This is a genomic window from Synechococcus sp. SynAce01 (assembly GCF_001885215.1).
Taxonomy (GTDB): domain Bacteria; phylum Cyanobacteriota; class Cyanobacteriia; order PCC-6307; family Cyanobiaceae; genus Regnicoccus; species Regnicoccus frigidus.
On the sequence record NZ_CP018091.1, the window covers coordinates 389,960 to 444,371 of the forward strand.

The window sequence follows — 54,412 nt, forward strand, 5'->3', positions numbered from 1 at the left end:
GGATCAGATCGGCCTGGGAGAGCTCCCGGCCGGTTGAGTTCATGCTCTCGAAGATCAGCTGGGGGTTGTCCTGATCCCTGGAGAGGGCCACATCCACCACCAGCAACTTGCTGATCCCGCGGCACACCACCGACAGATCTGTGGCGGGCTTGCGCAGCTGCTCGAGGAAGAAGGCGTGGTTATCGGTGATGCGAATCGAGGGCTTCGGCGGTAGTGGCGCCCCGCGTCCTTCCACCAGAGCGTTCAAGGTGGTGCGATCGGTATCGGAGAGCAGCAGCTTGAAACGCTTGTCGCCCTTTTGGAGCCGGTTGATCAGGTAGTACTCGCGGACCATGTCCGGCGCAAAGCCTTCAATGGGCTCCTGCTGCTCTTCTGGCAACTTCGCGAGCACTTCGGCGAGGGCGGTGAGCAGCAGGGTGACGGTGGTCAGCCGCTGCTGGCCATCGATCACCAACTTGGGCGCCCGCACGGCGAGGTTGCCGAGGCCTTCATCGATGTGCACCACCGAGCCGATGAAGTGGACGCCAATCTCCTCAGAAGCACCAGTCCGGAGGATGTCGGCTCAGAGCTGCTCACATTCCTGACGGGTCCAGGAGTAGGTGCGCTGGTAGATCGGGATGATGAATTGCTGGACTGCGTGCAGGATCTGGAGAAGTTTGGCTTCGGTGGCTTTCATTCGGTGGCCTCTTTTTGGCATGAGGCTGTGAGCTCCCCACGGAATGCGCGGAGATTGAGGGAGGCGAAAAAAGTCTCACCAGCTTTCATGGCCTCGACATGCCGGAGTAGTTCAGTGCGAAGTCTGCGCACCCTCCTTGCAAAGAGATTTTGCTGACTAATCCTAGGAAAGGGAATCTTGAAGCCGCGAATATCGCCAAGAGAAATGAATTTCTGAGTTCCCCCGCGTCCGGCACTTGCGACATGTGATTTGAACAGCTTGCCATCTAGGACTTGACGAACGTACTCAGGGTTCATTCGACTATTTTTGAATTTAATCAGAGCAACGTTTTTGATTGCAAAGTCCGGATCAAAATCAACAACAACCGGGCCGCCGATTGTCCCAATCATCGGCATAATTATATCCCCCCTGTCAACCTTCGACCTTTTGTTAATGTCAATGAAGTCTGCTTCAGAAATTAGTTTGGCACCTGAGTAGTCGATTCTGCCGCGGGAAAAATTCTTCGAAGTCATAAGGGAAAAGCCGACATCGACATACATTGGAGAGTCGTGTGTGCCATCCCGAACGTCACAGACCTCGCCCAAGGCAACTGCCTCCTCTTTGGATACAAGTAGATCGCCAAACATCTCGATGAAGATGGCCTGGCCTAGCTGGTTTAGGCAGACCAGGGCACGCTGACGCTTGCGGCGCAGTTCGTCGGCCTTATCCAAAATCGCCGCGACGCGCCGCTGCTCCTCCAGCAGGGGGAGGGGGATTTCGGCGGATCTGAGTTTTGCCACCGAAAGATGCTTAACGGTAACAAAGGGTGTTTCCTCTTCGATCCGCTTCAGAATGGTCGGAAGAGCGTGATACAGGTAGTCATTATTTAGGACATCTTCCTTCGCAATTGTCCTGCAGACTCGTTGATTAAGCAGGGCAGCAGAACTTTTCCAGCGCTCTCGATTAAATTCTCCATCCATGCCAATCAGAATGTCTCCATTGTTGATCAAATAGTCTGCGTGATAAGGGCCGCTGTAGTAAGTCTTGCTGGTCCCAGGCAGGACATCTCTGATTCGTATTATTGGCAGGCCAACAGGCTCGTCGGAAAAGTAGTCTGATTTGAAGGCGAACCCTGAGAGAAAACTGCATACTTCCCCGAGATAAGCACTGGGCCAGCTCATCGAAGCATCCCCTCCAGCTCCTCGACCTTCTGCAGGATCCCCAGCTCGATCACGCGTGGTTCCGGCAAGTTCTCCAACGGCGGGCGGTGCTCCACCTCTTCATGCACCAGCTCGTTGGTTTGATCAAGCCTGAGGTTGAGCTCCCGCACCATCCCTGTTCGCTGCTGTCGCACCTGGACAGGGCTGGCCATTGGAAAGTCGATATGATCATACTGGCCTGCATACCTTTTCCCGTCCATGGCGCGCTCCAGCCCCCCCGCCGAACGGGTGACCGTGACCATGTCGTCAGAACTGGTCGCCGGAATCGACCGCATCGAGGGCAACCGCAGCCGCTTCGTCGCCGAGGCCGTGCGCCACGAACTGCAGCGGCGCCAAAGGCTTGGACTGCTGCGTTCCCTGGAGGCTCCCCACCCCGACAGCGTCGCCACCGCAGCCCTTGGGCTGGCGGATTGGGCCGAGGCCCTGCCCGAAGGGGACAGTGACCTGCTTGATCCCAGCGCCGGAGTGCCGCTGCATTGGCGGCCGGAATCCGGTTGGCAGGTTGCCGGCTCACCAGATGTCCAGCCATGAACCTGCCCCGGGGCAGCCTGGTGCTGGTGGATCTGGAGCCGACCCTCGGCCATGAACAGCGCGGCACCCGACCCTGCCTGGTGGTAAGTGATCCGGCGGTGAATTCCAGCCAGAGGTTTCCGCTGCTGGCTGTGGTTCCGATCACCGGAACGCCGGCCCCCGGCGCCCTTTATCCGCCCCTGGCCCCCAGGTGCGAGCGGTCTTACCAAGCCCTCCTATGCCCTGGTGGATCAGCTGCGCTCGATCGATAAGCAGCGCATCCGCCGCCGCTACGGCCAGGTGAGCGAGGTGGAGCTGGCCAGCATCGATGCGGGCCTGCGCCTTTATCTCGGCCTGGAGCCTGATCTCGGCTGAAGCAGCTCGTCCGCGACCCCCGTTACCATGACATGTAACCAGCGCTGACGCTGTCATGGAAGCCGAAGCCAACCCGGAGGCTCCCCGATCGGAGGACAGCGCCCAGGAAGCGCGCCGCGCCGCCAACCGCCGCAAGGTGCGGGAGCACCGCCAGCGGCTGCGGGCCCAGGGGATGCGGCCGATCCAGATCTGGGTACCGGATGTGCATGCGCCTGGGTTTGCAGCCGAGGCGCGGCGGCAGTCGCGATTGGCCAACGAAAGCCCGGAAGAGGCCGAGATCCAGGCCTTCATCGATTCGGTGGTCGAGTGGCCCGATGACGAGACCAGCCAGTGAAGCGTGGTGAGCTTTGGACCATGGCCGGAGGATCCGGCTATGCCAGCAAGCCCAGGCCTGTGGTGATCGTTCAGGACGACGCCTTCGCGGCCCGCGACTCGATCGTGGTCTGTCTGATCACCACCGACAACACCGATCTCCCTGTGTTTCGGGTGTGGGTGGAACCCACAGCAGAGAACGGCCTGAAAGCAACGAGTCGCCTGATGGTTGACAAAGTCACCACCGTGGCCAGGAACCGCCTCGGCCAGAAGATCGGCCGCCTGAACGATGACGACGTGATCCGCCTCAACCGATCGTTGCTGGTGTTTCTTGGCCTGGCCCGCTGAGTGGAGATGGGATGGGCTCATCGGAGCATCCCCTCCAGCTCCTCGATCCCCTGCAGGATCTCCTGCTCGATCGCCCGCAGTTCTGCCAGGATTTCCATCGGAGGCCGGTGCTCCACCTCTTCGTAGATCAGCTCCTTGTAGCGGTTGAGGCTGAGGTCATAGCCCTGGGCCACGATTTCCGCCTTGGGCACGCAGAAGCTCTGCTCCGTGCGCGCCCGTTCGCGCTCTGAGCTTGTGCGTTCCTTCCAGCGGGCCAGGGCATCGGGCAGGTTGTTCTTGGCGTGCTCGCCTTCTTGTAAAGGCTCTTTCGGCGCAGGCCCCAGCTTCTCGAGCGGCAGCAGAGGATTGCGCTTGTCGTCGAGGCTCCAGCCATCGGCGCTCATGTCGTAGAACCACACCTGATCGGTACCGCCACGGCCGGTTTTGGTGAACAGCAGGATCGCCGTGCTCACGCCTGCATAGGGGCGGAACACCCCGCTCGGCAGCGACACCACGCCTTCGAGAAAGTGATCGTCCACCAGAGTGCGGCGCAGTTCTTGTGGGCCTTGCTGGAGCCGAACAGCACCCCATCGGGCACGATCACCGCTGCCCGGCCACCGGGTTTGAGCAGCTGCAGGAACAAGGCCATGAACAGCAACTCGGTTTTCTTGGTTTTCACCACCCGTTGCAGCTTGCCGCTGGTGCTTTCGAAATCCAGCGAGCCAGCAAAAGGCGGATTGGCAAGAATCAGGGAGTAGCGATTCTCCTCGAGCGCACCGTCTTCAGAGAGGGAATCGCGATAGCTCACATCGGGGTTCTCCACCCCGTGCAAGAGCATGTTCATCGAGCCGATGCGCAGCATCGTGCTGTCGAAATCAAAACCATGGAACAGGCCATGGTTGAAGTGCTCGCGCTGCTGGGTGTCGCTGAATAGCTCCGGGTGGTGCTCGCGCAGGTATTCGCCCACCGCCACCGGAAAGCCGCAGGTGCCGCAGGCCGGATCGGCCATCACGTCGGTGGGCTTGGGCTCCGTCATCGCCACCATCAGCTCGATGATGTGGCGCGGTGTGCGGAACTGGCCGTTGGTGCCGGCGGTGGCCAGCTTGCCCAGCATGTACTCGTAGATGTCGCCCTTGGTGTCGCGATCCGCCATCGGCACCGCATCCAGGAGATCGACCACCTTGGCCAGGAGGGCGGCAGTGGGGATCGTGAAACGCGCGTCCTTCATGTGGCTGGCAAAAGCCGAGCCATCGCCGCCAAGGGTGCGCAGGAAGGGGAACACGCGCTCGCCCACCAGCTCGAACATCTCGGTGGCGGCCAGCTGTTTGAAGCGGCTCCAGCGCAGCCGCTCGTAAGGGCGCTCCTGCGGGTCATTGCCTTCGGGATAAAGCCGCCGCACCATCGGCTGCCCGGTGCGCAGGGCCTTGCGCTCCTACAGGGTTTCCAGCTCATCGAGGCGGCGGATGAACAGCAGGTAGGTGAGCTGCTCCAGCACCTCCAGGGGGTTGGCGATGCCGCCACTCCAGAAGGCATTCCAGATGCCATCGATCTGGTTGCGCAGCTCGCCGGTGAGCGCCGAGGCGGCGGTGGTTCCGGCGGCGATGGTGGGCGCGGCGGTGGCGGCCGCACCGTTGCCATTGCGGCGGCTGCGGCCATTCCCGGATGCAGAGGCCTGCCTGGGCGGTGGGCTGATCCCGGCGGCCTTCAAGCCGCCACCAGGGCCACGGGCTTTCTCGGCGGCGCCCATGGCCACCACATGATCCTTGGCAGCTTCGAATTCCTCATCGCTGAAGGGTTCATCGGCCAGATCCAACAGATCAGCGCGCAACTCCGCATTGCTGAGCCTGCTGCCATCTTCTGGGATCAAGGCGAGCAGGGCGTCGGTGAGATCGGTGCGGGCGGCCATCAGGGGCAGATTGCGGAAAAAGATTGGGGCGCGAACGTTCTATAGAAACGCAGTTTGACATTCGCATCGGGATGGCCACATTGTCTGGGTCAAGTCTGGACAACAATCCGTTCGGCCAAATCACTGATGATTTCGGCTATGGGAATCCTGGAGTCAGGCTGGGATCGCGTACACAGGTCAAGGCAGAGTCGAACCCCCCGTCGCATTCAGCCGCTTGCGATTGTTGCGGCAGCGATCGGAGCAATAAAGCACCTCGTCCCAAACGTTCTTCCACTTTTTTCGACACTGGAAGGGGCGCCCGCAAACCGGGCAGATTTTGGTGGGGCGATTGGCGTGATGGGGCATCGGGTTGTTGCCTATTTGGCGATCGCCTTCCAGATCCACCAAGCCACCAGGCCGAGAAGCACCCAGGGAAGCAAGGCCCTGAACACCAGCAATACCAGCACGAGCAGCCCAGCGGAAACCACAGTCCGCTTGGTCAGCGCCTTTGCCTCATCGGTCATGAAGCTCCAACGGGGAATCAGGGACATCGGCAATCAAGGGTTGTCCCCGGCAAGCTACCGCCCTTTGCTGGCCGTGGTTTCCAGCCCACCAGACAACAGCGCAAGATGCGGCGGCATCTCAGCGGTGGGTCGGGATCTGGAGGGGCGCAATCCGATCGGACTGTTCATCGGTAGTAGGGGGCGAGGGATCTCCGTTGCCTTGGCCCAAGGCTTTAACCCTTCTTCCACCATACAAATTCATCATGGCTCCCATCGTCACCCAGTCGATTCCGAAGTTCGCGGCCATCGCAATCCTCGGCGTTGGCATCACCACGGCTTTCAGCAACCCGCAAGGCGTTCAAAAGTTCGTCTCCGAGGCGATCTCCCATCCCGCCCAGGCCCAAACCACGGGGAAGCTGGCGCAACAACTGCAAGGCAAGCCAGTTGTTGTCGACGTCTATGCAAGCTGGTGCTCTGCCTGTAAAAACATCGCTCCAACCCTCTCCCAGCTCAAGCAGAAATATGCAGGAGCCGTGAACTTCGTTGTTTTAGATGTCTCAGATAGGGCCTCTACAGCCAAATCCGAAGCAACCGCCCGCAAGCTTGGGCTCAGCAATTTCTTTGCTGCCAACAAAACCCAGACAGGTTCCCTCACCATCATTGATCCTGCAACAGGCAAGATCCTGGCGCAACATCGCAACAACCCAAACAAATCAGCCTACACAAAAGTTCTTGACGCTGCAATCTCAAGGAAATAAAGTCATCAACCTCCTAAGCATCAATCCAAAGCAGATTCTTCTGCCATAGGGTTCATGCTTAAGCCCTTCATCCAGCCATCCCAGCGTGTTGAACCGCCAGTGACCAACAGTCACTGGCCTTTATCTTCGTTGGTTGAGCTCATTGGAAGCCACTTCTGTTCGCGCAAGCCCACTGACGCCACGCTCAGCTCCCAGCACCATCGCCAACGCATTGACGCATGGGCTTGCTGCAATCACAGCCATGCCTGGCTGTGATTTCGCCATAAGAAACTATCAGCCAGCAGCACTGAAGCGCTAACTCCAGAAGGTCAACTCCACCCCGTGATCACTATGAATCTTCTAGAAATCCAAACCCAGAGCCAGACACCATGACGCGCGCGCACAGACGCAGAAGGAGCCCCTTTCAGATGCCAAGACAATGGAAACTGTTTGGCGCCCTGGTCCTAACCGGCTTACTGATCGCCCTGCTGGCCACTGGCCCCCTATCGCTAGCTGTCTACCGCCTGATTTCAATCGTTGAGAATCACTATCAAGAATGGTTCTCCCAGCAGGATGCGGCCAATCCATTCGTACTGCTTCCTCTTGCCTTTACCGGAGGATTGATTGCCAGTGTTTCCCCCTGCATACTGGCGATGCTGCCAATCAACCTGAGCTATATCGGCACACGCAATATCACCTCACGGCAAGACGCCTTCAACAAAGCGGGATTATTCGTTCTTGGCAATGTAGTAATCTTAAGCCTATTCGGCCTGGCCTCCTCCTTCGCGGGCCTAGTGATGATCGAATATCGCGGTTTTATCAATATTGCCGTTGGAGCGATCATCTTGTTGATGGGATGTAGCTTATTGGGAGTGATCAAGGTGCCGCTTCCTCAAGTCAATGTTGGTAGTTCAACGGTTGGTCCTTTTGGCGTGGGTTTGACTTTTGCCTTGGTCAGCTCTCCTTGCTCCAGTCCGGTGTTGTTCGCAGTGCTTGCCGCTGCCGCTGCAAGCGGCTCTCAGCCACTCGCTGTGCTAACGATGACAAGCTATGCCCTGGGCTACACAATTATTATATTTTTAGCAAGTTTGTTGGCTGGGTTTGCCAAACAAGCCAAGCTATTACTGGAATATTCCGAAGAAATCACCAAGTTCGGCAGTATCGCCTTGATCCTGGCAGGACTGTACTATCTCATCACAGGGGTAGGCTGGTTTATGGTCTAACTCCAGCTCAATTCCACAGCAGCCATCGTGATTGCCCTGGGATGCAGCCCCCAAACGCAATAGTCAAGGCTTCATTCAAGCAAAGAACGAGAGCATTGGGAGTTGAAGCTCAAGAGAGATCACAGCTCGCGCCGATCACTACAGCGGGGCTTTCGCTGATGCGCTCAAACAGATCAAGGCTCTCTCGGTTGAGATTCAACACTTTCACGCTGGAGCCGGCCTGGCGACGTTTGCGGATCACCTGATCGAGGGCGCGTGTGCCAGTCTGATCCCAGATCCGTGCCTCAGCCATATCAATGGTGATGCAGGGTGGGAACCGATGCTGACTGAAGCCAGCCAGAAAATAAACGGCGCTGACAAAGAACAACTGACCACGCACGGTGTAGTGAATGTGTTCATCCGTCAACCAGGTGGATTCCACAGAAATCACTTTCGCCACCTTGCGGCTGAACAGAATCCCCGCCTGGGCCACGCCAACCACAACAGCGATCGCCAGATTGCGCGTCAGCAGAGCCAGCACCAAGGTGGTGACCATGATCGAACTATCGCTCTTGGGCAGCTTTCCCATCTTCAGGAACGACTGCCAGTTCACCGTGCTGAACGACACCATCAGCATCACCGCGACCAGGGCCGCCATCGGAATGCGCGCCAGCCAGCCGCTCAGTGAGATCACAAGGATCAACAGAGACACCCCTGCTGTGAGGGTGGAGAGGCGGTAGCGACCGCCGGATTCGATGTTGATCACACTCTGGCCAATCATGCCGGCACCTGCCATGCCGCCAAACAGGCCGGCAACGATGTTGGCGATGCCCTGAGCCCTGGCTTCGGCTTCATAATCCGAGTCTTCATCCACCAGGCCTTCCACCACATTGGCTGTGAGAAACGACTGCAGCAGCCCAACAAACGAGATCGCCAACGCTGTGGGCAGGATGATGGCGAGGCTGTCGAAAGAAGCGGTGATCGTCGGAATAGCAAAGACTGGCAGGTTCGAAGGAAGTTGGCCCAGATCTCCCACCCGCGGCACCGGCAACTGCCACACCTCGGCGATCACGCCGATCACCACAATCGCCACCAAGGTGGAGGGCACCCGTTTGGTGAGGCGGGGAAGGCCGTAGATGATCACCAGCCCAAGAGCAACCAGAGCCCACACGATCGGCCAGCTCACAGCCTCCACCCCCACCAGCGGTGAAGGGGTGTCCACACCCAGGCGGCCAAAACCGAGCTGAGGCAACTGGGCCAGAAAGATCAGCACCCCGATTGAATTCACGAAGCCCAACGTGACCGAACGGGGCACGAAACGCATCTGCTGGGAAAGGCGCAAGTAACCCCAGGCGATCTGAAACAGGCCCGCCAAAATACAGGCGGCGAGCAGATAGCTGAGGCCATGGGATTGCACTAACCCGCCCATCAACAGAGCCACACCGGCCGTGCAGGCCGACACCATGCCTGGCCTTCCGCCCAGCAGGGCTACCACGATCAGAATGCAGATCGAGCCAAACAGACCCACCTGCGGATCCACCCCGGCCACGATCGAGAAGGCGATGGCCTCGGGGATGATGCCCAGGGCGACCACGAGGCCAGCGAGTAATTCCTTGGGTAACGCTTGGCGATTGGGGATCAGTGACCAGCCGTGCAGCACAGGAAATCAACGTTGAAGGGAGTTGAGATCATGCTACGTAGCGGCCTTCGGCTTACGGAAAACCCGAAACCACGTTAGATCATTACGCTCCGGAATTAGCTTGCAAAATGAAGTTTCAGGTTGAAATGACGGAAAGGCAACTGGGCCCAAGGAGCCTGGCTTTTCCGATAAGATGCTCCTACGTACCGATCGTGAATAGAAGTTGCAACGCCGCGAATCCCACTAGACAGGTGGCGGCAAGTAACGAGATGGTCTGTAACACAATCGAATCCTCCTGCCTCTTCTGTCCCCCTAAGGCTGGCTGGTCATTCGCCCCAATGCAAGGCCAGTGCGGAGAACGACAAACACATTCGTAGATGAAGTTGTGTTGCTGATGGTACCAACGCCCTTGGCCGCCCTCAGGACACGAATCGTCGGTAGAGCCAGCGCACAAAACCACCCAGCACAGGCACCGGTGCAAAGGTGGGTCCAACGAAATCGAAGTAGTCGCGATGCTCAACGATTTTTCCGTTGGCACCGATGCAAAGGCTGGTGGTGCCGGGATAAACAAACTCCAACCCCTTGATCTTCAGGCCCATCGTCCACTCCACAAAGGCGGTGTCGCCACTGAGCGCCACTGCAACGGGCTCAAGGAAGACGTCGTCGCAGCGACGCATCAGCCCCTCCTGAGCCTGGATGTAGGCGTCAATGCCTCGTTTCTCCTGGGTTGGATCCTGAAAATAGACCGACTCGTCATAAACGGCTCGCCATTGCTCGGCAGCAGGTCCGGCAACGCCATAGGGCTTGGTGAACAGGGCACGGAGCGACTCTTCAGTGAGCGGCGGCATCGGGACCCGATTCATGGCAGCTCGATGGAGCGGGGGACATTTTGATGGTGACGGACTGAACTTTCAAGGCAGAGCGTCGGATCCGCTAGCCGACGCACCGAAATCCTCAGAAACAGAAAGGCAAGAATTTGGTGTGACAGGCGGCGTAGCCATCGACAAGGGGACCAAGACCAATTTGGTGGACGATGCCCGCTCCGGTAAGTCCTTCCACGACAACACCGATCAAGAGTCCAACCATGGCGGCACGGCCATTAAAGAGTTCAGCTCTTTTGAGTTGGTCCAGATGGATCTGCTCGGTGGAGTAGTCGTTGAAGTTGCGATTGCCGGGATTAGATGTTGTCATCAATTTTAGTTGAGAAAAAAGAATTTGAATTGATCCGACCTGATCGGAGCGGATCTGAACTAGTCAGAGCTGATCTGGCATGAAATGAGCAAAGACCGGAAGAGTCAACCGATCTTTACGAGCAGTCGGACGACTCTCGGGCGACTGGGAGAGTGATTGGAATGGAATCACCCATTGTTTTGACCTTCAGCGAGGGTCACGCGAGAGATCAGTTGGTCGGGAAAAGATGTAGCCCACCATGACGGTGAGGACCACCACAAGGCCGATCATGCTGGCGATGGCTGCGCTGTAATCACCATTCATGCTGATCAACCCAAGCCGATTTGGGTGAGGATGCCTTGTCCAGTGAGCAGTTCGGTGCCGAGGCCGATGACGAAACCAAGCATGGCCAGCCGGCCATTCCAGGTTTCAGCGAAGGCAACAAAACCGAAGCGGGAAGTGGAATCAGCCATGAAGGTTTCGAAATGCTGCAATCACTGTAACAGATCGTAACGAGCTGCGTTGGGCTGGCCTCTGCTGGTGAGTTCCGATCCCCCCTCGATCCCTCTTTCTCCGGTTTACGGCCAACACGGGCGAGAGGGCCCAGGCGGGGGTGCAGGCTGAAATCATCGACACAACGGACTCCCCATGAAAGAACTGACACGTCCCTGGCTGGCTGGAGGAATCCTGGCTGCGGCGGTGCTGCTGCAGGCCCCAGCCCAGGCCGGAACCCTCTCGGGCACGGCGAGCTACCGGGAACGCATCGCCCTACCGCCTGATGCGGTGTTCGAGGCGGTGCTTGAAGACGTGGCCGTAGCCGACGCACCGGCCCGGGTGATCGGCCGTGTGCGCCTGGAGCCGGCGGGACAGTCGCCGTTTCGCTTCTCGATCCCCTACCGCGAAGCCGACCTGACCCCTGGCGGGCGCTATTCAGTACGCGCAAGCGTGCGCCAGGGCGGCCGGCTGCTGTTCACCACCGATACGATCAGCCCAGTGCTCAAGGGCGGCGCCAGCCAACCACTGAGCCTGCAGATGGTGCGGGTGGGTGCGGGCCGTGAGCCCTCGCCGCAGGGTCCCTTGGGCCGCTTGCCGGCCAGCTGGCGGGGGGATCTGCCCGCCGCCAGCGGCAGCAGCCGCTGGCAGCTGGACCTGCTCACCGACAGCAGCTATCAGCTGCGTCAGACCTATCTGGATCGCCCAGCGCCGAACAGCTTCGATGACATCGGCCGCTGGCGTCTTGAGACGCCCAGCAACCGCCTGGTGCTCAAAGGCGGACTTGATTAGGCAGCAAGCTCCGCAGGCAGCCCTTTTGGGACCTAGGCTGGTACGCATATACCAGTCGTCACTGCCATGGCTATGAATCGGATCCAGTTCCAGGCCAGCCTGTCGCTGCCCCAGTTTATTGAGCTCTACGGAACCGAGCAAAAATGTGAAGTTGCCCTGGAACAGGCGCGCTGGCCTGATGGTTTCCGTTGCCCACGTTGTGAGGGCAAGGAGTACGGGCTCATCATTGGCAGGCGCCACAAGCGCTATCAGTGCCGGAGCTGTCGTCATCAAGCCACCCTCACGGCCGGTACCATCTTGGAGGCAACAAAGTTACCTCTGACCACCTGGTTCCTTGCCTTCTACCTCGTCGGCCAAGCCAAGACAGGAATCTCCTCACTAGCTCTGAGGCGTCATCTCGGTGTGAACTACCGAACGGCATGGTTGCTTCAGAACAAGATCATGCAGGCAATGAAAGAACGTGATGGCGCCTATGTCCTCAGAGGAAGGGTGCAGGTGGATGATGCCTACCTTGGCGGAGAACGCTGTGGTGGCAAGCCTGGTCGTGGATCGGAGAACAAGGTGCCGGTCGTGGCAGCCGTCTCTGTCGATGAGGCGGGCCACCCCCGGTATATAAAACTTGCCACCGTGCCCACGTTCTCTTTTGCCGCTATTGCTGATTGGGCCCAAGATTCACTGGCGATAGGCTGTGAAGTGATCTCCGATGGGCTGGCTTGCTTTCGCGCCGTTGCAGAAGTCGGTTGCTTCCATCATCCTGTGGTCGTAAAGGGTCGTCATCCCAATGAATTACCAGAATTCCGTTGGATTAACACGGTGCTCAGCAACTTGAAAACCAGCTTCAGCGGCAGCTTCCATGCCCTTCGCTTCGAAAAGTACGCTGATCGCTACTTGGGCGCCTTCAGCTACCGCTTCAATCGGCGGTTCAATCTGGCGGCAATGACCGAGCGTGTGGTTCATGCCATCTGCAGCTGTCAAGCACGGCCGGAACGACTCCTGAGGTGTGCGGAGTTTGCTACCTAATCGAGAAGGCGGAAGGGAAGCGCCCGTTTTTCTGCAGGCTCTGGAGGGCGGCGGCGCCCTGGCCAAACTCGATCTCAAGGGCGAGCCGATTCGCTCGCGCCTGAACGATCGTCTACAGCGCTTGCCGGCACCCGAGCTGCTGGAGCCGCGCCTGCACCTGATGGGGATGTTCCGCTATCTGGCTGATGCGGCCAACATCCGGCTCTGCGCCACCGGCACCCGCCTACCGGTGGTCAAGGAGGGCGACTTCATTCAGTTGGAGAAGGCCTACCTGGGGGCCCTTCCGGCTGGAGCGGCCGGAGAGCCGCTGTTGGTGAACCTGGAGGGGCTGATCGCCCAGCGTCCCTCAGCTGAGCCGGGCCGGGGGCCGGAGCGCACCTTGGTGGTGGAGCGTTTTGTGGGGGTGCATCCCGGCAAGGGCTGCCCACCGGTTATGGCTGCCTCAAGCGGTTCTTCAAAATCGGCTGTCGCTCCTACGCCCAAGCCCTCCCTGCGCGGCACCCTCTGGCGGCTGCAGGCCCTGCAGGGCGAAGACGGACCCAAGCTGATTGCCCCGCCAGGCCAGCCGGTGGAGCTGCAGCTCGATGCCGAATCGGGGCGAGTCAGCGGCAGCGGCGGTTGCAACCGCCTGATCGGCGGCTTCCAGCTCAGCGGTGAACTGCTCAGCTTCTCCAAACTGGCTGGCACCAAAATGGCCTGCCCGCCCCCCGTGATGGACTTTGAGCGCCGCTACAACACGGCCCTCGGGCAGGTGCGCCGCTGGAGCCTCGACAAGCAGAACCTGCTGCTGCAGAACGAGCAAGGGCGCACGCTGCTGCTGTTCAAGCCCGCCCCATCAGAGCGATGACAACAGCGATCACAGCGTCGTCCACGGTGCCTGTGACGACTGATGGTGCGATTCGTGAGTTCAGGGCAGCGTTTCGTTCACTATCGGGTTGAGGGGCCCCTGCGAAAGCCTGCTGAAGCTGTCACGACAGCCCAGGCTCCCAGCTCAACAAAAATGGGTCGCCTGAGATTCGAACTCAGGACCAATCGGTTAAAAGCCGAGTGCTCTACCGCTGAGCTAGCGACCCGCCCGGATGGGCAGCCCTGACGGGCACCAACGGAACGTATCACGTGGACGGGGGGGAGTTGAAGCCCTTGCGATCGCCACCTTCAACAGCAGGCACCAACAATGGAAGCGCCCACACCTTTGCCCGTCGTCTGTGGCCGTCGAGTCTGCGCCGAACCAGGCTGACGCCGCCTGGCTCAGCCCCCGCCTGGATCCGGCCGCCTGGGTGCACCCCAGTGCCGTGGTGGAAGGGGATGTTCACCTGGCGGCCGGTGCCAGTCTCTGGCCGCTGGCCGTGGCCCGGGGCGATCTTTGCTCGATCGTGGTGGGGGAGAACAGCAATGTGCAGGACGGAGCGGTGCTTCATGGCGATCCGGGCCAGCCGGTGCTGATCGGCCGTGAAGTCACGGTGGGGCATCGGGCGGTGGTGCATGGGGCCGTTCTTGGCGATGGCTGCCTGATCGGCATCGGCGCCGTGGTGCTCAACGGCGTGACCGTGGGGGAAGGAGCCCTGGTGGCAGCTGGCGCCGTGGTCACAAAGCATGTGCCGGCCCGCACGCTGGTGGCGGGAGTGCCCGCCCAGCCCCGGCGCGAACTGAGCCTTGAAGAGGTTGCTGCCCAGCGGCAGCACGCCTTGCGGTATCGCGATCTGGCCGCCAGGCACGCCCGCCGTGGCGCCAACAACCCTGGCGGCCTAACAGGCGAACGGTCACGGGGCTCTGCGCCTGCCGATTGCTGAGATTTGGATCAACCCGACCCACTCGCCCGAGGCCACGCCCCCTGATCCCTAGGATCACAGCACGCTGACATGCAACTGATGGACGCTCGGCTCCTGCTGGTAACCGCTCCGATCCTGCTGGCCGTTGGCTGGGCGGTGTTCAACATCGGTCGGGCTGCGGTCGGTCAGCTGCAACTGATGCTCAAGCGCTCGCGCGCCTGATGGTGTTGGTCATCGGCGCCGGCCTGGCCGGTACCGAGGCGGCCTGGCAGATCGCCCGGGCTGGGGTGCCGGTCCGGCTGTTGGAGATGCGCCCGCAGCTGCGCTCACCGGCCCACCACAGCGCTGAGTTCGCCGAGCTGGTCTGCAGCAACAGTTTTGGGGCCCTCTCCCCAGACCGGGCCGCCGGCTTGCTTCAGGAGGAATTGCGCCGGCTCGGATCCACCGTGATCGGCACCGCCGATCGCCATGCGGTGCCAGCCGGCGGAGCGCTGGCCGTTGATCGTGGCCGCTTCAGCGCTGCCCTCACAGCGGCGTTGGAGCGCAATCCGTTGATCACCGTGGAGCGCGGCGAGCAGCGCGCACTGCCTGATGCCAACGAAATCTGCGTTCTGGCCACCGGTCCGCTCACCAGCGATGCTCTCGCCGAGCAGGTGCGGCTGTTCACCGGCCGGGACGACTGCCATTTCTTTGATGCCGCCAGCCCGATCGTGGAAGGGGAGGGTCTGGATCTCTCGGTGGCCTTCCGCGGTTCGCGCTACGACAAGGGCGATGCCGACTACATCAACTGCCCGATGGACCGTGGGCAATATGAGGCCTTCCGCGACGCCCTGCTGGCAGCGGAGCAGGCCGAGCTCAAGGATTTCGAAACAGAGAGCGCCACCTTTTTCGAAGGCTGCCTGCCGATCGAGGAGCTGGCCCGCCGCGGCGACGACACCATGCGCTACGGGCCGCTCAAACCGATCGGCCTCTGGGATCCGCGCTGGGGTGATCTCTTCGATCGCGAGGTGCGCCGGACCCGGCGGGCCTACGCGGTGGTGCAGCTGCGCCAGGAAGATCGCGACGGCCGGCTCTGGAATCTGGTGGGCTTCCAGACCAACTTGAAGTGGGCGGAGCAGAAGCGGGTCTTCCGGCTGATTCCTGGCCTGGAGAACGCCACGTTTGTGCGCTTCGGCGTGATGCACCGCAACACCTTCCTGGAGGCCCCCCAACTGCTGGAGCCCAGCTTGCAGTTCCGGCGGCGGCCCACCCTGCTGGCCGCAGGTCAGATCACCGGCACCGAGGGCTACGCCGCAGCGGTGGCGGGCGGCTGGCTGGCTGGCACCAACGCAGCACGACTGGCCCAGGGCCAGGAGCCGCTGCAACTGCCGCCCACCACCATGATCGGCGCCCTGATCCACTTCATCACCACAGCTCCGAGTGGCAAGTTTCAGCCGATGCCGCCCAACTTCGGTCTGATGCCGGAGTTGCCACAACGCATCCGTGACAAGCGCTCCCGCTACGGGGCCTACCGCGATCGCTCCTTGAAGGATCTGGAGCCCTTTGCAAACAGCACCGAGTCGGAACTGGACCCATCGGCATCAGAGGCAAGTGTCACTGGGCTTCAACAGGCCACGGCACTCCAAGCCGCCTCGGCGGCCCAGCTGATCAGTTGAAGCGAAGCAGGCGCTGAAATCGGATGAACCGGGTGAAATCACTCTTCTAGGAATATGATTGCCTCACCCACACCATCTCGCCATGCTCAAGTCGCGATTCGGCAACGCCGTCGCCATCACCTGCGGTGCTCTGCTGACCCTGAATCCGGGAACTCTGGCGCAGGCCTGCACAGGTGGGGCCCTGACTGCCGCCGATGGGGGCGTGGCTGTGGGACGCACCCTGGAATTCGGCAAACCGCTCGATTCCCAGATCGCCATCTGGCCAGCGGGAAGCCAGTTCACGGGATCGAGCAACCGTGGAAAGGGCCTGAGCTACACCTCCCGCTACGGATTCATGGGAGCCACAGCGGCTCAGTACACCGACATGATCCTCGATGGCCTCAATGAAAAGGGCCTCAATGTCGGTCTGTTCTATTTCCCCGGCTACGCCCAATACACCCCCGATGCCAAGGCAAGGCAAGAGCGCACCCTGGCCCCGGCCCAGTTGGGCGCCTGGCTTCTGGCCAATTTCGCCACGGTGGAAGAGGTCAGGGCCGGCCTCAAGAACGTGGATGTCACGGCCCAGGTGATCAGCCTGCTGGGTGAGGTGCCCCAGGTGCATTTCAAGGTGCAGGATGCCAGCGGCAAGAGCATCGTGATTGAGCCCCGCGATGGCCAGCTCCTGGTGCATGACAACCCCACCCGGGTTCTCACCAATTCCCCCACCTTCCCCTGGCAACTCACCAACCTCACCAATTTCATGAAGGCCAGCAGTGCCTACCCACCGCCAATCACAGTTGGTGCCCCTGGCGCAGGTGAGCTCAAGCTGGTGCCCTTCGGGATGGGAAGTGGCGGCTTTGGCTTACCCGGCGATTTCAGCCCGCCTTCCCGCTTCGTGCGCATGGTGTTCTTTACCCAAAACGCCGTGACCACCCCCACCACAAAGGCGGCGGTGGCCAACCTCTTCCACATTCTCAACAACTTCGACATCCCGATCGGTGTCGCCCGGCCGCCTTCCGGCACGGCGGAAGTGAGTCCAGACTTCACCACCTGGACGAGTGTTTCCAACCTCAAAGACCTCACCTTCAACTGGAAAACCTTCGGAGATCAGCGCGTAAAAACCATTGATCTGCGCCAGGCCCTCGCCGCCGCCAACGGCCAGTTGAAACTGCTGCCAATGGGCTCCCAGCAACCTGATGCCGTCAGTCCCACGCTCAACGTGCTGGTGAACTGAGCGCGGCAGCCGCCAAGCGGCCCGGTTCTGAAGGATTCGGCCCGGCACCCACTGAACGGCTTGGCTCGGCCTGGCTTGCCTCAGTCCTATGGTCGCTTTTATTGGCTTCAGCACAGCGGTGGACCGTCCCGAGTACGACGCGATTGTGATCGGCTCCGGCATCGGTGGGCTGGTCACCGCCACCCAGCTGGCGGTCAAGGGTGCCCGGGTGCTGGTGTTGGAGCGCTATCTCATCCCGGGCGGCAGCGGCGGCAGTTTCGAGCGCGAGGGCTACACCTTTGACGTGGGCGCGTCGATGATCTTCGGCTTCGGCGAGAAAGGTCACACCAACCTGCTCACCCGCGCCCTGGCCGCTGTCGGCGAACACCAGGAGACAATCCCCGACCGCTCCCAGCTCGAATACCACCTGCCCGATGGCCTCACCGTGGCGGTGGACCGCGACTACGACACGTTCATCGAGCGGCTATCCGCTCTCTTCCCCCATGAAGCCAGCGGCATCCGCCGCTTCTACGACACCTGCTGGAGCGTGTTTCGCTGTCTCGATGCGATGCCGCTGCTGTCGCTCGAAGACCCGGCCTACCTGGCCAAGGTGTTCCTTCAGCACCCCCTGGCCTGCCTGGGCCTGGCCCGTTGGCTGCCGGTCAATGTGGGCACTGTGGCCCGCCGGCACATCCAGGATCCGGCGCTGCTGAAGTTCATCGACATGGAGTGCTTCTGCTGGTCGGTGATGCCGGCGGATCTGACGCCGATGATCAACGCCGGCATGGTGTTCTCCGATCGCCACGCCGGCGGAATCAACTATCCGAAGGGAGGGGTGGGCAGCATCGCTGTCAAGCTCGCACGTGGCCTGGAGCGCCATGGCGGCGAGATCCGTTACAAGTCCAGGGTTAGGCGGGTGCTGCTGGAGCAAGGCCAGGCCGTGGGCGTCGAGCTGGCCGGGGGAGAAACGATCAGGGCCAAGCGGGTCATCTCCAACGCCACCCGCTGGGACACCTTCGGCTCCCTGGTTGAACCGGAGCAGATCCCAGCGCGTGAACACGTCTGGCGCAAGCGTTACAAGGCCTCGCCTGCCTTCCTGTCGCTGCATCTGGGGGTGGATGCCGGGGTGATCCCCGTTGACAGCCACTGTCACCACCTGCTGCTGGAATCGTGGGCCGAAATGGACGCCGAGCAGGGAACGGCGTTCGTTTCGATTCCCACCCTGCTCGATCCAGATCTGGCGCCAAGCGGCCATCACATCGTCCATGCCTTCACGCCCTCAGCCATGGAGTCCTGGAAGGGTCTGTCCCCAACGGCCTATCAGGAGGCCAAGCAGCGGGCCGCCGATCAGCTGATTACCAGACTCGAAGCGATCTTTCCCGGGCTTGGAGCGGCCATCAGCGTCAGGGAAGTGGGCACACCCCGCAGCCATCGCCGCTTCTTGGGCCGCCATCAGGGCAGCTACGGGCCGATTCCGGCACTGCGCCTGCCAGGCCTGCTGCCGATGCCGTTCAACCGCACAGGGATCCCGAACCTCTACAGCGTCGGAGATTCCTGCTTTCCCGGCCAGGGCTTGAACGCCGTGGCCTTCAGCGGCTTCGCCTGTGGCCACCGCGTCGGCGCCGATCTGGGCCTCAACCCCTGGGCCCTACCCGAGTAATTGCGCCAGATACACCACAGAAGCAAGAGAGCCTTTGTAAGATTGATGCAATTCGCAACAAATCCAATGGCTGCTGTCGCTCCCACCCCCGAAGAGCTTGCTCGCTACCTGGAGCAACAGGGTGCCATCAGCAAGCCTTGGCTGCTGCTGCAGCTCAGGCTCAGCAAGCTCAAGGAAGAGAAAGAGATGACAGGGATGGGCGGCGACGAATACCTACGTCGCATTCAAGACGCCCATCAAGACCTGATGCGGATCGGTACCTTCTGGAAAGGCCGTGAAGCCGAAACATTTGGAACCAGGGGAGGTTCGGTCCATCAAGGAGATGGTTGAGGCAGCGTCTGCTTGCGTCTCTTCTGCTTCGCTCCCGCAGCGCTACCCGATCGCGCCCCTGATCCGCCTCACGCTGATCACGCTCTATCTGGCCTTGGTGTTGCCCCTGCCACTCCTGGCTCCAGCGCCATTGCAGGCTTGGCTGCTCGCCGCTCTCCCCCTCGGTTTGGCCTTGGTTCTGGCGTTGCTGAGCGAAGAAGTCTGCCTGGACAGCGATGGCATCCGCGTCAGCCACCCACGTTGGTGCAGCTGGTTTTTACGTCGCGGCTGGCAGCTGGCATGGCCTGAGATCAGGGCGCTCGTCCCGGTCAGCACCAGTCAGAACGGAACGGTTTATTACGTCATGGCCAACGACCGGATGTCCTTTCTGCTGCCCCAGAGGGTGGCGCGATTCGAAGATTTCTTGATGCGCTTCGAAGTTGCGACCGGCCTCAAAACCACCACAATCCAACGTCTCACTCCCCCCTGGACCTACTGGACCCTCGCTGCCCTGAGTGGGCTGCTGCTCGGCGGCGAGCTGCTCACCTTCGCTTGGGCACCAGACCGGGTGATTCAGCTGGCGGGAGTCGGCTGAATCAACTGGCGTTGGCAACCTGACGCAATGAAGGGCTGTCGTTGACTGGGCTGTTGGCGTCCGGCAAGGTTTCGAGGCTGAAGCGATAGCCCTGTTGGCGCACCGTTTCAATTCCTCCTCCTTCACCAAGCCCGGCCAGTTCCAGCTTGCGCCGCAGGGTGAGCACCTGGGTATCGACGGAGCGTGGGCCCCCACTGAACGGTGGCCAGGCCATGCGCAGAAGTTCTTGGCGGCTGCGCACCATCCCCGGCGGCATCAACAGAGCGCAGAGCAGGGCGAACTCGCGGGGGCTGAGTTCAACGGGCTGGTCACGCAGCATCACCTGGCGCAACAGCAGATGGACCTCCAGGGGGCCAACGCAGACCCTCTCCTGCAGACCACTGCCACTTCGCCGCAACAGGCTTCGGCAACGGGCCGCCAGTTCTTCCAAGCCGAATGGCTTGCGTAAGACGTCGTCGGCACCGGCATCCAGCATCGCCACCACCGGATCGGCACCGGTTCGTGCCGTCAGCACCATCACCGGGCAGCGCAGATGGGCGGCCAGGCTGAGGGCTGAACTCTCCTCGAGCAACTCGGCACTGACCAACAGATCTGGAATCTGATCCTCACAAAGCTGAAGCGCTTCAGCAGGCGAGGCCACGGCAGCCGCCAGATAGCCGTCCTGACGCAGGCGCTGAGCCAGCACGGTGCGCAGGGTGGGATGGGGCTCCACAACAAGGATGCGCTTGAGGGCTGAAGCACCCTGACGTCGCTCAAGCCCGGCTGGGCCGGCGGCCGACGCACTGTGTTCAGGATTCTGGCTCGGCCTTGGCTCCACACGACATCCATGGGGAGCACTCAAGCTACTCGCTATTAAGCTGGTTACCGAGCTAACCGGTGCTTCGACTCCCGCCCCCTGCCATGACCGCGCTCCAGAATCCCGAAGCCATCAGGCATTTTCAGTCGCTTTGCGATGCCTGCCAGGGCTTGGTGAGCCGGTATCACAGCCCTTCGGAGCTGCGGCTCTATGCCGATGGCTACCTGCATGCCCTACGCCGAACCTCGGTACTTGACGCCCAGTCCCAGCGACGTCTGGAAGAACTGATCGATCGTTGGATTCTCGATCCCTCCTCTTTCATCGGCCCGGAAGGGGGCCTGAACGCCCTCTACGAGTCGGGAAGGGCCTATTAGGACCTAGCGAAGCGGAAGCGGCTGCTTAAGAAGCCAGGGCCACGGCGAAGGTTTCGCGCAGTTCACCGGAGTTGTACATCTCAATGAAGATGTCTGATCCACCCATGAACTCGCCATTGAGGTAGACCTGCGGAATCGTCGGCCAATCGGAGAACTCCTTGATGCCCTGGCGGATCTCAGGATCAGAGAGAACGTCGAAGCTTTCGAACGGCACGCTCAGAGCATTGAGGATCTGAACAACGTTGTTGGAGAAGCCGCATTGGGGCATCAGCTTCGTGCCCTTCATGAAGACAACGACAGTGCTGCTGCCAACCAAAGTCTTGATCCGTTGCTCGACGGCGCTATCCATGGTGGTCTGATGTGGGTGATAAGGGGATTGGAGGTGTACTCAGGCTGGAGGAGCCGTCTGAAGGGCCAGGGCATGGATGGCTTCGCTGGCCAGTTCGCTGCGAAGCGCCCCATAGACCAACTGGTGTTGCTTGATCCGGGAGAGGCCGGTAAACGCTGATGACACCACCTTCACTTGAAGATGGTCACCACCGCCGGTGAGGTCGTCGACTTCCACCTGGGCATCCGGAAGGCTGCCACAGATCGCCAACCTGACCTGATCCGGAAGGACCATTGCGATCTCCTGTCTGCTTTGAGCTGGAATCTAGAAGCTCCGCCGCCAATTCTGGCTGGCGGGCGGGCGGGAGTTTCAGTTGGCTGGTGTCGTTCCAGGGGCTGGCGTACCAGCGGTGTAGGGAGTGGTCGTGAAACCAAGCTCCACCAAAGCCTGGTAAGCCCTGCGACCTTCCTCGCGGGCCGGCGTCATCACCCTGACCACCTCGACCAGCAGGGGGACAGCCACTTCCGGCTCGTTCTGGCGCCGCAGCAGGGCCGCCAGGCGCAGGTTGGACTGGGCCAGGAGCTCCAGGGCTTCGCGACCTTTCTGGTCCATCTCCCTGGGGATCCTCGCGTCGAGGCCACGGAAGGCCCCGCTCAAGTCGCGGTAGAGACCCAGCAGGCGCAGGCTGACATCCCTGGCCAGGTCGTAGTCCTTGCGGGCTGCGGCGAGATCACCGCGGCTGACGGCGGCATCACCGCGGGCCAGCAAGGCATTGATCGAAGCCAGGTTGAAACTGATGCCTGTGCCTTCCAGAACCTTGGGGGGCTCGTTCTGGGCCAGAACCCCCGGCGCTGGGAAGAGGGGAAGGATGGCGGCAGCCAGGGCTAGGCCAAGGGCGGCAAGGGGCCGGCGCACGTTGGATCTGCATACATTCGGGGCGACTCTAAGGGGACAGGAACGGACGCCCCACCGCCTCGCGGGCCGCTTCCTCGGCTGATTGCATCGCCTCAGCCAGCTTTTCATTGAGGGCCTTCACCGCTGATCGCCCCTGGCCATTGACATGGAGCACGGAGCCAAAACACAGGGCCGCACGGCTGCGCCGCTCGGGTCTGACCTGGCTGTAGCCAAGCCCCACAGGCACAACCTGAACCACCACACCCTGGCTGGCAGCCAGCACCGCCAGCCTGGCCAGGCCCTGATGGAGCCGGATCGGTCCGTCCTGGCGCCGGATCTGACCTTCCGGAAACACCACCAGCTGCTGACCTGCCGCCAGCAGATCCACCGCGTAGCGCAATGTGGTGGTTCCAGGCTTGCCCTGGTCAACGGGGAAGCAGCCCAGCCGTTGCAGAAACCAGCCCTGGATCCCCTGCATTTCAGTGCGGGTCACCATGAAACGGCAATCACGCCCACTGACGCGGCGGCCAGCGGCCCTGGGAATCAACAAGGCATCCCAGCGAGCCCGGTGGGTGGGGGCGAGCAGCACCGCCCCCTGATGGGGCAGGTGATGGGCTCCGATCACCTCGATGGAGCGGAACTGGAAGGGCAGGGCCAGATCCTGGGTGCAAGCCATGGCCAGGGGAGCCCAGGCCGGGCTGATACCCGAGCAGAGCCGACGCTCACGGCGCAGCAGGATGCGGTCAGCTGAGGGCGAAGCGACCGGGGCCGCCGCTGCATCGAGGACCTCCTCCCGCGGATTCACTGCTATCTGCGCTTGCCTAACGCTTAAAAAGCTAGGGGGCCGAGCCCTGCAGCGATCATGCGCTCGGGCAGTTGCCGCAGCGGTCCGGGGTCGATCCATAGGATCCATTCAGTCATTGATCCCTGCCATGGCCAGCCTTGGCGTGAATATCGATCACATCGCCAATGTGCGCCAGGCCCGTAGGGCTCAAGAACCCGATCCAGTCACTCTGGCGCTGCTGGCAGAACTGGGCGGAGCCGATGGGATCACCGTTCACCTGCGCGAGGACCGCCGCCACATCCAGCTCAGGGACCTGGAACTGCTGCGCTCCACCGTGCGCAGCCGCCTCAACCTTGAAATGGCCGCCACAGCCGAGATGGAGGCCATCGCCCTGAGCATCCGCCCCGACATGGTCACCCTGGTGCCCGAGAAACGGGAGGAGGTGACCACCGAAGGGGGGCTCGATGTGGCCGCCCAGCTCCAACCACTGACCGCCCTGGTGCAACGCCTGCAGGCGGCCGCCATCCCCGTGAGCCTGTTCATCGATCCAGAGCCCGCCCAGCTGGAGGCCAGCCGGGGCTGCGCAGCCCGTTGGGTGGAGCTGCATACCGGTGCCTACGCCGATGCGGCCTGGGCCCAGCAACCCCTGCAACTCGCTCGCCTGCACGAGGCCACGTCATTAGCGGGCCAGCTCGGGCTGCGGGTGAATGCCGGTCACGGCCTCACATACCAGAACGTGGAGCCGATCGCCGCCATCGAGGGAATCGAGGAATTGAACATCGGCCACACGATCGTGGCTCGCGCCCTGGCCGTAGGCCTGCAAGAAGCGGTGAAACAGATGAAGGCGCTGGTCCAGAATCCGCGCCGTGTCCCCCTGTTCGGCGGCCTCTGCCCATGAGTGACCCTTCTGCTTGCACCTATTTCTTTGTGGCCGCCAGCGCCGCCTTCCTCACGGTCGAGGAACCGCTGGAAGAAGTGCTGCGCGAGCGGGTCCGTCACTACGCGGAACTGAACAAACCGATCGACTTCTGGCTGATTCGCTCGCCTGCCTTTCTGGCCGCCAGCGAACTTCAGGCCCTGGCGAGCTCCGTGCCATCCCCAAGCGCGGCAGTGGTTTCAACCGATCCCAAATTCATCAACTTCCTGAAATTGCGGCTTGAATTCGTGGCCAAAGGCAGTTTTGTGGCTCCCAGCGCATCCATACCCGATCCCCTGGCCACCTCCAACTAGCCAGCTGAATGACGAGCTAGGCGGCCTGCTGCTGCTTCTCCACCATCCAACCGGCCAGAACTTTTTGCTGGCAGGCATCCAGGGCCTGATCGCTCAAGAGGCGTTCGCGAAGGCGCTCGAGATCTTCGGGGTGGAGTTCACCATTGGGCTGCCAATGGAGATTGGTGGCGATCAAAGTGTTGACTTGCTGACGCATCTCCAACACATCGTGGCAGATCCCAGGGCGGCTCGAGACTCCAGATCCCCTGGAATTCCTGAAGAGATTCATGAAATCCGGTGGCTGCGCCGTCACTTTCTTCAGCGCAAGCCCCTCAGAACAAGCCCAGAAAGCGGCGGCGGCCTTCAGCTTCTGACTCCTTCTTCTGGTCTCGGCCGTCCTGCTGATGGCGGGGCCGTTGATCACCGATCGTCAACAGCGCTTCCTTGTTCTTCCACCAGACCCAGTCACGGATCGGCGGGGTGGCGAGCAGGTCGGCCCGGCTCAAGCGCAGGCCGAGCTTGGCGGAAGCCTCAAGCAGCACCTCCACCATGGCCTCCCCGTCGGCACAGGCGGCCAGGGCTTCATTGGTGCGTTTTGCGCCATTCAGCGCCTTGACCAGCAACTGGACCTTCTGGGAGACGGGCAGGGAAGCAGGATCCATCGGCCCGCAACGAAGGGGATTGAAACGTAGTACCAGCGCCGAACAGAGGCTGAGACGCTCTGGGCAGACAGAAGGGCGATCGAAGGGCGAGAATGAACGAGCGCGACACCAGCTAACGCGCATTTTTGATGGCGTTCCCGACGCAAAGGCTTCATCACTGGGTGATCGGGGATGTGCATGGATGCGCCCGCTCGCTGCAAGCCCTGATTGCCAGGCTCCCGATCCAGGACCGGATCATTCTTTGTGGTGATCTGATCAATCGCGGCCCCGAGATCGAGCGGTCGATGCAGCTGGGCTGGAATCTGGTCTGCAGCGGCAGGGCCGTCTGGCTGCGCGGCAACCATGAGCAGCGGCTGCTCTGCGCCCTGGAGCGCGGTGGAGGCCTGGCCAATTCCGAGCTGGCCGGATCCGACACCTTCCGCCAACTGGGAAACCGGCAGTGTGCGCTCTGGAGCAGCCGACTGACCAGCTTGCCCCGTGCCTACTGGGGCGACGGCTGGGTGGCGACCCACGCGGGCTTTGACCCGCTCACCTGGGCGCCTGATCTGGGCATTCGCTCCCGCTTCTGGGAGGCCTACGACGGCAGGTACGGAACAGTGATCATCGGCCACACGCCCCAACAGGAGGTGAAACGGCTCCAAAACGCCATCGTCATGGTCGACACCGGCGCCTGTTACGGCGGCCGGCTCACCGCCTATTGCCCTGAAACCGGCGCCAGCTTGAGCGTGCCCGGCAGCGAACAGGTCGAACGCAACGAACTGGCCGCTTTCGATCCCAACGCCGACCGGCGTGGGCGGCTTCTGACCTCAGGCCGTTGCTGACGGTCTTCCGCAGCAACCGGGCCGAATTCCTTGCCAGCGTGCTGGCCCAGCAACTGCTTCTCGATCCGCCTGGCCCCTGGGAGACGGTGCAGGTGGTAGTCAACACCTGGCCCACCAGTCGCTGGCTGGGCGAACAGCTGGCCGTCGAACTGGGCGGCATCGCCGCCAACCTGCGCTTTCCCTTTCCCGGCAGCCACCTCCGCCAGATCGTCAACCATCTGCTGGGCGACGATCCCGGCGGGGCCGATCCCTGGCGTGCCACCAACCTGGTCTGGCCACTGCTGGAGCTCCTGCCCGAACTGGTGGCAAGCGACAGCGCCGCCCTGCTGGCCCGCTGGCTCGAAGGGCGATCGGACCGGCAGGCCCTCGACGGGCCGCTCTGGCAACTGGGTCGGGCGATTGCCGATTCCTTCGACGACCTCAGCCTCTATCGCCCGGACCTCGAATCGGCCTGGCTGCAGGGCCTTGACCATGGCGACCGCGGCGGTGCCCTGCCGCCCCTGCAGGGCTGGCAGCCCCTGCTCTTCCGCCGCCTCCATGACCGCCTCGGGGTGAAGCCATTTGGGCTGCGGGTGATCGAGGCCATCGAACGGCTGGGCCAAGGCACCGCCCACACCGACGGACTGGTCGGCCCCCTGCGCCTGTTCGGCCTCAGCAGCAGCGCCCCGCTTCAGGTGCAACTGCTGCAAGCCCTCGCCGGCACCCTGCCGGTGGATCTCTACCTGCTCACGCCCTGCCGCGACCTATGGCAACGCTGCCGGAACCGGCGCCGCGAACTCAGTGATGCGATCGCCTTGGCGGAGCCCTTCGCGCTCGACTGGGTGGAGCAGGCCCCCGGCCTGGAGGCCCGCTTCGGCCGGCTCGGCGGCGAGTTCCAACAGCTCCTTGAGGGAACCGGCGAAGCCCAGCTGGGCCGCTCCAGCGAGCGCGATCTGTTTTTTCTGCCGGCGACGGCAGCGAGCGAGCAGGCCCGCCGTCCCGATCTGCTGGAGCAACTCCAGGAGCAAATGGTTGACACGGAGCCACACCAGCCCCTGAAGCTGGAGCCAGGAGATCAGTCGCTGGAGTTCCATCCCTGCCCGGGCCGGCTGCGCCAGGTGCAGATCGTGCGCGACAGGCTGCTGCAACTGATGGCGACTGACGCCAGCCTCGAACCACGCCACATCCTGGTGATGACGCCGGATGTGGATCGACTGGCCCCGTTGCTCGCCGCCGTCTTCGGCGACGCCGAAGCCACCGGCGTGCTGCTGCCCTGGCGGCTGACCGACCGCAGCCAACAGAGTGAGGCCGGCATCGCCGCAGCCCTGCTGCAACTGCTGAAGCTCGGAGGTGAACGCCTCACCGCCTCGGCCTTCCAGGCTCTGCTGGAGAGCGCCCCGCTGCAGGAGCACTTCCAGCTTGATGCCGCCGAAGCCGCTGAGCTCAATGGGGTTCTGCAGGCCTGTGGCTTCCGCTGGGGTCTGGCGGCGGGCCAGCGCAGCGGCGATGCCAGCCACAGCCTGGCCTGGGCGATCGACAGGCTCCTGCTTGGCCTGGTGCTACCCGATCGGCCCGGTGTGGCCGCCGGGGGCTGTGCGCCGCATCAGCTGGGCGGTGCGATCGAGCGGATCGGCCGCTGGATCCATCTGCTCACCAGCCTGCAGCAGGTGCTCACCGAACTGGACACGGCCCGCAGCAGCGGCGCCTGGGCGGAGCGTTTGCCCCTCCTGCTCAGCCGTCTGTTCGGCGATGGCGGCGAGCGGGGCTGGGAGCTGCAGCTGATCCGCGAAGCAATCGCTGAGTGGACGTTGTGCGCCGGCAGCTGCACGCTGCAGCTCACCGCCCCGGTGGTGGCGGCCGTGCTGGAAGAGCGGCTCTCCGCCGACAGCGGCCGCTTCGGCCACCGCAGCGGGGCCTTGACGGTGAGTGCTCTTGAGCCGATGCGCGCCATCCCCTACCGGGTGATCGCCCTGATCGGCCTTGATGCCGGCAGCTTCCCGCGCCTACGCCAGCGCCCCGGCTTTCACCTGATGGAGAAGCAGCGGCGGCTCGGTGATCCCAGCACGGCCGATCAGGACCGCTACGTGCTGATGGAGGCCCTGCTCTCGGCCCGGGACAACCTGCTGCTGTTCTGGAACTGCCGCGATGAACACAGTGGAGAGCAGCTGCCGCCTGCGGCACCGATTCGCCAATGGCTGGAGCTGCTGCGCAGCGAACTCGGCGAGCAAGCAGCGGCGGATCTGGTGATCGCCCACCGGGCCAATCCCCTCGATCGCCAGAACTTCCTGCCCAGCCACGGACGGGCTCCGGCCAGCTGTGATCGGCGTCTGCTCCGGGCGCTCGAACGGCTGGAGCAGCCCGAGGGGCGCCGGGCTGGAAGCGGGCCGCGGCTGACTCCGGCGGCCCCACTCGCCTGTCGCGGTGGCCAGAGCGAGGCGCCACCGAACCGGTCACTCCCCGCGGCCGAGACCTACCAGGCCCTGCGCGACTGGCTGGTGGCTCCCCAGGGGGAGTGGCTCAAGCAGCTCGGCCTGCGGCCGCGGGAATGGGTGGAGCCGATCGAGGATCTGGAGGATCTTGAACTCAGCGAGCGGCAGCGGGCCACTTTGTTGCGGCAGGCCTTGACCGAAGCCGGTTCGCCCATGCCAGCCGATCCACCTGACTGGAGCGAGCTCACCGCCGGGCGCGGCCTGCTGCCGCCCCACGCCGGCGCCGAACTGGAGCGGCAAGTCCTCGATCAGCGCTGGACTTCCCTGGGGGAGCTGCTCGCCAGCTTTGGAGAAGCCCGCCTCGAAACCCACCACTGGCCTGGCCTGAGCAGCGATCGGGAGGACGCCATGGAAGCAACCGTGTGCTGGCACGGCCAGCGTTTGGTTCTGCTCCAGACCAAACAGGCCCGTGCCGGCCACAGGCTGGAGCTGACACTGCAGTGGCTGCTGGCCATCGCCGCTGGCGCCCCTGGAGCGGAGGCCGTGCTCATCGCCCGCGATCAGAACAGCTTCAAGGAGCAGGAGCGGTTGCGGGCCCCGAGCCCTGCCGACGCCAGCGCACACCTCCAGCAATGGCTGGAGTGGCAGCGACAGCACCGGCCGTGCTGCTGGCCGGTGCCGCCCAGCAGCGGCTGGGCCTATGCCGCCGCGGAGTGGAAGAAACCCGGCAGCGGAGCCGCCAAGGCACGCACGGAATGGGAGGGCAGCGATTTCGGCGGCCACGCCGAGCGGGAGGAGGAGGTCATGGCCCTCTGCTTCGGATCCAGCACCCCGTTTGATGAGCTGCAGGAGGGAAGGTTTGGTCCCTTCACAGACCTGACCACGGCGCTGCACACTCCCCTGCTTGAGCTGGGGAGCAGGCCATGACAACCGAAGTGGCCCAGGCCAGCAACGATCGGGGCCATCAGGATCCAGGCTCCGACTTCCAGCCCAACCAGCTGCCCCTTGGGACCGGTGTCGTGCTGCTGGAGGCCAGCGCCGGCACCGGCAAGACCTTCGCCCTGGCCCACCTGGTGCTGCGGCTGGTGGCGGAGCGGGGTTTGCCCCTGCGCGAACTGCTGGTGGTCACCTTCACCGAGGTGGCCGCCGCCGAGCTCAAGGACAGGATCGGGCGGCGCCTGGAGCAGGCCCTACGCGGCCTGGAGCCAGCTGCGGCGAGCCAGCGCCCCAGCGGCGATGGCGTACTCGGCGAATGGCTGGACCAGCGGGCAGGGACGGGCCCGGGGTCTGAGCAGGCAACCAAACAACTGCGGGCCCGCCTGCTACTCGCCCTTGAAGACCTCGATGCCGCTGACATCACCACCATCCATGGCTTCTGCCACCGCACCCTGCGCCGCCACGCCCTGGAGGCCGGCCTGGGACCGGAGTTGGAGCTCGAATCCGATGCCAACCGACTGATCGAGCAGACCTGCCACGACTACTGGCAGCAACAGGTTCTGCCGTTGCCGGCCCATTGGCTGGAGGGTCTCAAGCGCCAGGGCCTGGGCCTGAACCAGCTGCGGCAGCGGCTCAGCAAACTGGAAGACAATCCAGCCCTGGCCCTGCCCGCCCTGCCGCCAGGCTTCGTGGCCGATCAGCCGTTGGGCGATCAGCTCACGGCCTACTGGAGCGAGCTATGGCCCCGGTTCTGCGAACAGTGGCAGCAACGGGGCGAGCTCCTTTACGCCGCCTTGAAAGAGGCCCCCGTCCACTGGATTTCGCTGGGAGCCCGAAGCGATAAGACCTACCCGGCCAAGCCCAGGAACGACCGTCACCAAGCGGTTTCGGCCTGGCTGAAGGCCCAGGCGACAGCTGGGAGCCACGCCCAGGGCGGGGACACCTATGCCGCGCTGGTGGCAGGCGACAACCCCCTCAAGACCTATTTCCACCCGGGGCCGTTCACCAAGGCAGCGAGCCCCTGGGAAGGCCCTGAGGTGTCCCTGCCAGAGCGGCCCCTGATGGAGGCGGTGGCGGCCCTGGTGGATGGACCTGCCGAGGCCGCCCAGCTGCACTTCGCCCACTGGGCTGTGCGCGAACTGCGCCAGCGGCGCCAGCGCAGCGGCCGGATGGGGTTCGGGGATCTGCTCACCGCCCTCGATCCCGGCCCCGAAGGCCAGGAGCACGGCGAACTGATCGCCGCGATCGGGGGGCGCTACCAGGTGGGGCTGATCGACGAATTCCAGGACACCGATCCACTGCAGTGGCGCATCCTGCGCCAGGCCTTCAGCTGCCCGGACCGTCACCTGCTGGTGATGGTGGGAGATCCGAAGCAGGCGATCTACGGCTTCCGCGGCGGAGATCTGGGCACCTACCAGGCCGTGCGCCACTCCACCGAGAGGGTGGTCGCCCTGCGCCAGAACTTTCGCTCCTCAACGGCTTTGGTGGAGAGCCTCAACCGGCTGATGGAGCCCGGCCTGGTGCGCTCCGGCCTGCGCGTGCCGGCGGTGGTGGCCCAGCGCAGCGGCGGCCTCCAGCTGACCCTGCCCCCAGGCAACTCCCCCCTGCAACTGCTCTGGCTGGGGGAGGGATCGCGCAGCGAGCTGGAGCGGGGGCTGCCCGAGCAGATCGGGAGGCTTGTTCTGGAATTACTGGAACGGGGCATCGAGGTGCGCGAGGGCGACCAGCGGCGCGGCCTGCTGCCGGAGGACATCTGCCTGCTGGTGAGCCGCCACACCCAGGCCGAATTGCTGCGCCAGGCCCTCGAGCAACGGGGCATCGCCAGCCGGCTGGTGAGCAAGGCCGATCTGTTCCAGAGCGAAGGAGCAGCGGTGCTGCAACGGTTGCTTGATGTCCTTGCCGAACCGGGCAGCGAACGGCGGCGGCGCTTGCTGGCCGCCTCGCCCCTGCTGGGCTGGAGCGCCGAAACGATCGCCCAGGCACCGGCCAGCGCCTGGGAGTCGCTGGCGGAGCGGCTGGTCCGGTTGAGCGCCATCGCCACCAACCGCGGCCTGCTGGCGGCCCTCGGGGAACTGATCAGTCCCGAGGTCATGGCCGGAATCGTGCTCAGCGGCAGGCTCCTCGCCGACCTGCAGCAGGGCGCCGAGCTGGTCCAAGAACGCATGCACCAGGAGCGCCTGAGCGCCGCCGCTACCGCCGACTGGCTGCGGCGACGGCGGCACCATCCACCCCTGAGCCCACCGCAGAACCACCAACCCAACAGCGCCGCAGTCCAGTCGGCCGTGGCCATCGTGACCATGCACCGCAGCAAGGGCCTGGAGTTTCCTGTGGTGATCTGCCCGTATCTCTGGCAGGCCCCGACCAGCGGCAGCAGCCGCAGCAACAACAACGCCTGGCCCCATCGCAATCCCCACTGGGGCCCGGGGCTCGCCGCCCAGACTGCCGCCGATCAGGCCAGGCGTGAGGAAGCCGAACGGCTGGCCTACGTGGCCGCCACCCGGGCGATGGAGCTGCTGATCCTGGGCTACGGACCCGCCAAAGACCAGCAGTCCAACCCGCTGGAGCCCTGGCTCGTCGATCAGCGGGCCTGTGGCCGCAAGGGGCTGGACTCCCTGCAGCAGATCGCCTTGCCAACGGAGGCGCACAAGAGACAGCGCTGGCAGCCTCCGGCCCAGATTGGGAGTCCCGCCACTGGCCCGATCCCCGAGCGCCCCCTCGCCAGCGGCTGGGGTCGCAGCAGCTATTCCAGCTGGACCCACGGCGCCTCCTCGGCCCAGGGGGCCGCCGCTGGCCTCATCCCCCCCAACCTGGAGGAGGGCCGTGACACCGATGCGATCACCAGCGCAGAAAGCCAGGCAGGGGAGGAATCGGCCCTGGCCGATGAGCAACAACCCTCGCCGGCCGATGGCTGGTCTGCGCTGGGGCCCCTCGCCTTCTTCCCTCGCGGAGCCTCGGCCGGCGATTGCCTGCACCGCATTCTCGAGCGGGTGGATCACCAGCTCCCGGCCGCCGATCCAGGCAACAACCAGCAGGTGGAGCTTGAGCTACAGCGAGCCGGCATCGGGGCTGAGCACCACGAAGCTGTTCTGAGCTTTCTCGATCAGCTGCGTCTCACTCCGGTGGGCGGTGCCCTCGGCGATTTCCAGCTCTCCGGGCTGCCGGTGAGCCGGCGGCTCAATGAAATGAACTTCGACCTCCCCCTGGCCGGTGGGCCAGGGCAACTGGTCCGGGCCGCCGGCCTGGCCCGGGTGTTCCGGGATCACCCCTGCCGTGGCGGCGAGGGCTACGGCGATCAACTGGCGAGCCTGGAGGTGGCCAGCCGCGGCTTCCTCACCGGATCGATGGATCTGATCTTCACCGCCCCCGATCCCAGCGGCCAGGAACGCTGGTGGGTGGCCGACTGGAAGAGCAACTGGCTCGGCGTGCGCGATGGGGCCGGCCAACCCCTGGCCTGCGGGCCGCAGCACTATGGCCAGGCCGCCATGGAGGGGCTGATGGTCGCCAACCACTACCTGCTGCAAGGCCATCTCTACCTGGTGGCCCTGGATCGCTACCTGCGCTGGCGGCAGCCTGGTTACCAGGCCGAGCAACACCTCGGTGGCTACCTCTACGTGTTTCTGCGGGGGGTGCCCGGCCCCCAGGCCGCGATGGTGGCTCAGTCGATCCCAGGAATGCTGGTTGAAACGGTTGATCTGGCCAGGCTCGCAGCACTCGACACCCTGCTGCGCGAAGGGCAGCCATGACCAGCTCTTCCCATTCTCCAGCTCCATCACCCCAGTCCCGTCCCTGGCTGGGGCCGTTGGCAGACGCCTTGGCCGAGGCGCTGCCCCGGCTCTACGGCGTCCAGCCCGATCCGCTTGTGCGCGAGCTGATCGTCGCCCTGACGGGCGCCCTGGAACGGGGGGAACTGGAGCTGTCTCTGCAGGGACCGCCGCCGGAGGGGGTGACAGCCGCCGCCTGGCCCCAGGGCCACAGCGACGCCCTGGAGCGATCTGGACTGGCCCAGGAATGCAACGCCGCCACCGGAGCGCTGCCGCCACTGCTGCGCACCGGCCAGGGGGTGGGCTGGCGCCTGTGGCAACAGCAGCTGCAGACCCTGCTGGCCGAGCTGGAGCAACGGGCCCAGGCCGGGCTGGCGGAACCGATTGCGGACGACGCGCAACAGGAAGCCGTGGAGGCAGCCGTCCGCCGCGGTGGCCTAGATCAGCAGCAGCGACAGGCCGTGCAGGGGCTGCTGAAGCATCGCTTCGTCCTGCTTGGCGGCGGTCCGGGCACGGGAAAAACCGCCACGGTGGTGCAGATGCTGGCCGCGGTTCTCAGCCTCAGGCCCCAGCTGCGCGTTCACTTATCTGCCCCAACAGGAAAAGCGGCGGCACGGCTCAAACAGGCGATCGACAGCCGCTCCGCCTCTTTGCCAGAGACGTTGGCGGGCCAGCTGGCTGGCCTTCCCTGCACCACCCTGCATCGCTTGCTGGAGAGCCAGGGGGAACGCTTCGGCCGCCATCGCCAGCACCCTTTGGCCTTGGATCTGGTGGTAGTGGATGAGGTGTCGATGCTGGATCTGACCCTGGCCAGCGCCCTGCTCGAAGCCCTGCCGGAGCAAGCCCAGCTGCTGCTGGTGGGAGATCCAGACCAGCTCCGGCCAGTCGGACCAGGGGCCATCCTCTGCGCATTAGATCAGCCGGAGCAACGCCGTGGGCTTGGCGAGGCCGCCATCACACTCACCACCACCTACCGCAATCAGGGTGCGATCGCCGCCGTTGCCAATCGGCTGCGCCAAGGGGATCGCCAGGCCGTGCTCGATCAACTCGAGCAGCTGGGAGCCAACGACAACATCTCCTGGCTGCGCTGCGCGCCCCCCAGGCTGCCGGCTGAACTCAAGGTGCGCATGCGAGCGCAGCGGGAGGAGCTGGGCCAACGCGCCAGGGCTTTCAGCCCAGAAAGCCCTGGCAGCGCTGCAGCAGGAACGGCCCTGCTGCTGCAGTTGGAGGCCTTCGTGGTGCTCTCGCCCCTGCGGCGAGGCCCCTGGGGTACAGAAGAACTCAATCGGCTGCTGCTCGAAGACCAGGGCGGGCGAGGTGCCGCCTCCTGGCCAATCGGCACGCCGGTTCTTTGCACCCGCAACCAGCCCGGCGAGGATCTGGCCAATGGCGATGTCGGCGTGGTCGTGGCAACAGCCACAGGCCGAGCAGTGCTGTTCCCAGGGCTGGGCGGCAACAATCAACAAGACCTGCGGCTGGTTCACCCGGCCCTGCTGGAGGGGGCGGAAGCCGCCTTCGCCCTGACCATCCACAAGGCCCAGGGCAGCGAATATGCCGCTGTGGGCCTTGTGGTGCCCCGCTCAGAGGTCGGGGAGTGGCGTGGCCTTTACACCGGATTGACCCGGGCCAGGCAGGAGGTTGTCTTGGTCACCCCCCAGGATCCAGGCTGGCTGCCTGAACTCCTGGCTTAGAGGGCAGAGGCGGAATGAATCAGCGGAAAAACAGCAGCTCCTGGTAGGTGGGCAGGGGCCAGACGGAGTCGTCAACCAACGTCTCCAAGCTGTCCACGGATGTCCGGAGGGTGTCCATCAGGGGCAGAAGGGTGTTGGCGCAGTAATCCATGTGGGCTTGAACCTCGCCATGGGGAGAAGAGCCGATCGCGCTCTCTAGGGCCGCGCAGGCCTGCATCAGCTCCTGGCTAAGGCCGGAGATTTTGCCAGCCAAGGCCTTGTCAGGGGAGAGGCCCAAGGTTTCCTGATGATTCAGGGAATTGGCCAGATCACCGAGGTAGGTCATCACCGCTGGATAGATCTGGGTGCGTGCCATCTGCAGGGCAACTTTGGCCTCCACTTCGATCGCCAGAACGTACTGTTCGGCATAGACCTCAAAGCGACTTTCCAGCTCCACAGGGCTCAGCACCCCTTCACTGGCAAACAATTCGCGGACATCAGGGCGTTGCAGCACGGAAAGAGCTTCGGCAGTGTTGTGAAGGTTCTCCAACCCTCTCTCCTCAACGGCCATGTGGTGCCACTCCTTGGAGTATCCATCTCCCCCGAACACAACAGAGCCATGCTTCTCCATGATCCCCTTGAGGACGGAGATTGCAGCGATTTCGAGCGATTCACCAGCGGCTATTTTCGCCTCCACTTCACTAGAAATAAAACGGAGCGAATCAGCCAGGATGGTGTTCATCGCCACCAGCGGGCCAGCCACTGACTGGTTGGAGCCGACGGCGCGGAATTCGAAGCGGTTGCCGGTGAAGGCAAAGGGCGAGGTGCGGTTGCGATCGCCTGGATCTTTGGGGAATTCCGGCAGAGTGTCGACACCGAGTTGCATCAGGCCGGCAGAAACCGAACTGGTGACTTCGCCGTTGAGAATCTGCTTGTAGACCCCTTCGAGTTGGCTGCCGAGATAGACCGAAATGATCGCCGGCGGCGCCTCGTTAGCCCCGAGGCGGTGATCATTGCCCGCGGTGGCGACAACGGCTCGCAGCAGCGGACCATAGAGGTGCACGCCCCGAATCACAGCCCCGCAAAACAGCAGAAACTGCATGTTTTTGTCGGGGGTGTCGCCGGGGTCGAGCAGGTTTCCCTGGGTGGCATTGCCCACGGACCAGTTGACATGCTTACCGGAGCCGTTGATGCCCTCAAACGGCTTCTCATGCAACAGGCAGTTCATGCCGTGCTTGCGGGCCGTATTTTTCAGCAACGTCATGGTGAGCTGCTGGTGGTCAGTGGCCACGTTGGCGGCCTCAAAGAAGGGAGCCAGCTCGAACTGCCCTGGAGCCACTTCGTTGTGGCGTGTCTTGGCGGGGATGCCGAGGGTGTACATCTGGCGCTCGACGTCCTGCATGAACACCTGCACCCGTTGGGGGATGGCGCCGAAGTAGTGATCGTCGAACTGCTGCCCCTTGGCCGACGGAGAGCCGAACAACGTGCGGCCGGCCAGCAGGAGATCGGGACGCAGTGAAACGAAAGCGCTGTCGACCAGGAAATATTCCTGCTCAGCGCCACAGCTTGAATTGACCGGGGCCACGTCTTGGTACCCGATCAATTTGAGCAGGCGTTGGGCCTCGCGATTCATCGCCGCGTTGGAGCGCAGCAAGGGGGTTTTCTTGTCAAGAGCTTCTCCTGTCCAGGAGATGAACACCGTGGGGATGCAAAAGGTGACCCCGTTCGGGGTTTCCATCAAGAAGGCAGGACTGGTGATGTCCCAGGCGGTGTATCCCCGGGCCTCAAACGTGGAGCGAATACCGCCGTTGGGGAAGGATGACCCATCGGGTTCGCCTTGCACCAGGACCTTGCCGGTGAACTCGGTAATGGTCGAACCGTCACCTTGAACTGAAATGAAGCCGTCGTGCTTCTCAGCGGTGCAGTTGGTCAGTGGGTAAAAAACGTGGGCGTAATAAAGCGCGCCCCGGCCGGTTGCCCACTCCTTCATGGCCTGGGCCACCACGTTGGCGACCGTAACGTCGAGCTTGCCGCCTTCCTTGATCGTTTTCTGTACCGACTTGAAAACTTCCTTCGGCAACGCCGCCTTCATCTTGGCTAGATCGAAAACGTCATGGGCCCAGAGGTCCTGGAGAGGGGCATTGGGAGCCGTTGTCGCCGCCGGACGATCCTGGATCGTCTGAAAAGCGGAGAGACGCTGCGCGCTGGGCATGGGTCGAGAAAGTGATCTGTGAGGCATCCTTGGTGCCAGGCTGCCGGCGGGATGAAGCCGTTGCTACCGATCAGATCGCAGCCGATCGGGCAGAGAAGAGGCCCGGACCCCAAGGGTTGCTAAAGCAAGGCAACCAAGGAGGCTCTCCGGCGCTGATGGGACAGACTGAACGGGTTGCTCGACGCACCCCGATGATCCGTTACTACCTCCTGCTTCCGGATCCAAAGGGTGGCGAAGCCACGCTCGGCCGCATGCTCGACGACCGCTCCGAGGCCTGCTTTGACATTGCGGCCACTCCACCCGGCTGGCAGACATGCAGCAACCAGATCCAGAGACGGCTGCATTCCCACGACAAGATTGCCGAAATCAGCCTGGCGCGTGCCCAGGCCTGGCTTCCGTCGGCCTTTGCCTGAGTTCAACCAGTCCAACGCACCCGGCGCCAGAACTGCTCCAGACTACTGAGGCCATGCTGAACGGCGGTCCGAGTCAGCAGCCGGGTGTCAACAGTTCTGAGTTAACAGCTCTGAGTCAAGACTTCTGAGTTAACAGCTCGGACTCAAAGCTTCCAATCAGCAGGCCCTGCCCCACGGACGCATGAAGGCCATCCGGAATCGGGAAGGCCATCTCGATTCGGCTACCCGAAATGTTGCCATCAGAAGCAGACGTAAAAGTGAGGGAATCCTCAAAGCCATGCGCTTTTGCGGGGCTCAGCGCAACCCGCGGGTAATCAGTGATACAATGATTACTCACCCTTTGATAAAGGGCAAGGCAGTCTTGCATCAGGTCGAATCGGCCAGAGATTGGGATCACTGCCGGCCTGTGTTGAAGGATCTCCCAGGCCTAAGCCTCGTCAATTTTTTCCGTGACCCAGCAGCCTTCCGCGTGCGAGAGCTTCGCGTGCTCTTCGGACGCCACCAGCCAACCGCAGCCTGACACCACCATTTCTGATTTGCCTGCATCCCTTCCTGCCACTCCCTTGGATACCAGCCCAGCAGCAACGCCAGAGTCTCCGGATGTTCCGGAGGCCCCTGAGACCATTGAATCTGGCCAAGGCGACGTTGAGATCGAAAACGGCTTCTCCTGTTTCGGCCTCAGCGAGCAACTCGTTAAGGCTGTTGTTCTCTGCGGCTACACCACTCCATCACCGATTCAGAAGGCTGCCATCCCTGAGCTGATGCTCGGCCGCGATCTGGTTGGCCAGGCCCAGACAGGAACCGGCAAGACAGCCGCCTTTGCCCTGCCCCTGCTCTCCAGGCTGGATCCCAACCAACGCACCCCCCAGGTGTTGGTGCTCACCCCCACCCGGGAACTCGCCCTGCAGGTTGCCGAAGCCTTCAACACCTACGCCAGCCAACTGCCCCAGGTGCGCATTCTGCCGATCTACGGCGGCGCCGATTTCCGTGATCAGATCGTCAGGCTGAAGCGTGGTGTTCAGGTAGTGGTCGGTACACCTGGCCGGGTCATGGATCACATGCGGCAGGGAACGCTCGACCTCTCCGGACTTCGCAGCCTGGTGCTCGACGAAGCCGATGAGATGCTGCGGATGGGCTTCATCGACGACGTCGAATGGGTGCTTGAACAACTCCCTGAGCAGCGCCAAGTGGTGCTGTTTTCCGCCACAATGCCCTCGGAGATCCGCAGGCTCTCCCGCAAATATCTCAAGGATCCAGCTGAAGTCACCATCCGCCAAAAAGGGGCCGAATCGAGCACCATTCGTCAGCGCCATCTAGTCGTCAATGGATCCCAGAAACTCGAAGCCCTGACCCGTGTTCTTGAGGCCGAAAGCAGCGAAGGGGTGATCATCTTTGCTCGCACCAAGGCCATCACCCTGGCGGTCTCTGAAGCCCTTGAACAGCATGGCTACGACGTGGCCGTCCTCAATGGAGACGTGCCCCAGAACCAGCGCGAGCGCACCGTCGAGAGGCTGCGCAGCGGTCAGGTGAATGTGCTGGTGGCCACCGATGTGGCAGCCCGCGGCTTGGATGTCGAGCGCATCACCCTGGTGATCAACTACGACATTCCCTTCGACAGTGAGGCTTACGTCCACCGGATCGGTCGCACCGGCCGTGCCGGACGCAGCGGTGACGCCATCCTGTTCCTGACACCAAGGGAAAGGCGTTTCCTCTCCGGTTTGGAGCGCACGGTGGGCAAGCCGATCGACTTGATGGAGGTGCCCACCAATGCCGACATCAACCAAAACCGGCTCGACAGGCTGCGTCAGCAGCTCACAGCCCTGGTTAAGACGCCGCGAGCTGCTGAACAGGAATTGGCCCTGCTCAGCGAGATTCTGCAACGGGTGGGTCGCGAGATCGAAGCCACGCCAGATGAACTGGCCCTCGCTGCCCTGCAACTGGCGGTCGGCACGAAGCCACTGTTGGTCCATGGCAACGAAGACTGGCAACGGTCCAGCGGTCAACGTGACAGGGAGCGCTCCCGTGACGGCGATGATCGCCGTGGCGACCGTCGTCGCCCCGAGCGACAAGGTCGCGAGGAAGGAGGCCACACTCCCGACGCCAACATGGAGCGTTTTCGCATTGAGGTGGGCTGGCGTGATCGGGTCAAGCCCGGCAACATCGTGGGAGCCATTGCCAACGAGTCCGGGCTCACCGGACGCAGCATCGGCCGAATCCAGATCTTTGACACCCACAGCACCATCGATCTGCCCCAGGGAATGCCTGAGGATGTCTTCGATGCTCTGCGGCGCCTTCGGGTGATGAACAAGGAACTGGAAATCAGTCGCCTCACGCGCTGAACCTCGTTGACCCTCTGACCGACGCATGACTTCGCCAGCGGCTGTGAGCCAATCCCTCTTGACGTTGATTTCTCCCAGCTGTTGGTGGCTCCAGCGCAGCGCGGCCTTGGCAGCAGTTGCTGGCCTGGCTTTTTCAGGCCTGGTTCCTGATCAGGCCATGGCCCAATCAGACGACGTGGTCGTGACCAGGCTCTGCCTGGCCGGGTTCAGTGCGGCTTTCCAGGCCGCCAGGCAGGTGGCGCCTCCCGGCATGAACACCTACGCCTGTTCCTGCTTCGTGGAGCAGATCAACCAGGGCTCTGACCTGGCCTCAGCGCAATCCACCTGCCGGGAGCGGGCGATCGCGCGTTATCGCATGTGATCCCTGGGATCAGGCGCATGTTCCAGTCAGGCCATCGGTGCAAAGAGAGGACACCTCCTCGAGGCTGATGGCTTCGAGTGAGGCGATCAGTGTGGGCTGAATGTCAGGACTTTCTGACATAATCAACGTGTGGAGGAGATCGAGTCGATCGGCCAGCGCCAATTCGCCACTCTCACTCCAGGCCAGGCTCCAGGGAACGGGGGCGGGCATTGGATCAGCTAGCAGAGTTAGGATTTGCTAACAATGGCTGAATTTTTCAGTGTTGGGGCCACTTCCCAGATTTTTTTCAACTTCTGTTGGGACATGTCCACCGTCCGCAGGCAGGCGCGCAAGTTGAAACTGACCAGCCAAGAAAAGCCTTAGCGAAAGCCAGGAACCACCCAGACAGAAAACTCGGATCGATCCCAATCCTTGATCGATCCCGCAGCGTCCCTGGCGGCACAAGCCTCAGACAGCGCCTTCAAGCAGATCGAGCAGCTCGTGATCCTGCTCGCGGCTAACGGCCAGGCGGCGCAGCTGATCGGGCGGCTGCAGCAGCAAAGCTTCACCTTCGTGATGCTCGGGCAGGGCCGCTCTGAGGGAGCGGCGGCGAAGTTTGGCTGTCCAGCGCTGGGAGCGGTTGTAAGAGCGAGAGCGTGTCATGGCGATGGCCTCAATCGCAGCCCATTTGTTCTAGCTGGAATGGCCAAGGGAAACAGCTCAGTTCAAACACAAGCCAACGCGCCGGGTTGAATGGCTTTCATCCGCCGAACGCTCAACCCCATCCATGGCCCCATCGCCACCCTCTCCAGCCCTCCAGCGTCTGCTGGCCACGCTGCGTCCCCACAGGCGTCTGGTCTGGCTGGCGGCGCTCTGCTCGGTGCTCAACAAACTCTTCGACCTGGCCCCACCGGTGCTGATCGGCCTGGCGGTCGATGTGGTGGCCAGACAACAGAACTCCTGGCTCGCCGGGATCGGTATCGGTGGTGTTCCCTCCCAGCTGGCCCTGCTGGGGGTGCTCTCGTTCCTGATCTGGAGCGCTGAATCCCTGTTCGAATACCTCTACGGGCTGCTCTGGCGCAACCTCGCCCAGACCGTGCAACACGAGCTGCGCCTGGAGGCCTACGACCATCTCCAGCGCCTTGAGATGGCCTTCTTCGAGGCCGGCAGCAGCGGCCGTCTGCTGGCCATCCTCAATGACGACATCAACCAGCTGGAGCGGTTTCTCGACCACGGCGCCAACGAACTGCTGCAGCTTGTTACCACTGTGCTGGCGGTCGGCACGGCGATGGCGGTGCTCTCCCCAGGGGTGGCCGGGGTCGCCTTTCTGCCGATCCCGGTGATTCTCTGGGGGTCTGTGATCTTTCAGAAACGCTTAGCCCCCCGCTACCGGGACGTGCGCGAGAAAGCCAGTGATCTCAACAGCAGCCTGGTCAACAATCTCGGCGGGATGCTGACGATCAAGAGCTACGCCGCAGAGGCCTGGGAACTCGGTCGGATCGGCTCCTTAAGCGACGCCTACCGGCGCAGCAACCGCCGCGCGATCCAGCTCTCGGCCGGCTTCATTCCCCTGATCCGTTTCGCGATTCTGTTCGCCTTCGTGGCGATCCTGGTGATCGGCGGCCTGCAGGCCTGGCGAGGAACGATTGCCATCGGCAGCTACAGCTTTCTGGTATTCATCACCCAGCGGCTGCTCTGGCCGCTCACCACCCTGGGCCGCACCCTCGACGACTACCAGCGGGCGATGGCCTCCAGCGACCGGGTGCTCGACTTGCTCGCCACCCCAATGGCGATCCCAAGCGGTGATCGACCCTTGCCACTGCAGGAGGTCAGAGGAAGCCTGGAATTCCGCCAGGTCAGCTTCGGCTACGGCGGCCGCGAAGGATTGATTGAGAACTTCAACCTGACCATTCCAGCTGGCCATACCGTCGGCATCGTCGGGGCGACCGGCTCGGGCAAGAGCACCTTGGTGAAGTTGCTGCTGCGGCTCTACGAGGTGGATCAGGGCGAGATCCTGCTGGATGGGTTGCCGATTCGTGATCTCAGGCTCGACGACCTGCGGCGGGCGATCGGACTGGTGAGTCAGGAGGTGTTCCTGTTCCACGGCAGCGTGGCCGAAAACATCGCCTACGGCAGCTTTGGGGCCACCCCGGCGGCGATAGCCCGTGCCGCCCAGCTGGCTGAAGCCAGCGGCTTCATCGACGCCCTCCCTGAGGGCTACGACACCGTGGTGGGCGAGCGCGGCCAACGCCTCTCGGGCGGGCAACGGCAACGCATCGCCCTGGCCAGGGCCATCTTGAAGAACTCTCCCGTGCTGATCCTCGATGAGGCCACCGCGGCGGTCGACAACGAAACCGAGGCGGCGATCCAACGCTCCCTGGAGCTGATCACCGCCGAACGCACCACCCTGGTGATCGCCCACCGGTTGAGCACCGTGCGCCACGCCGATCGCATTGTGGTGCTGGAGGCAGGCCGGATCATCGAGAGCGGCCAGCATGAAGACCTACTGCAGCGAGGAGGCGTCTACGCCAGCCTCTGGCGTGTTCAGGCGGGATTACGGACCGATGAAGCCCTCAGCCTCTGAGATGGGGCCTTTCAACGCTCTTCGCGCGAATGTTGCAGCATGGAGTCGAACTGACTGCTGTCACCAGGCCGCTGCGGCCACGCCCATGGCGCTCAACTCCGGCTCGTTTCACCTGTTGCCCTCTCCACAGGGTGAGCTGTTCGAACTTCCGCTGCGACGCCTTCAACCGACCCAGTTCTGCCTTGGCTTGGCGGAGGTGCGGGCCCGGGCGAACGATTTCCGGCTCGAATCGATCGAAAGCCGGCGCCGCTATCTCAAAAGCCGGCCTGTGCCGGTGGCGGTGAGCAGTGCTGGCGAGCACTGGATGATTGATCGCCATCACCGGCTCAGGGCCCTGCTGGATGTCGACCCCTCCGGGACGGTCTTTTGTGCGGTGGTTCTGGAGCTCAAAGGAGCCAGCCGGCTCCATTGCCTCGAAGAGCTCAATCGCCGGGGCTGGCTCTATTTGCAGGATGGCCAGGGGAACGGTCCCTATGCCCCTGAGCAACTCCCCCAAAGCCTTGAAGCGATGCAGGACGACCCTTACCGCAGCCTGGTCTGGAAGCTCAAGCAGGAGGGCCTGATCAAGGCACAGCCGGCCGTGCCATTTCTCGAATTTCACTGGGGCGCCTGGTTGAGGCGGCAAGCCCTGCCGCCCTTCAGCTCCAGCGAGCTGGATCCCGCCCTGGTCCAGGCCCGCCTACTGGTCCGCAGCCGGGCCGGCTCGGGGATCCCTTGACGCTGATGCCAAAGCAATGTGTTCTGTAGCGGGTGAATTCAAATACCATTTGTGTACTCCACCCCCTAACGCCACACTCAGGGGTTGGGAACCAACGCTTTAACGCCCCTCGGGCATCGTCAGCCTTGCCATTCCAATCCAAACGTCCCAAGCCGAGCCGTCCCTGGCCCGTGTTTTTTGCCATGGTGCTTGGCCTCAGCGGAGGCTTGTTTTTGGCGGCTCCCCTGTCTGGCTTGCTGGCCGGCGACGAAGTCCGTGGGACCAGACCGCTCAGCAATCCGTTTGGCCGCTGGGTCGATACCGATCAAGACCTGCTCGTGCTTGGTTCAGATATGAGCGGAGCCAACACCGATGTGATGTTGACCCTTCGGGTCGGTGAGGGCCGCACCACGATCACCCAGGTACCGCGTGACACCTACATCAATTCCGATCGGTTTGGCCCCCTCAAGGCCAACGCCCTCTACGCCTACGGCGGCACCGAGGCCGTCAAGCAGGAGCTTTCCGATCGTCTGGGCCGACCGATTGGCCACTACCTGATCATCAAGTTGGGAGCCATCCGCCGCATGGGAGACGTGCTGGGCGGCGTTGAAGTCGATGTCCCCAAACGGATGTACTACGTCGACAACAGCCAGGGCCTCTACATCGATCTCCAACCCGGACGGCAAACGCTCAAAGGTCGGGATCTGGAGGGCTTTCTGCGCTGGCGCCACGATGAGAACGGCGACATCGGCCGTATCGATCGCCAGAAACTTGTGCTGGCCGCACTGTTCTCCAAAATCATCCGTCCGGAGAATCTGGTTCGGCTTCCCAGCCTGCTCGCGGCTGCTGGCGATGATGTCAAAACCGATCTCGGCCCGATGCAGATCGGTGGCCTGATCACGGCAATGGCCACCACCACGTTGACAACCGAACGCATCGGCGGCCGGCCCTTCGATCGCGACGGCATCAGCTACTGGGAAGCTGACTGGCCCGCCGTCACCGCTGGCAGCAACTCCAAGGGCGAAGGATCAGGCGAAGGCCGGTATCGCTTCTTGTTCTGACGCTCAGGCGGCGGCCAGATCAGCAGCCAGCTGCTCGGCAAGCGCCGGAGCCGTTGCGAACGGTCCACTGAAGCCCGCGAAACTCCACAACCCCGGCGCCGCCGCTATCGGACCAACCAAAGGCCCGCCATCGGCGCAGAAGGCCACCGGCACCTGGCGATAGTCGGCATCAAGGCGCGCAAGGGCTGGATCCAGCAGCGCCAGCCCTCGGCGCAAGCGTTGCTCCATCCGCGTGGGATCGGGAGGCACAAGACCTCCGGGGCCGGCGGGCACCAGTGTGATCTGCCCCAATAAAGCCCCGCTCCCCCAGGGGGCCAGGCCAGCATCAACAATCCAGGCGTCCTGCGTCAGCGCGGCGGACCTGGCCTCCAGGGCCGGCCGGCGCCAGGCACGCGGTTGCACGACCCTGCCGCGCCGCACCTGCTCAAGCCAGGGATTGCCAGCGGGAAGATCCCTGACAATCAGCACACCGGCCCAGCTGTGACGCAGGTTGGACACAAGAGATGGCCACAGACTCCGGCAAAACGCTCCTGCGGCCAGAACAACCTGGCTGGACTCGAGGCTGGCGGATGGCGAGGGGTCCGGCCCAGCCAACCGCAGGATCCAGCCCCCCCCTGGACGTGGCTGCAGGTTCAGCACCCGGGCGTCGAGCTGGTTCACCCCGGCGGCGGCAAGAACCCTTGGCAGGGCAGCCGTGAAGCGCCTACTGTCCACTTGCCCCACAGGCAACGCGGCGCTGAGCAAGGCAAGGGCTGGCGGTGGCAGTTGGTCAAGCCATCCGCCCCAGCTGTGCAGCACCAGCCCGCTGGCAGCAAAGCCCAGCGGGCCATGACACGACTCCAGCTGCCGCCAGTGACGGCGAGCGGAGAAGCCAAGCATGGCTCCGTAGCTCAGTGAGGTGGCCGAGCCAGGTGGATCCGCCGGATCTTCGGCTGGTGCCACCAGGGTGACGGCCAGACCGCGGCTGATCAGGGCGAGGGCAACCAGCACACCGGCCAGGCCACCGCCCACGACAACCACCGCATCGCGCGGCGCTGCCATGGCTCAGATCTGCAGGGTGAAGGAGGTGATCACGTTGTGGAACAAGTCGCTCACTTTGGGCCAGCGGGCTTCGTTGGTGCTCGCCGCCAGGGTGTACAGACGGCCACGGTCAACAACAACGGTGGCCAGTTCGTGCCGGTCCCGATCGGCGAGATGAACGGCGTACTCCAGGTCATAGAAGGTATGGCCGCCATCCTCACGCTCGATCGCCTCGACCAGTTCGGCCTGGCGGCCACTGCCTTCTGGGGCAATCACAATCCGGCCCAGCTTCTCTCCCACCGCCACGGCGCTACCGAGATTCTCGAGGCTGTTGGTGTCATTCACATCGGAGATCACCAGGCTGAGGGTCTCGTCGCTGTTGATCAGATCGTGGAAGACCACCTGGGGACCGTCGCTGACGGCCACCCGATTCCAGCCGGTGGGATAGAGAAAGGCGTAGCGGCCATCGGGGCTCTGAAAGGTGTTCAGGCCCGCCCCCGACGCACTGCAGCCGCTCAGACCGGCCCCGATCAACAGGGCAGCGAGAACCCAGCTGAACAGGCGGGTGAGGAACGACGACGGCAACGACAAGGGCAGCACAGGGGAAGGGGACGGAGCCATCAGCTGACGACCGGTGCGAGGGAGGTGCCAGAGCACCGCCGCCATTCTGAACCGTGCCAGGACGCAGGCCCCTAGATTCCGGCCAGTTGCGGCGGTTCTCTGAGCGGCTTCACCCGCCCACTGGCCCGGTTGATCGACCAGTTCGAGCGATTGCCGGGGATCGGGCCTCGCACGGCCCAACGCTTGGCCCTGCACCTGCTCAGGCAGCCCGAAGAACAGATCCATGCCTTCGCCGATGCCCTGCTGGCGGCTCGCAGCCAGGTGGGCCAGTGCAAACGCTGTTTTCACCTCTCGGCTGAGCCCCTTTGCGAGATCTGCCTGAATGAAACGCGCCGCAACGGCCAGCTCTGCGTGGTGGCCGATTCACGCGACCTGCTCGCCCTGGAGCGCACCCGGGAATTCAAGGGGGCATATCACGTGCTCGGCGGTTTGATCTCGCCGATGGATGGGGTCGGACCAGACCTTCTGCATGTCCAGTCGCTGGTGCAGCGGGTGGACAGCGAGGACATCAGCGAGGTGATCCTGGCGCTGACCCCGAGCGTGGAAGGTGACACCACCAGCCTCTATCTGGCCAGGCTGCTGCGGCCGTTCACCCCTGTCAGCAGGATCGCCTACGGCCTGCCGGTAGGCAGCGAACTGGAGTACGCCGATGAGGTCACCCTGGCGCGAGCCTTGGAAGGCCGCCGCAGAATGGATTAGCGATGGCAAGGGATGCAATGAATCCAGCGGCGCAAACGGTCACCGGCCGTCGCCACAGCGCCATCGCCCCGGCCGAGCGGCTGCCGCCATGGCTGCGACGACCGATCGGCACGGCCTCAGACCTCGAGGCAGTTCAGGAGGTGGTCAAACAGCAGCGGCTGCACACGATCTGCGAAGAGGGCCGCTGCCCCAACCGGGGCGAGTGCTACGCAGCCGGCACCGCCACCTTCCTGCTGGGCGGTCCGATCTGCACCCGCAGCTGCGCCTTCTGCCAGGTGGAGAAGGGCCAGGCTCCGGTTCCCTTCGATGCCGACGAGGCCGAACGGGTGGCCGAAGCCGTTGACACCCTCAAGCTGCGCTACGTGGTGCTCACCGCTGTCGCCCGCGACGACCTGGCCGACCACGGCGCCAGCCTGTTCACCGGAACAATGGCGGCGATACGGCGCCGCCATCCCCAGATCGCGATCGAGGTGCTCACCCCTGATTTCTGGGGCGGCCATCGCGGCGAAGCGGAAGGTGTGGCGGCCCAGCAACAGCGCCTGGGCGTAGTCCTGGCGGCAGAGCCGGTCTGCTTCAACCACAACATCGAGACGGTGCAGCGACTGCAGGGGCAGGTGCGCCGTGGTGCCACCTACTCCCGTTCCTTGGGATTGCTGGCGGCCTGCCGGCAGCTGGCCCCCGCCATCCCAACCAAATCAGGCCTGATGCTGGGCCTGGGCGAAACGCTCGAGGAGGTGATGGAGGCCCTGGCCGATCTCCGGGGCGTGGGATGCGAGCGCGTCACCATCGGGCAATACCTGCGGCCTTCCCTGGCTCACCTGCCAGTGGATCGCTACTGGCGACCCGAGGAATTTATGAAGCTGGGAGAGCTGGCCCAAGGCCTGGGCTTTAACCAGGTGCGCTGCGGACCACTGGTGCGCAGCAGTTACCACGCCGGCGAGAACTAAGACGTCACATCTGCCGGGAGATCGGCGGATCTGATCAGTGGAACTGATCGGCAGATGTGATCAGCGGGGGAGTCAACAGGAAAAACAAGCCGGGCCACAGGAACGCACCAATTCAATTCGTTCTTTTCAATCAGGTCTTCTCAATCAGGTCTTCTCGATCAGTTCTCCACGAAATCACAACCCTGTTCCATACAATTTGAGAGCTTCGCCACCTTCAACATCGCCATCGTGGTGCTGGCCATCGGCCGCTGGCTCAACCAACGTGTCGCGATTCTTCGAGATTTCAATATCCCAGAACCGGTCACCAGAGGTCTGCTTGCTGCTGGCCGTCGTCCATGGTTTCACCGGGATCGAAGTCGGCTTCAACCTGGCAACCCGTGACTTCCTGCTGCCCTATTTTTTTGCCGCCATTGGCCTGAACGCCGACATCAAGACGTTGATCTCAGGCGGCCGACCGTTGCTGGTGCTGGTGGCGGTCACCATCCTTTACATGATTCTTCAGAACCTGACGGGGGTAGGGGTGGCCAGCCTGTTGGGTCTCAATCCGCTGATCGGCCTGCTGGGGGGATCGGTTTCGTTGCTGGGCGGCCACGGCACAGCCATTGCCTGGGCACCGCGGTTCGCCGCCAGCCATGGCGTCAGCAATGCCCTGGAAATCGGCATCGCCTGTGCCACCTTCGGTCTGGTGCTGGCCTCCTTGATGGGCGGCCCGATCGCTCGCCTGCTGATTCGTGGCAACAAGCTTCAACCGCGTCTGCCGCCAAGGGAATCCCGGCGGGAGTTGATCGGAGGCGAGGCCGAGTCGATCAGCTATTTCAGCCTGCTGCGCACGCTGTTCTGGTTGAACGTGAGCCTGGCCCTGGGCGAGGGGCTCCATGAAGCCTTACAAGCAGCCGGCCGCAATCTGCCGTTGTTCGTGTGCACCTTGTTTGGCGCCATCCTGCTCACCAACACCGTTCCCCGCCTGGGACGATTTCAGTGGCCAGCCAACAGCCGATCGCTGACGATCATCTCAGAGATTTCCCTTGGCATTTTTCTGACGATGTCGCTGATGAGTCTGCAGCTCTGGACGATCGCTGAACTTGCCGGGCCGATTCTCACCATTCTGGCGGCACAGTTCGTAGTGGCTTTCCTCTTCGCCATTGTTGTGATCTTCCGTGTGATGGGCCGCGACTACGAAGCTGCTGTGATCTGCTCAGGCTTCGGCGGCATCTCCCTCGGTGCCACTCCCACGGCGATGGCCAACATGGCAGCTGTAGCCCAGACCTACGGCCCGGCCCATCGCGCCTTCATCATCGTGCCACTGGTTTCTGGATTCTTCGTGGATATCAGCAATGCTTTGGTGATTCAGCGCTTCCTCAACTGGCTGGGCTGAATTCAGGCAACTGCTAGGTTGTGCTGGGATTGAATCGCAAGTTGGCAGAAAAACAACCATGACCATCAAGATCGGCATCAATGGCTTCGGCCGTATCGGCAGACTGGTGTTCCGCCGGGCGTTCGAAATCGAAGGAATCGAGGTGGTCGGCATCAATGATCTGATCGATATTAATTACATTGCATACATGCTTCGCTATGACTCAACCCACGGCCGCTTCAAAGGGGAGGTGTCGATCAGCGATGGCCAGCTGATCGTTAATGGCCGCAGCATCCGCGTGACAGCCGAGCGCGATCCCCGCCAACTGAACTGGGGGGATGTTGGCGCTGAGATCGTTCTAGAGGCCACCGGCCTGTTCCTCACCGATGCCACCGCCCGGGCGCACATCGAGGCAGGCTCCAAAAAAGTGGTGCTCTCCGCCCCATCAAAAGACGGCACGCCGATGTTCGTGATGGGGGTGAACCACAGCAGCTATGCCGGCGAAGATATCGTCTCCAACGCCTCCTGCACCACCAACTGCCTGGCGCCGATCGCCAAGGTGCTGCATGACAACTTCGGCATCAAGGACGGGCTGATGACCACCGTGCATGCCACCACCGCCACCCAAAAAACGGTGGATGGCCCTTCGGCGAAGGACTGGCGGGGTGGCCGGGGGGCAGGGCAGAACATCATTCCCTCTTCCACAGGCGCTGCCAAGGCGGTTGGCAAGGTGATCCCTGCCCTCAACGGCAAGCTCACCGGCATGGCCTTCCGGGTTCCAACCCCCGATGTTTCGGTGGTGGATCTCACCGTGAATCTGGAGCGGCCCGCCAGCTACGCAGCGATCAAGGCGGCGATGAAGGCGGCCTCAGAGGGCCCGATGGCGGGCATCCTCGGTTACACCGAAGACGCTGTGGTCTCCAGCGATTTTCTGGGCGAATCCTGCACCTCAATTTTTGATGCCAATGCAGGCATTGCCCTCACCGACACCTTCGTCAAAGTGGTGGCCTGGTATGACAACGAGTGGGGCTATTCCTGCAAATGCCTCGACCTGATCCGCCACATCGCCACGCCCACAGGGGGCCTTCAGGCCTGAACCGATCGCATGAAGCGCTGGAGATGGCGACTCTCCAGCTCCAGCACGCGCCGTGAAAAGTCCTGGTCGATAGCGAGCACGGCATCGAACGAATCGACAGGAACCGCCAGCAGGCGCGTGCCATCCACGGCCGCCTCGATCGTGTTTTCCGTTGAGCTGTGGGTGAGGACCTCCAGCTCATCGAGCACCTGGCCAGGCTTGAGCTGGTCGTCGCGGCGGGCCTCTCCCTCCCGGTAGCGCACCACCGCCTGCCCTTCGATCAGCAACAGCAGCTCGCGGCAGCGATCGCCCACTTCTGTGATCAGCTCGCCGGCGGCATAGCTGCGCAGTTCGGAGGCCTCCGCCAGGGATTCGAGCGTGTCACTTCTGGTGCGCCGGAAGAAATCACTGGCGGCCAGGAACACCCGTTTTTCAAGATCGGGAAGGGCGGCCAGCTCAGGCATTCGCGGCGCCCCCTCTGCTGACCCCTCCTTGGCCCCGGGGCTGAGCACCAGCGCGGCGGCCTGCCTCAGCAGTGGGGGAGAAGACGGAAGCAGAAATGCAGGGGCGCGGCTGCGGCCCCGCTGGCCATCGAGGCGGGCGATCAGGAGCAGGGCCGCCGCCGCGATCGTGGCGGAGCGATCCTGCAGCAGGCTGTCGAGGTGATCGAGGCTGGCCTCCAGCGGGATCTCCAGGGAGCAGGCGGTGGCCTCGGCGCCGGGGCTGCTCAGAGCTGCCAGCAGCTCGGGTGCCAGACGCTCGCGCCAGGTTTTCTGCTCCAGCAACTCCAGCAGCACCAGGGGCGCAATCCGTTGCAGACGCTCGACCAGACCCGGCAGTTGCGGGTCCCCCTGCAGGCTGATGAAGGCCTCAAGAATCGCTGCCACGCTCAGTTCCTGCCGGTGGCGGATGTGATCGGCAAGCAGGGTGCGCACGAACAAAGGCTGCTGTGCCAGCGAGGGCTGGTGCAAGGCGCGGAAGGCCTCTATCAAGGCGGGCAAGCGCTGCAGCAGCACGTCGGCCCTGTGGGCCACACCCTCGGTGGGCTGGAGCATGCCAAGGATGCTTTCCTGCTCCTGTGCCGTGATCGAAAACTGGCGCTTCAGGGAATCTCGTGCAGCAGGATCGGCCGCCTGGGCCTGGCGGCCCTGCAGCAGGACCAGCCGCTCCAATGACTTGCGATAGCCACTCAGCCGTACCTGATCCTCAAGGCTGCGCCGGCTGTCGGGATCGAGCAGGGCCGGATCCTCCACCCCGAGTTCCTCCAAGAGTTGCTCATGTTCGGCATCGGCAATGCCGAGCTCCCGGCGCATTTGCCTGAGCACATCCAGGCTGCTGGAGACGTTCACGTAGCCCTCAGCCAGGGCGTCTCGCACCACGCCTTTGTAGGCCTCCTGCCGCTTCTCACGGGTGAATCCAGGCAGCACCTTGGCGAGCACATAGACCTCATGGGTGTTCAGATCCCGCAGGGTGCGTCCATCAAGGAACTGCCCAACGTTGAGCTGCAGCCGCTCGAGTTGCTTGCGAAAGCGGCTGGCCAGATTCTCGCGGCCATAAAGATCGGGATCACGATTCCAGGCCCGGTATAACCACAGCGTGCTCAGCATCACCAGCAGCAGGTCAAGCAGCGCTTGCAGAGGCAGGGGCAGCAGCAGAATCAGGGGCCGACCGGAAAAGATAAAAAAGACATTGAAGATCCCGAATGTGCAGAGACAGAACAAGCGATGCCGCACCTGCAGGCTCTGGTCAGATTCCAGAGCTGAATCAGATTGCAGGGAAGAATCGGAAGACTGGCTTGCACGGTTGTGGTTTTTTCGGGCGCACGTTTCTACCCAGTGACCGATCCGGATCCCCAGCCAGGTGCAGAGCCCCAGCACCAAGGGCACCGCCACGAGGCGTGGCAGGTTGATCGGCTGACCAAACAGAAAAAGGCCCGGACTGAGCAGGGTGGCGAGTTGATCACTCTGGCGGATCCAGGCCCCTGAAAAATAATAAGCCCAGTTGCCGGCATAGAGGTAGTAATAGAGGAAATAACCGATCACCAGGCCCACGTAGCCATAACGATCAAAGCCGGCTGTGGGTTGAGCCAGTGCTGCCCAATACATCCGCTCGGCATCGATGTCGATGCAGGGTTGCTGGCAGGCCACGCAGGCGCTCTGCTCGGAACCATCCGGCAGCACCGTGCGGCACATCGACTGGGTGATCAACTGCTCGCTGGTGTGGGCTTTGCTGCCCAGCAATCCGCTGGGTGTGGAGTAAACCGCTTGCACTGGGGCCATCGGACAGAAGTATTGGCACCAGGCCTTGCCGCCGAACAGATAGCCCACCGTGATCGCACAGGCGATCGTGAACAGCAACCAACCAGCCAGCACCAGTCGATCGGCATTGAAGAACAGCAGCCGGCCGCAGAGACCGACGAACAACCAGCCGAATTGCAGCCGCCCGTAGTGACGGCCAAGCCAGGAATCGGGAGGCACTTTGGCCAGCTCCATCCGTTTCTTGCCGCTCTTGGCGTTGATCCGCTCGAATTGCCGTTGTAAGCCCAGCGCCCGGGGGATCTGGGAGAGGAAGGAGAGCGGGCAGATACGGCGCCAGAACTCGTGGCCGAAGACCAACAGAATGAAGACAGCCGAAGGAACGATCGCGCCCCAGAACAGCGTGGTGCCCAGGGGATAGGGCCGATCGACCCGGCAGACACCCTGAACCTCAACGCAGGCCCCAGACAACCGCAAGGGGCTCCAGGGATGGGTGGGTTCCGTCAGTGCCGCCGACCAGGGGTCATAGAACAGCGAGGCGATGATCAGAAGCCAGCCGGCAGTCAGAAACCAGCGCACCAGGTGCATCCGCGACTCCGCAATCTGGTTCGCCATCCCTCGGCCAAAAGAGTGGGGCGAAGCTAACCCGCTTAGCGCAGATCTGAAGGACTGATCTGGAGCGGGGTCAGGATTGCACGGCATCGCCGCAAGCCTTCCTGGCAATCTGCCGCCATCAGCAGACCTGCCCCGCCCCAGAACACCCGCAGAACCAAGTCGAGAGGCCCACTGCCCACCGCCCGGCCAGGCACGAATCCAAAACGCCGGAAGTAGCGCACCAGGCGCTGATGTTGTCGCTGTTCATCCCGAATCGCCAGCAGCTGGGCTCGGCGGCAGGGCGTTTGCTCCAGGGCCCAGGCAAAGGTGGCGGCCCAGATCAGCACCCCGACGATCCGGTCGTCGGAGCGCACCCGCAGGGTGTCGAGATGGAGGCCAGAGGGGAGCGGCAGGGCCCAGCCCTTGAGCTCACCGAGTAACTCCGCCGCTTCCCCCTGCCGGCAGCGGGCCACCCCGACCCGCAGGCCCCAGACCCCCAGGCGCCGGCCAACCTGGAGGCGAAGGCGCAGACCGCGTGCCGCGGCCAACAGCTCGATCGCGGCGAGGCTGGGCAGGCCTGGGGGCAGGTCGCTCATGCCGGGTAACGCTCCACCGCAAGCACCGCGCCGATGGGCAGGGGACCGTAGAGATGGGGGAAGCGTTCACCGCCAGGCGGCACCGGCTCCAGCTTCAGGGGAGCCGTGAGCCGGTCGGGATCAATGGTGAGCAGCCGCACCGCCCCGGCATCGGCGTAGAAACGCTGGTAGGTGGCGGCCAGCTGGTGAGCCCAGCTGGCGTGGATGAATCCCACCTGCTCCAGGCTCTGGCCCCGGGTCGAGCGGAGATACACCCCTGCCGCCTCTGCCTCGTCCCATTCAGCGGCCAGTGCCAGGTGGTAAAGGAAACGGGGAGAGCGCCAGCGCAGTTGCTGGCCCATCACCGCCGAGAAAGCTTCGCTGGCCAGAAAACGCTCGAGCCAGTGCTGCAGGGGCCCAAGCCCGGGCTCGTTGTCGAAGCCGGCCGGGTCGGCCAGGCGGAACTGACGCACGAACGGCAACAGGGCCAGATCGGCAAGGCAGGGGCGCGAGCCCAGCAGCCAGCCGCCGGCCCCAGCGGAAATCCCGGCGGCCAATGCCGCGTTCCAGCGATGCAGAACCGCCAACGCGGCCTGGCGATGGGCCGTCGCATCGGCGCCCGGATAGCGACTGGCGTATTTGAAGCGATCGAGATGGCCCTTGAACGTTCCGTCATTGATCGCCACCAGTTCGTCGCTTCTGCGGGCCAGCTCGGGCTCGCCGCGTCGCAGCAGATCCTGGGGATCGGACTGCCCCAGCGCCCAGTGCATCACCTCCAGGCTCTCCTCAATCACCCAGACCGGCCGGCCGCTGCTCGCTGGGCCTTCCAGCACCGGCACCGTGCCCTTCGGTGACACCGCCAAAAGCTCGGCCGGCTTGGCCTGGAGGCTCACCTCGCGCAGCTCCACCGCCAGGCCAGCCGCGCTCAGGGCCAGCCGGGCGCGGATCGCGTAGGGGCAGCGGC

General features: G+C 63.3%; 61 protein-coding genes, 1 tRNA gene and 1 pseudogene (2 of these 63 cut by a window edge). 34 read left to right on the top strand and 29 right to left on the bottom strand.

Annotated features, from left to right (window positions below):
• The 4 genes in view from BM449_RS02040 to BM449_RS02050 are tightly spaced (at most 6 nt apart) and all read right to left on the bottom strand, a layout consistent with a single transcriptional unit that may run on beyond the window.
• A protein-coding gene (locus BM449_RS02040; protein WP_343232327.1) for a DUF262 domain-containing protein crosses the window boundary here: on the bottom strand, positions 1-556 show its 5' portion. 92 nt of this gene lie to the left of the window's left edge; 556 of the gene's 648 nt are visible here — the first part of the coding sequence; it begins with the start codon at positions 554-556; its stop codon lies beyond the left edge, outside the window.
• A 6-nt stretch (positions 557-562) separates the two neighbouring features.
• Positions 563-676, bottom strand: coding sequence for a DUF262 domain-containing protein (locus tag BM449_RS15290; RefSeq protein WP_222428285.1), 114 nt, complete (start codon positions 674-676; stop codon positions 563-565).
• The gene (locus BM449_RS02045; RefSeq protein ID WP_071799870.1) at positions 673-1,836 is read right to left on the bottom strand and encodes a restriction endonuclease subunit S; all 1,164 of its coding nucleotides are present in this window, start codon (positions 1,834-1,836) and stop codon (positions 673-675) included. Before BM449_RS02045 ends, BM449_RS15290 begins: the two co-directional genes overlap by 4 nt.
• Positions 1,833-2,027, bottom strand: coding sequence for a hypothetical protein (locus BM449_RS02050; RefSeq protein ID WP_145537307.1), 195 nt, complete (start codon positions 2,025-2,027; stop codon positions 1,833-1,835). Before BM449_RS02050 ends, BM449_RS02045 begins: the two co-directional genes overlap by 4 nt.
• Positions 2,028-2,073: 46 nt before the next feature.
• Between BM449_RS02050 and BM449_RS02055 the strand changes: the two genes are divergently transcribed.
• The 5 genes from BM449_RS02055 to BM449_RS02075 are packed head-to-tail and all read left to right on the top strand — an operon-like array spanning position 2,074 to position 3,420.
• Positions 2,074-2,406, top strand: coding sequence for a ribbon-helix-helix domain-containing protein (locus BM449_RS02055; RefSeq protein WP_145537304.1), 333 nt, complete (start codon positions 2,074-2,076; stop codon positions 2,404-2,406).
• The gene (locus BM449_RS02060; protein WP_071799875.1) at positions 2,403-2,657 is read left to right on the top strand and encodes a type II toxin-antitoxin system PemK/MazF family toxin; all 255 of its coding nucleotides are present in this window, start codon (positions 2,403-2,405) and stop codon (positions 2,655-2,657) included. Before BM449_RS02055 ends, BM449_RS02060 begins: the two co-directional genes overlap by 4 nt.
• Positions 2,632-2,760: a type II toxin-antitoxin system PemK/MazF family toxin gene (locus BM449_RS15480; RefSeq protein ID WP_186437674.1), complete on the top strand. Its 129-nt coding sequence runs from the start codon at positions 2,632-2,634 to the stop codon at positions 2,758-2,760. The genes BM449_RS02060 and BM449_RS15480 overlap by 26 nt, the downstream gene beginning before the upstream one ends.
• Before the next feature lie 55 nt (positions 2,761-2,815).
• Positions 2,816-3,094 carry an antitoxin MazE family protein gene (locus BM449_RS02070; protein WP_083544341.1) on the top strand — a complete coding sequence of 93 codons (279 nt, stop codon included), beginning with the start codon at positions 2,816-2,818 and terminating at the stop codon, positions 3,092-3,094.
• Complete coding sequence (locus BM449_RS02075) at positions 3,091-3,420, top strand: type II toxin-antitoxin system PemK/MazF family toxin (protein ID WP_071799876.1); 330 nt, start codon at positions 3,091-3,093, stop codon at positions 3,418-3,420. The genes BM449_RS02070 and BM449_RS02075 overlap by 4 nt, the downstream gene beginning before the upstream one ends.
• 17 nt (positions 3,421-3,437) lie before the next feature.
• Here BM449_RS02075 and BM449_RS15485 read toward each other — a convergent pair whose 3' ends face one another.
• From BM449_RS15485 to BM449_RS14895, 5 genes are all read right to left on the bottom strand, one after another.
• Positions 3,438-3,938 (bottom strand): N-6 DNA methylase, encoded by a 501-nt coding sequence (locus BM449_RS15485; RefSeq protein WP_343232325.1) that lies wholly within the window; start codon positions 3,936-3,938, stop codon positions 3,438-3,440.
• On the bottom strand, positions 3,869-4,801 hold the full coding sequence (locus tag BM449_RS15490) for a class I SAM-dependent DNA methyltransferase (RefSeq protein WP_250638236.1): 933 nt from the start codon (positions 4,799-4,801) through the stop codon (positions 3,869-3,871). Before BM449_RS15490 ends, BM449_RS15485 begins: the two co-directional genes overlap by 70 nt.
• Before the next feature lie 30 nt (positions 4,802-4,831).
• Positions 4,832-5,305: a type I restriction-modification system subunit M N-terminal domain-containing protein gene (locus tag BM449_RS15300; RefSeq protein WP_233830974.1), complete on the bottom strand. Its 474-nt coding sequence runs from the start codon at positions 5,303-5,305 to the stop codon at positions 4,832-4,834.
• 177 nt (positions 5,306-5,482) lie between these two features.
• Positions 5,483-5,650, bottom strand: coding sequence for a DUF2256 domain-containing protein (locus BM449_RS02085; protein ID WP_071799877.1), 168 nt, complete (start codon positions 5,648-5,650; stop codon positions 5,483-5,485).
• Positions 5,651-5,661: 11 nt separating this feature from the next.
• Positions 5,662-5,835, bottom strand: a complete 174-nt coding sequence (locus tag BM449_RS14895; protein WP_162922831.1) for a hypothetical protein — start codon at positions 5,833-5,835, stop codon at positions 5,662-5,664.
• 215 nt (positions 5,836-6,050) lie between these two features.
• On the opposite strand from BM449_RS14895, the gene BM449_RS02090 reads away from it, so the two are divergent.
• Together BM449_RS02090 and BM449_RS02095 are read left to right on the top strand one after the other, a co-directional pair.
• Positions 6,051-6,545, top strand: a complete 495-nt coding sequence (locus BM449_RS02090) for a thioredoxin domain-containing protein (RefSeq protein WP_071799878.1) — start codon at positions 6,051-6,053, stop codon at positions 6,543-6,545.
• Positions 6,546-6,952: 407 nt separating this feature from the next.
• Positions 6,953-7,747 (top strand): cytochrome c biogenesis protein CcdA, encoded by a 795-nt coding sequence (locus tag BM449_RS02095; RefSeq protein ID WP_205526848.1) that lies wholly within the window; start codon positions 6,953-6,955, stop codon positions 7,745-7,747.
• Between the two features lie 109 nt (positions 7,748-7,856).
• Here BM449_RS02095 and BM449_RS02100 read toward each other — a convergent pair whose 3' ends face one another.
• From BM449_RS02100 to BM449_RS02115, 4 genes are all read right to left on the bottom strand, one after another.
• Positions 7,857-9,386, bottom strand: a complete 1,530-nt coding sequence (locus BM449_RS02100) for a SulP family inorganic anion transporter (RefSeq protein WP_071799880.1) — start codon at positions 9,384-9,386, stop codon at positions 7,857-7,859.
• 398 nt (positions 9,387-9,784) lie between these two features.
• Positions 9,785-10,228 (bottom strand): nuclear transport factor 2 family protein, encoded by a 444-nt coding sequence (locus tag BM449_RS02105; RefSeq protein WP_071799881.1) that lies wholly within the window; start codon positions 10,226-10,228, stop codon positions 9,785-9,787.
• A gap of 91 nt (positions 10,229-10,319) precedes the next feature.
• Entirely contained in the window at positions 10,320-10,556 is a 237-nt protein-coding gene (locus BM449_RS02110; RefSeq protein ID WP_071801867.1) for a chlorophyll a/b-binding protein, read from the bottom strand.
• Between the two features lie 308 nt (positions 10,557-10,864).
• Positions 10,865-11,008, bottom strand: a complete 144-nt coding sequence (locus BM449_RS02115) for a chlorophyll a/b-binding protein (protein ID WP_071801868.1) — start codon at positions 11,006-11,008, stop codon at positions 10,865-10,867.
• A 175-nt stretch (positions 11,009-11,183) separates the two neighbouring features.
• On the opposite strand from BM449_RS02115, the gene BM449_RS02120 reads away from it, so the two are divergent.
• From BM449_RS02120 to BM449_RS02130, 3 genes are all read left to right on the top strand, one after another.
• On the top strand, positions 11,184-11,819 hold the full coding sequence (locus tag BM449_RS02120; RefSeq protein ID WP_071799882.1) for a YbaY family lipoprotein: 636 nt from the start codon (positions 11,184-11,186) through the stop codon (positions 11,817-11,819).
• 66 nt (positions 11,820-11,885) lie between these two features.
• Positions 11,886-12,839: an IS1595 family transposase gene (locus BM449_RS02125; RefSeq protein WP_071799713.1), complete on the top strand. Its 954-nt coding sequence runs from the start codon at positions 11,886-11,888 to the stop codon at positions 12,837-12,839.
• Positions 12,829-13,686 (top strand): META domain-containing protein, encoded by an 858-nt coding sequence (locus BM449_RS02130; protein ID WP_071799883.1) that lies wholly within the window; start codon positions 12,829-12,831, stop codon positions 13,684-13,686. Before BM449_RS02125 ends, BM449_RS02130 begins: the two co-directional genes overlap by 11 nt.
• Before the next feature lie 154 nt (positions 13,687-13,840).
• Here BM449_RS02130 and BM449_RS02135 read toward each other — a convergent pair.
• Positions 13,841-13,912 (bottom strand) — tRNA-Lys (locus BM449_RS02135).
• Between the two features lie 132 nt (positions 13,913-14,044).
• On the opposite strand from BM449_RS02135, the gene BM449_RS02140 reads away from it, so the two are divergent.
• The 7 genes from BM449_RS02140 to BM449_RS02170 all read left to right on the top strand — a co-directional run bounded on the left by BM449_RS02140 (position 14,045) and on the right by BM449_RS02170 (position 20,019).
• A complete protein-coding gene (locus tag BM449_RS02140; RefSeq protein WP_071799884.1) occupies positions 14,045-14,629 on the top strand; it encodes a gamma carbonic anhydrase family protein in 585 nt (194 codons plus the stop codon).
• Between the two features lie 78 nt (positions 14,630-14,707).
• Entirely contained in the window at positions 14,708-14,830 is a 123-nt protein-coding gene (locus BM449_RS02145; RefSeq protein ID WP_071801869.1) for a photosystem II protein Y, read from the top strand.
• Complete coding sequence (gene trmFO, locus BM449_RS02150; protein WP_083544343.1) at positions 14,830-16,263, top strand: FADH(2)-oxidizing methylenetetrahydrofolate--tRNA-(uracil(54)-C(5))-methyltransferase TrmFO; 1,434 nt, start codon at positions 14,830-14,832, stop codon at positions 16,261-16,263. Before BM449_RS02145 ends, trmFO begins: the two co-directional genes overlap by 1 nt.
• A gap of 82 nt (positions 16,264-16,345) precedes the next feature.
• Positions 16,346-17,476, top strand: coding sequence for a choloylglycine hydrolase family protein (locus BM449_RS02155; RefSeq protein ID WP_071799886.1), 1,131 nt, complete (start codon positions 16,346-16,348; stop codon positions 17,474-17,476).
• 88 nt (positions 17,477-17,564) lie between these two features.
• Entirely contained in the window at positions 17,565-19,115 is a 1,551-nt protein-coding gene (crtH, locus tag BM449_RS02160) for a carotenoid isomerase (protein WP_071799887.1), read from the top strand.
• A gap of 66 nt (positions 19,116-19,181) precedes the next feature.
• Positions 19,182-19,445, top strand: coding sequence for a hypothetical protein (locus tag BM449_RS02165; RefSeq protein ID WP_071799888.1), 264 nt, complete (start codon positions 19,182-19,184; stop codon positions 19,443-19,445).
• Positions 19,438-20,019 carry a hypothetical protein gene (locus BM449_RS02170; RefSeq protein ID WP_071799889.1) on the top strand — a complete coding sequence of 194 codons (582 nt, stop codon included), beginning with the start codon at positions 19,438-19,440 and terminating at the stop codon, positions 20,017-20,019. Before BM449_RS02165 ends, BM449_RS02170 begins: the two co-directional genes overlap by 8 nt.
• A gap of 1 nt (position 20,020) precedes the next feature.
• Here BM449_RS02170 and BM449_RS02175 read toward each other — a convergent pair whose 3' ends face one another.
• Positions 20,021-20,740, bottom strand: a complete 720-nt coding sequence (locus BM449_RS02175) for a response regulator transcription factor (RefSeq protein ID WP_071801870.1) — start codon at positions 20,738-20,740, stop codon at positions 20,021-20,023.
• A 179-nt stretch (positions 20,741-20,919) separates the two neighbouring features.
• Here BM449_RS02175 and BM449_RS02180 point away from each other — a divergent pair, with 179 nt between their 5' ends.
• Positions 20,920-21,189, top strand: a complete 270-nt coding sequence (locus BM449_RS02180; protein ID WP_071799890.1) for a DUF6761 family protein — start codon at positions 20,920-20,922, stop codon at positions 21,187-21,189.
• A 25-nt stretch (positions 21,190-21,214) separates the two neighbouring features.
• Here the strand turns inward: BM449_RS02180 and grxD are convergent, their stop codons facing one another.
• The 4 genes from grxD to BM449_RS02200 form a co-directional block, all read right to left on the bottom strand.
• Positions 21,215-21,538 (bottom strand): Grx4 family monothiol glutaredoxin, encoded by a 324-nt coding sequence (grxD, locus tag BM449_RS02185; protein ID WP_071799891.1) that lies wholly within the window; start codon positions 21,536-21,538, stop codon positions 21,215-21,217.
• Positions 21,539-21,577: 39 nt separating this feature from the next.
• Entirely contained in the window at positions 21,578-21,811 is a 234-nt protein-coding gene (locus tag BM449_RS02190) for a BolA/IbaG family iron-sulfur metabolism protein (protein WP_071799892.1), read from the bottom strand.
• Between the two features lie 75 nt (positions 21,812-21,886).
• On the bottom strand, positions 21,887-22,357 hold the full coding sequence (locus BM449_RS02195; RefSeq protein WP_233831213.1) for a hypothetical protein: 471 nt from the start codon (positions 22,355-22,357) through the stop codon (positions 21,887-21,889).
• A gap of 103 nt (positions 22,358-22,460) precedes the next feature.
• Positions 22,461-23,150 carry a 1-acyl-sn-glycerol-3-phosphate acyltransferase gene (locus tag BM449_RS02200; RefSeq protein WP_071801872.1) on the bottom strand — a complete coding sequence of 230 codons (690 nt, stop codon included), beginning with the start codon at positions 23,148-23,150 and terminating at the stop codon, positions 22,461-22,463.
• 193 nt (positions 23,151-23,343) lie between these two features.
• Here BM449_RS02200 and BM449_RS02205 point away from each other — a divergent pair, with 193 nt between their 5' ends.
• Both BM449_RS02205 and BM449_RS02210 read left to right on the top strand, forming a co-directional pair.
• Positions 23,344-24,093, top strand: a complete 750-nt coding sequence (locus BM449_RS02205) for a pyridoxine 5'-phosphate synthase (protein WP_071799893.1) — start codon at positions 23,344-23,346, stop codon at positions 24,091-24,093.
• A complete protein-coding gene (locus BM449_RS02210; RefSeq protein WP_071799894.1) occupies positions 24,090-24,425 on the top strand; it encodes an MgPME-cyclase complex family protein in 336 nt (111 codons plus the stop codon). Before BM449_RS02205 ends, BM449_RS02210 begins: the two co-directional genes overlap by 4 nt.
• 16 nt (positions 24,426-24,441) lie before the next feature.
• Here BM449_RS02210 and BM449_RS02215 read toward each other — a convergent pair whose 3' ends face one another.
• Complete coding sequence (locus BM449_RS02215; RefSeq protein WP_145536639.1) at positions 24,442-24,621, bottom strand: hypothetical protein; 180 nt, start codon at positions 24,619-24,621, stop codon at positions 24,442-24,444.
• Between the two features lie 115 nt (positions 24,622-24,736).
• Complete coding sequence (locus BM449_RS02220) at positions 24,737-25,066, bottom strand: hypothetical protein (protein WP_071799896.1); 330 nt, start codon at positions 25,064-25,066, stop codon at positions 24,737-24,739.
• A 128-nt stretch (positions 25,067-25,194) separates the two neighbouring features.
• On the opposite strand from BM449_RS02220, the gene BM449_RS02225 reads away from it, so the two are divergent.
• Genes BM449_RS02225 through BM449_RS02240 form a run of 4 tightly spaced genes read left to right on the top strand, consistent with a single transcriptional unit; the run spans position 25,195 to position 34,683 of the window.
• Positions 25,195-25,887 (top strand): metallophosphoesterase, encoded by a 693-nt coding sequence (locus tag BM449_RS02225; RefSeq protein ID WP_071799897.1) that lies wholly within the window; start codon positions 25,195-25,197, stop codon positions 25,885-25,887.
• The gene (locus tag BM449_RS02230; RefSeq protein WP_071799898.1) at positions 25,881-29,222 is read left to right on the top strand and encodes an exodeoxyribonuclease V subunit gamma; all 3,342 of its coding nucleotides are present in this window, start codon (positions 25,881-25,883) and stop codon (positions 29,220-29,222) included. Before BM449_RS02225 ends, BM449_RS02230 begins: the two co-directional genes overlap by 7 nt.
• Positions 29,219-32,974, top strand: a complete 3,756-nt coding sequence (locus BM449_RS02235) for a UvrD-helicase domain-containing protein (RefSeq protein ID WP_071799899.1) — start codon at positions 29,219-29,221, stop codon at positions 32,972-32,974. The genes BM449_RS02230 and BM449_RS02235 overlap by 4 nt, the downstream gene beginning before the upstream one ends.
• A complete protein-coding gene (locus BM449_RS02240; RefSeq protein ID WP_071799900.1) occupies positions 32,971-34,683 on the top strand; it encodes an AAA family ATPase in 1,713 nt (570 codons plus the stop codon). Before BM449_RS02235 ends, BM449_RS02240 begins: the two co-directional genes overlap by 4 nt.
• Positions 34,684-34,702: 19 nt before the next feature.
• On the opposite strand, the gene BM449_RS02245 is transcribed toward BM449_RS02240, so the two are convergent.
• Positions 34,703-36,874, bottom strand: a complete 2,172-nt coding sequence (locus BM449_RS02245) for a glutamine synthetase III (protein ID WP_071799901.1) — start codon at positions 36,872-36,874, stop codon at positions 34,703-34,705.
• A 155-nt stretch (positions 36,875-37,029) separates the two neighbouring features.
• Between BM449_RS02245 and BM449_RS02250 the strand changes: the two genes are divergently transcribed.
• The 3 genes from BM449_RS02250 to BM449_RS02265 all read left to right on the top strand — a co-directional run bounded on the left by BM449_RS02250 (position 37,030) and on the right by BM449_RS02265 (position 39,987).
• On the top strand, positions 37,030-37,287 hold the full coding sequence (locus BM449_RS02250; protein WP_162922832.1) for a hypothetical protein: 258 nt from the start codon (positions 37,030-37,032) through the stop codon (positions 37,285-37,287).
• Between the two features lie 623 nt (positions 37,288-37,910).
• Positions 37,911-39,626, top strand: a complete 1,716-nt coding sequence (locus BM449_RS02260; RefSeq protein ID WP_233831215.1) for a DEAD/DEAH box helicase — start codon at positions 37,911-37,913, stop codon at positions 39,624-39,626.
• Positions 39,627-39,732: 106 nt separating this feature from the next.
• Positions 39,733-39,987, top strand: a complete 255-nt coding sequence (locus BM449_RS02265; protein ID WP_145536636.1) for a hypothetical protein — start codon at positions 39,733-39,735, stop codon at positions 39,985-39,987.
• A gap of 9 nt (positions 39,988-39,996) precedes the next feature.
• Here BM449_RS02265 and BM449_RS02270 read toward each other — a convergent pair whose 3' ends face one another.
• Both BM449_RS02270 and BM449_RS02275 read right to left on the bottom strand, forming a co-directional pair.
• Positions 39,997-40,197, bottom strand: a complete 201-nt coding sequence (locus tag BM449_RS02270; RefSeq protein WP_071799905.1) for a hypothetical protein — start codon at positions 40,195-40,197, stop codon at positions 39,997-39,999.
• A 237-nt stretch (positions 40,198-40,434) separates the two neighbouring features.
• On the bottom strand, positions 40,435-40,629 hold the full coding sequence (locus BM449_RS02275; RefSeq protein WP_071799906.1) for a hypothetical protein: 195 nt from the start codon (positions 40,627-40,629) through the stop codon (positions 40,435-40,437).
• 124 nt (positions 40,630-40,753) lie between these two features.
• Between BM449_RS02275 and BM449_RS02280 the strand changes: the two genes are divergently transcribed.
• The 3 genes from BM449_RS02280 (at position 40,754) to BM449_RS02290 (ending at position 44,308) form a co-directional block, all read left to right on the top strand.
• Positions 40,754-42,550: an ABC transporter ATP-binding protein gene (locus BM449_RS02280; protein ID WP_071799907.1), complete on the top strand. Its 1,797-nt coding sequence runs from the start codon at positions 40,754-40,756 to the stop codon at positions 42,548-42,550.
• A gap of 85 nt (positions 42,551-42,635) precedes the next feature.
• Complete coding sequence (locus BM449_RS02285) at positions 42,636-43,268, top strand: ParB-like protein (RefSeq protein WP_071799908.1); 633 nt, start codon at positions 42,636-42,638, stop codon at positions 43,266-43,268.
• Positions 43,269-43,393: 125 nt separating this feature from the next.
• Complete coding sequence (locus tag BM449_RS02290) at positions 43,394-44,308, top strand: LCP family protein (RefSeq protein WP_311134188.1); 915 nt, start codon at positions 43,394-43,396, stop codon at positions 44,306-44,308.
• A gap of 3 nt (positions 44,309-44,311) precedes the next feature.
• On the opposite strand, the gene BM449_RS02295 is transcribed toward BM449_RS02290, so the two are convergent.
• Together BM449_RS02295 and psbP are read right to left on the bottom strand one after the other, a co-directional pair.
• Entirely contained in the window at positions 44,312-45,349 is a 1,038-nt protein-coding gene (locus BM449_RS02295; protein ID WP_071799910.1) for an FAD-dependent oxidoreductase, read from the bottom strand.
• Between the two features lie 3 nt (positions 45,350-45,352).
• Positions 45,353-45,949, bottom strand: a complete 597-nt coding sequence (psbP, locus tag BM449_RS02300) for a photosystem II reaction center PsbP (RefSeq protein ID WP_083544596.1) — start codon at positions 45,947-45,949, stop codon at positions 45,353-45,355.
• A 129-nt stretch (positions 45,950-46,078) separates the two neighbouring features.
• Here psbP and recR point away from each other — a divergent pair, with 129 nt between their 5' ends.
• From recR to gap, 4 genes and pseudogenes are all read left to right on the top strand, one after another.
• Positions 46,079-46,648 (top strand): recombination mediator RecR, encoded by a 570-nt coding sequence (recR, locus tag BM449_RS02305; protein ID WP_233830982.1) that lies wholly within the window; start codon positions 46,079-46,081, stop codon positions 46,646-46,648.
• 17 nt (positions 46,649-46,665) lie between these two features.
• A complete protein-coding gene (gene lipA, locus BM449_RS02310) occupies positions 46,666-47,595 on the top strand; it encodes a lipoyl synthase (RefSeq protein ID WP_071799912.1) in 930 nt (309 codons plus the stop codon).
• 231 nt (positions 47,596-47,826) lie between these two features.
• Positions 47,827-48,970, top strand: a pseudogene (gene gltS, locus BM449_RS02315) (sodium/glutamate symporter).
• A gap of 58 nt (positions 48,971-49,028) precedes the next feature.
• On the top strand, positions 49,029-50,045 hold the full coding sequence (gene gap, locus BM449_RS02320; protein ID WP_071799913.1) for a type I glyceraldehyde-3-phosphate dehydrogenase: 1,017 nt from the start codon (positions 49,029-49,031) through the stop codon (positions 50,043-50,045).
• Here gap and BM449_RS02325 read toward each other — a convergent pair.
• The 3 genes in view from BM449_RS02325 to BM449_RS02335 are tightly spaced (at most 35 nt apart) and all read right to left on the bottom strand, a layout consistent with a single transcriptional unit that may run on beyond the window.
• The gene (locus BM449_RS02325) at positions 50,036-52,894 is read right to left on the bottom strand and encodes a cyclic nucleotide-binding domain-containing protein (protein ID WP_071799914.1); all 2,859 of its coding nucleotides are present in this window, start codon (positions 52,892-52,894) and stop codon (positions 50,036-50,038) included. The genes gap and BM449_RS02325 overlap by 10 nt on opposite strands.
• A 35-nt stretch (positions 52,895-52,929) precedes the next feature.
• Positions 52,930-53,469 (bottom strand): hypothetical protein, encoded by a 540-nt coding sequence (locus BM449_RS02330; RefSeq protein ID WP_071799915.1) that lies wholly within the window; start codon positions 53,467-53,469, stop codon positions 52,930-52,932.
• Positions 53,466-54,412: the 3' portion of a DUF952 domain-containing protein gene (locus BM449_RS02335; RefSeq protein ID WP_071799916.1), read on the bottom strand. The gene runs 34 nt beyond the window's last position; the window shows 947 of its 981 coding nt (coding positions 35-981); the start codon falls outside the window, past its right edge — the gene reads right to left on this strand; its stop codon occupies positions 53,466-53,468. The genes BM449_RS02330 and BM449_RS02335 overlap by 4 nt, the downstream gene beginning before the upstream one ends.

Coding starts and splice junctions, on each gene's coding strand:
- BM449_RS15290 (WP_222428285.1), bottom strand. CDS start 676: ATGAAAGCCACCGAAGCCAAACTTCTCCAGATCCTGCACGCAGTCCAG.
- BM449_RS02045 (WP_071799870.1), bottom strand. CDS start 1,836: ATGAGCTGGCCCAGTGCTTATCTCGGGGAAGTATGCAGTTTTCTCTCA.
- BM449_RS02050 (WP_145537307.1), bottom strand. CDS start 2,027: ATGGCCAGCCCTGTCCAGGTGCGACAGCAGCGAACAGGGATGGTGCGG.
- BM449_RS02055 (WP_145537304.1), top strand. CDS start 2,074: ATGGCGCGCTCCAGCCCCCCCGCCGAACGGGTGACCGTGACCATGTCG.
- BM449_RS02060 (WP_071799875.1), top strand. CDS start 2,403: ATGAACCTGCCCCGGGGCAGCCTGGTGCTGGTGGATCTGGAGCCGACC.
- BM449_RS02070 (WP_083544341.1), top strand. CDS start 2,816: ATGGAAGCCGAAGCCAACCCGGAGGCTCCCCGATCGGAGGACAGCGCC.
- BM449_RS15490 (WP_250638236.1), bottom strand. CDS start 4,801: ATGGTGCGGCGGCTTTATCCCGAAGGCAATGACCCGCAGGAGCGCCCT.
- BM449_RS15300 (WP_233830974.1), bottom strand. CDS start 5,305: ATGGCCGCCCGCACCGATCTCACCGACGCCCTGCTCGCCTTGATCCCA.
- BM449_RS02085 (WP_071799877.1), bottom strand. CDS start 5,650: ATGCCCCATCACGCCAATCGCCCCACCAAAATCTGCCCGGTTTGCGGG.
- BM449_RS14895 (WP_162922831.1), bottom strand. CDS start 5,835: ATGTCCCTGATTCCCCGTTGGAGCTTCATGACCGATGAGGCAAAGGCG.
- BM449_RS02090 (WP_071799878.1), top strand. CDS start 6,051: ATGGCTCCCATCGTCACCCAGTCGATTCCGAAGTTCGCGGCCATCGCA.
- BM449_RS02095 (WP_205526848.1), top strand. CDS start 6,953: ATGCCAAGACAATGGAAACTGTTTGGCGCCCTGGTCCTAACCGGCTTA.
- BM449_RS02105 (WP_071799881.1), bottom strand. CDS start 10,228: ATGAATCGGGTCCCGATGCCGCCGCTCACTGAAGAGTCGCTCCGTGCC.
- BM449_RS02110 (WP_071801867.1), bottom strand. CDS start 10,556: ATGACAACATCTAATCCCGGCAATCGCAACTTCAACGACTACTCCACC.
- BM449_RS02115 (WP_071801868.1), bottom strand. CDS start 11,008: ATGGCTGATTCCACTTCCCGCTTCGGTTTTGTTGCCTTCGCTGAAACC.
- BM449_RS02120 (WP_071799882.1), top strand. CDS start 11,184: ATGAAAGAACTGACACGTCCCTGGCTGGCTGGAGGAATCCTGGCTGCG.
- BM449_RS02125 (WP_071799713.1), top strand. CDS start 11,886: ATGGCTATGAATCGGATCCAGTTCCAGGCCAGCCTGTCGCTGCCCCAG.
- BM449_RS02145 (WP_071801869.1), top strand. CDS start 14,708: ATGGACGCTCGGCTCCTGCTGGTAACCGCTCCGATCCTGCTGGCCGTT.
- trmFO (WP_083544343.1), top strand. CDS start 14,830: ATGGTGTTGGTCATCGGCGCCGGCCTGGCCGGTACCGAGGCGGCCTGG.
- BM449_RS02155 (WP_071799886.1), top strand. CDS start 16,346: ATGCTCAAGTCGCGATTCGGCAACGCCGTCGCCATCACCTGCGGTGCT.
- crtH (WP_071799887.1), top strand. CDS start 17,565: ATGGTCGCTTTTATTGGCTTCAGCACAGCGGTGGACCGTCCCGAGTAC.
- BM449_RS02165 (WP_071799888.1), top strand. CDS start 19,182: ATGGCTGCTGTCGCTCCCACCCCCGAAGAGCTTGCTCGCTACCTGGAG.
- BM449_RS02170 (WP_071799889.1), top strand. CDS start 19,438: ATGGTTGAGGCAGCGTCTGCTTGCGTCTCTTCTGCTTCGCTCCCGCAG.
- BM449_RS02180 (WP_071799890.1), top strand. CDS start 20,920: ATGACCGCGCTCCAGAATCCCGAAGCCATCAGGCATTTTCAGTCGCTT.
- grxD (WP_071799891.1), bottom strand. CDS start 21,538: ATGGATAGCGCCGTCGAGCAACGGATCAAGACTTTGGTTGGCAGCAGC.
- BM449_RS02190 (WP_071799892.1), bottom strand. CDS start 21,811: ATGGTCCTTCCGGATCAGGTCAGGTTGGCGATCTGTGGCAGCCTTCCG.
- BM449_RS02205 (WP_071799893.1), top strand. CDS start 23,344: ATGGCCAGCCTTGGCGTGAATATCGATCACATCGCCAATGTGCGCCAG.
- BM449_RS02210 (WP_071799894.1), top strand. CDS start 24,090: ATGAGTGACCCTTCTGCTTGCACCTATTTCTTTGTGGCCGCCAGCGCC.
- BM449_RS02215 (WP_145536639.1), bottom strand. CDS start 24,621: ATGCGTCAGCAAGTCAACACTTTGATCGCCACCAATCTCCATTGGCAG.
- BM449_RS02220 (WP_071799896.1), bottom strand. CDS start 25,066: ATGGATCCTGCTTCCCTGCCCGTCTCCCAGAAGGTCCAGTTGCTGGTC.
- BM449_RS02225 (WP_071799897.1), top strand. CDS start 25,195: ATGGCGTTCCCGACGCAAAGGCTTCATCACTGGGTGATCGGGGATGTG.
- BM449_RS02235 (WP_071799899.1), top strand. CDS start 29,219: ATGACAACCGAAGTGGCCCAGGCCAGCAACGATCGGGGCCATCAGGAT.
- BM449_RS02240 (WP_071799900.1), top strand. CDS start 32,971: ATGACCAGCTCTTCCCATTCTCCAGCTCCATCACCCCAGTCCCGTCCC.
- BM449_RS02245 (WP_071799901.1), bottom strand. CDS start 36,874: ATGCCCAGCGCGCAGCGTCTCTCCGCTTTTCAGACGATCCAGGATCGT.
- BM449_RS02250 (WP_162922832.1), top strand. CDS start 37,030: ATGGGACAGACTGAACGGGTTGCTCGACGCACCCCGATGATCCGTTAC.
- BM449_RS02270 (WP_071799905.1), bottom strand. CDS start 40,197: ATGCCCGCCCCCGTTCCCTGGAGCCTGGCCTGGAGTGAGAGTGGCGAA.
- BM449_RS02275 (WP_071799906.1), bottom strand. CDS start 40,629: ATGACACGCTCTCGCTCTTACAACCGCTCCCAGCGCTGGACAGCCAAA.
- BM449_RS02280 (WP_071799907.1), top strand. CDS start 40,754: ATGGCCCCATCGCCACCCTCTCCAGCCCTCCAGCGTCTGCTGGCCACG.
- BM449_RS02285 (WP_071799908.1), top strand. CDS start 42,636: ATGGCGCTCAACTCCGGCTCGTTTCACCTGTTGCCCTCTCCACAGGGT.
- BM449_RS02295 (WP_071799910.1), bottom strand. CDS start 45,349: ATGGCAGCGCCGCGCGATGCGGTGGTTGTCGTGGGCGGTGGCCTGGCC.
- psbP (WP_083544596.1), bottom strand. CDS start 45,949: ATGGCTCCGTCCCCTTCCCCTGTGCTGCCCTTGTCGTTGCCGTCGTCG.
- lipA (WP_071799912.1), top strand. CDS start 46,666: ATGAATCCAGCGGCGCAAACGGTCACCGGCCGTCGCCACAGCGCCATC.
- gap (WP_071799913.1), top strand. CDS start 49,029: ATGACCATCAAGATCGGCATCAATGGCTTCGGCCGTATCGGCAGACTG.
- BM449_RS02325 (WP_071799914.1), bottom strand. CDS start 52,894: ATGGCGAACCAGATTGCGGAGTCGCGGATGCACCTGGTGCGCTGGTTT.
- BM449_RS02330 (WP_071799915.1), bottom strand. CDS start 53,469: ATGAGCGACCTGCCCCCAGGCCTGCCCAGCCTCGCCGCGATCGAGCTG.